Genomic DNA, 57671 nt, shown 5'->3' on the forward strand with positions numbered 1-57671 from the left:
TTAGTCGAGCGGCCACAACATGCGATCGCCGTTCCAACGCCGAAGAATTCGTGAAAACTCGCGCGAATCCCCAGGATTTCAGGCCGGACGCATGGGTGGCCGAGGACGATCGATAGCCCTCAGCTCTCCCTGAATAACACCCGAGGGCGAGATTAGTTCCTGACAGTTTTCAGGAGTAAGAGGATCGGAATCATTCCAGGACAATACGGAACGATTCCTGCCCGCCGACACCGAGAGAAGTGTGTGATATCGGGGAAAACCCCGAGAATATCACGAGATGACCCGCCGGATCATCCTGCCAACATCCTTGCATAGGAACACGCTTAAGCGGCTTCCCAGGATTCGTACGCCCCGGGATCCATGACGCCAGGGAGTCAATCGCGGTCGATCCGGTAGAGCCTCTGATGATTCTAGTTCGCGAGAAAGGCCATGGCCAGCCCCTCCTCGGTGCCAGCTCGCCTTCGCGCAGGGCGTGTCCCCCTCATGGGCAAGGGGAGCGTCGAACAGGGGCGAATCAGCCTCTCTACCCCTCGAAATTCAGCAGGGAGTTCAAAGAGTGTCGCCATTGCTGGCATTTCCCCCACATTGCATTGATTTCGTTACTGCGTCCGCGCCGATGCCGAGGCCATGAAATCGCAACGCGGCGGTCGTCTTCTACCAAGTAATCCGGGAAGAGCATCCAGGATAAGACATGTGTCATCCGTCTTGCTCCTTGACGCCCGATGCGAAATCGGCGGGCGAACCTGGGAAATCCGTAGGGGTTGGCCGCACTTTCATGAGGTAAGGCCCTTCCTGCCTCATATCCTTCACGCAAGTTTGGGCTGATTCCCGATCTCCCAGGGGACGCCGGGAATGCGAAAGGGCCGGCGGGAAGTCTCCTGGTAAGACCCTCCCGGGCGGCCCTGATGGCGAGCATTCGGTGATTCTGCCGAGGAATCGGGTCAGCCCCGATTGCCCGGGTGGCTCAACGCTTCGGTGGGAGCCCGAAGTCGCCGAGTTGGCTCCGGAAGAACGTGTGAATGTGGTTCACCTCGTTCTGAGTATTGTTGAAGTCGATGAACAGCACCGACCCCTGGACGCGGAAGGCGTGGGGCTTGGTGCGGTCGAGGGGCCCGTACCAGGCGAAGTGGACCGACGACTCGTTCTGGGCGATCTGGTTGAGCAGGTCGGCCTTCACCGGCTCGGGGAAGTTCTCGGCGTAGGCCTGCACGATGCGCGTCAGCATCTGGCGCTGCTCGGGCGTGAACTGGGTGGCCGGGATCCCCTCGGGGGCGGTCAACTGGGGCTGGGCCGAGTTCGGGGTGGTCGTGACCTCGGGGGCCACCGGATTGGCGATGACCTGCTTGCGCTGGTCTTCGTTCAGAGAGACGAGCAGGGCCTCCAGCGGCACCTCGATGTCGCCCAGGTTGCGCAGGCCTTTGCGTGCCCCGTCGCGGACGTTGGCGGGGTTGGAGCCGAACATGAAGGGGGTCGCCGAGATGACCCGGCCGTTCCGGAGGGTGAAGTTGAGGGCCAGGTGATGCCCCTCGACCCGCCAGGCCCAGTCGCCCTGGTTGCTCGGCTCGCCGAAGACGCTGATGAAGTAGAGCTCGGGGTCGCGGACCGGGCCGGTGCCGTGCTCCTCGACGCGGAGGATCTCCTCGAAGCTCATGATCGTCGTGGCCTTGAGGTTCCCCCGGGTCGACAGGCCGGTGTTCAGCAGGCCGAAGGCCAGGGCACGCTGCGCCGGCTGGAGTTCCTTGATCGGGAGCCCCTTGCGCTCGCGGGGGATCCAGTGCCAGTTGAACCGTTCCGGGCTATCAAACGTGAAGGTCGCCTGGGCCTTCTGCTTGTCGTCGAGCGAGCCGACGAACCGGCGGGCGGCATCGGCCATCGCCGAGCCGGTCTCGTCGGCCTTCGAAGTCGAGGGCACCACCAGGCCGCCCACGAAACACAGGGCCAGCAACCAGGAATGACGTCGCATCAACTCTCTCCTTCACCTTCGGATCGAACAGGATTCCCAATCGAGCGAGCATGGCGGCTCGACCCTCGCGTACCGAGCGGCGGGGCACAGGGGGCGCAGGATTCTGAACAGGCGTCGGCGGGCGGGCGTGTTGCGCGCCCGACGGTTGTCGCCGGAGTGCCGCCCCGGGGGATGACCGAGGCTAACGCAACGGAGCCCCGAAAGCCACGATCGCGGCCCGAATCGGGGCGAGGCAACGTCGCTGACCCTCGCTCAATAAGCCGGCTCATTGAGCGAGCGAGGAGTCTCGGAGACCAGGAAGATCTCGTCATCCGGCATGGCGGCGATCCGCCGAGCTTCTTCCACAAGCTTTTCGCGAGCCATGCCCGCGAATAGAGCGTATGAACTCAGGTTTCAACGTAAAGAAAGCTTTCGCCACGCCTTCCGATCCTCGAGGGTCGTGCTCAACCGCCCGGCCGGCAGGGGCCTCGGCACCGACCACCATGACCGCGCCGAGGATCCAGCGATGCATCGTTCCTCCTCCCGGGCCGATGCGCCTCGGCTCGGCCCGCCTTTAATCACGCTGCGAACATCCGCCGAGGTGCCGTCGGCGGCCCCGAACATCCGAAAAATGTTACGATCCAGGAATCCATAACACGGGGAGCCCCACGCGAAAGGCCTGCAATTGAGCCGCGACCGACCTCTCGATGACCGTGCGCAGGGGTGCCTATTGGAGATCGAGGAAGGAAGGCAGGCCGAAGCGAGCCTTTCCTTACCGACATCGGAGTTGATACAGTTCAGGGGTCGGTCAGGATGGGTTCCGGACGCCTGGATGAGATCTGATCTGCCATGAAACGCCTTGGCTACGCCTTCTTCGGCATCGCTTTCAGCGGGCTCGGCCTGCTCTTCTTCTGGATGTGGATGCAGGACGAGGCGAATGAGGCCGGTCCCGAGAGCCAGGTCATCATCACGGGGAAGAAGGAGACCCACCGAGTCACGCCCGCGATGCTCGAGTCGAGCAACAAGATGGCCTCTCAGGCGGCCCCCGGCTTCGACTCTCAGGCGACCGACGACAGGAGCTATCGCCTTGAGGCCCTGATCCAGGAAGGCCCGATCCTCCTCGCCTTCATCAAGGATGGCTGCCCCTGCAGCACGGCCGCCCAGCCTTATTTCAACCGGCTCCACGACGCGTACGGGACCAGCCTTAAGTTCTTCGGCGTCTTCGACGGCTCGGTGTCCAAGGCCAAGGCCTGGGCGGCGGAGAATAAGGTCCGCTTCCCGATCCTCGCCGACCCCGAGTTGAAGATCGTCAGGGCGTACAAGGCGGAGAACTCCGCCTACGTCGCCCTCGTCTCCAAGGGGGGCACGATCGAAAAGCTCTGGCCCGGCTATTCGAGCGAGATGCTGAAGGACGTAAGCCTCCGTCTGGCGCGCCTTGCCGACACCGACCCCAAGCCCATCGACACCACCGACTCTCCCGACGAGATGCTCTCTGGCTGCCCCTTCGACCTTTGAGAACCCGTTTCACCTCGCCCCCTCACGCCCCGATCCGGACTCATCAGCGCCGTTGCGCATCTCGCGGCTCACAGCCCCGAAAAATGGATCGACCTGGCGTCGCCGGCGGCGTCGCATTCTCGATTGATTACCGGCATGCTCGCGCGACGTATCCCAGGGGGAAGGCGAGCGCGCCGAGTCGATCCAAGGCTTCGACGGAATGAAGCCCCAGCCTGCGTGATCTCGCCCTGCGAATGGCCGCATTGACGCGGCCTTCACGGCCGGCCCCGAGTCTCTCGACGCCAGGAATGGAGCACCATGCCCACGGCGCAGGGCTCGCATGCGCACGAAATAAATTCATAAACCCGCCAACGTCTCCATCAAATCAGAACGACGACGGGAACCTCGGCGGATCGACTGACACGGAAGGTGCCCTGGCAGTTTGCGAACTGCCTTCGTAAAGGACTGACGATGAGCCCGACCTCGACCTCACCGGAGACGCACCAGCCTGCCTTCTGGCCGAGGCAAATTGCCGAGGAGCCGACTCCGAACCAGTTGACCTTCGACATCGTCGTGGGGATGGGCCTGCCGCTGCTCTGCCTCGGCCTTGATCCGATCGTCTTCCGCTCGACGCTCGACCTCTCGCCGATCCTGGGCCGATACTGCATCGTCGGCTACCTCGCGACGAGCCTCGGGATCATCTCGCTGGCGGCCTGGCTGCGCTTCAAGCGGCCTGCAGGATTGCTCGCGGGGCTCCTCGGCGGCGGGGCGATCTTCGCGTTCCTGCTGGGCGTGACCCTCTTGCCTTATTCGGTCGCGGGGCTCTTGCTCGGGGTCGGGGTCTTCGGGCTCTCTCCGTTCCTGACGGCCTTCGTCTTCCTGCGCAACGCGCTCAGGGCCCTGACCAGGGCGAATCTCCGGAGCGGCAGCATCGCCGCCAACCTGCTCGTCGCGCTGGGCCTGATGGCGAGTTGCGCTGGCCCCTGGGCCGCGCAGGGGTTTGTCGTCACCCAGCTCTCTCATGCCGAGAGGCTGCTCGTCTCGCACGACGACAGGCACGTACAGCAGGGAATCGCCACGGTGGAGCGATGGTGGTTCGTCGCCGATTACGACCGCCTCGTCCTCGCCTATGAGCTCGAGAACGACGCGAAGCGCAAGGAAGCCCTGGCCAGGGCCTATGAGCATCTCTCGGGCAACAACATCGAGCTTCGGCTCGCTCGCCTGCACGACTGAGCCCGACCTACTCCGCACCTCGAAGCGCGCCATTCATCACGCCGAAAATGCCAACGCCCCCAGGGCCGCTCGAGCCGAATGATCTCGGAGCCCTCTCGCCGGATCGCGGACGCAGGTTCGCGAAAGCGCCCAATCTAAAATATCACATCTTCACATCACGACTCTTGATCGAACAGCACGTTCTGGCCATGTTCGCAAGGATAGGGGTCGGCGATGGCGACCCGGGCATGGTTCGGGATTTGTTTTCTTGAGGCGATGAACAACTCGCGGCGTTTCGGGCCGACGACCCGCGTGTCGACGGCCCTTGCGCCTCGGGGAAGGCACCCCTCAAGACTCCGACACCGCCGGATGAAACACCATGAACGCGACGCATCGCTAACCGTGGCGATCGCCGACGAGCCGGGCAACATCAGGAATCTCCACACCAAGATGATCGTCGTCAGCGCCGAAGCCGGGGCGATGGAGACGTAGGAGGCCTTCAAAGTCCTCGGCGACTTCGAGGTGATCGCGTCGGAAGGAATCGAGTGACACGATCACAACAAAGCGCCATTCATCCCGGTAGTCTCCCGTTCGGCCGGTCGCTCAAGGCTCATTGATGTCTGCTCGGTCAAAACTTTGCGCCTCGCAAAAACTTGTTGCCACAGCCAACATGCGTCTTAATCCCCTAGGACTTGGGGAAATTCGACACATTTGTGTGAAGTTGGGATGTCCCCCACAATAAAGGGCTCGGAGTCATACCATCGCCCATGGTTTCGTTTCTATGTATGAAGAAATTCCGCCTCACCGCAGTTCTTCCGATCCGGGCGGATTCCGAATGCCCTAGGACAACGCCGACCTGGGTGAAGCGTTTCCCTCGCTCCGCAACTCTTCCGCAAGAGCATTCGCGACTTCGAGGCCAATCACTTTACGTAAAAAGGAGTTACGTCATGGGCGGGCTCTGGCCGCAACGAATGTTTCCGCAAATCAAATTACTATTTCATGTTAATTTTATGACACATAAGAATGACCGGACATCTGAGTCGTCTTTTAATTCTAAACTCCTAGAATCTATTTTATAGAATTTTTCCCTTGCTGAAACTGTCGAAGGAGTTTTAATGAAAGATGGATACCCCATATTCATTCCCGGTTGGTCGCTTGGCGAGGTTTCTCAGATGAGAAAATCAGGGGTCGGTGCGCGCCGAGGGTTTACGTTAATTGAACTTCTCGTCGTTATTGCGATCATTGCGGTGTTGATCGCTCTGTTGCTCCCCGCGGTGCAGGCAGCGCGTGAGGCGGCTCGCCGCGCTCAATGCGTCAACAATCTGAAGCAGATGGGTCTGGCCATCCACAACTACCACTCGATCAACAATGTGATCCCGGCCGAAGGCATGTTCCTGGGCGCGGCCTGGGGAGCCAACAATGGTGGCACCCCCACCAATGGGGGAGTGGGCTGGGGCTGGAACGCGAGCTGGCAGGTCGCCATCCTCCCGATGATGGAAGGCAACGCGCTCTACAACGCGTACAACTTCAACCGTTCGGCCGACGAGCCCTACAACAACACGGTCGGCTTCAACCAGGTCGGCAGCCTGCTGTGCCCCTCCGAGAGCCAGAAGGCTCGTCCCGTTCCCCCCTGGGGAGCCACAAGCTACCACGGCAACCACGGCGGCCCCGGCATCGTCAAGAACTGGTCGGGCACCATCGTCCAGAACTTTACGACCTACCCCCAGGCCTGGTGGGGTGCTGACTCCCAGTTCGCCTTCTTCGGATTCGAAAGCGTTACGGACGGCACGTCCAACACCGCCATGATCAGCGAGCGGTTGCTGGGCCTTCCCCAGGCCAACGGCGTCGACGTGGTGGTCTATCCTGGTTCGATCAACGCGAAACGCGGCATCTTCTCGGCGAATTATAGTGGTGCCCTCGACAGCACGAACGCCGCCGGCGCCCTGACCGCCCTGGCCGCGTGCAAGAGCATCCCGTCGTCGACAGGCTCGGTGGGCAGCTATCTGAGCGGTGCCCACTGGTCGCTCTCCTACCCGTGGCACACGTCCAACCAGGCCTACGTCCACTTCAACACGCCAAACGGCAATTCCTGCATCGCCTCCTCGGGCGATGCCGCTCAGGGTAACCCGTGGGGTGGTTCGGGTGCGATGATCACGGCGACGAGCAACCACTCGGGCGGCGTGAACGTCGCCTTCACGGACGGCTCGGTGAAGTTCATCAAGGACAGCATCTCGCCGACGACTTGGTGGGCCATCGGCACCAAGAACATGGGCGAGGTTGTCAGCGCCGACGCATACTAATCTTTGCGGTTCTTTCGGACCCCGGATCGGCCCTGTGCAACTCAGGGCCGATCCGGTTCCGTTTTAGGGACCACGCACCAATCAAACGCCCACAAGGCTTCCCGGCCTCCGGTGATTGAGGGATCGGGGAGGGTCACTCGCAATAAGTTTGGCGAGGTTCCCGATCGTAAACGCGTGATCCGCAAGGATGCCGTTCACCTCTGATTGGAAACTATCCAGGAGTCAAGAATCATGCGATCTCTCCGTACACTGCTCGGCCTGACGCTCCTCTCCGGCGCCGCTTGCTGCCTCTCGGGTTGCGGCGGCAGCTCGATCTCGGAAGGCGTCCCGGCCGACGTCGATATGACGAAGTCTTACACCCCGCCCGCGAGCGTGAACATCATGGCCCCGAGTGACTCGAAGAAGGCCGCCAAGGCCACCAAGGCGGCCAGGGCTGCCGCCAAGTCCGCGCCCGCCGCGGAAGAGCCGGCGAGCCAGTGATAGGCTCTGCCTCCGCATTCGCTTAGACTCGATCCGTCGCCAGGACTCGCTCCCGGGTTCACCGTCGAGCCCGGGGAGTGCCTGCAATCTCCCGGCCATGAATCCTTCCTGACGACCGCGCCGGCCGCTCCTTGAGGATGGACCCCTTGGTACATCGGCACTGGCTGATCTTCGGGCTGGGCCTCGCCGTCCTCACACTGGCCGGTGGCGGGTATCGCCACTACACGATGAAGGCCCTCCGGGCCGAGCTCGACCGGGCTCGGGCCGACTACGAGAAGGGCTATCCCGGGCTCGCCCGGCAACGCCTCGCGGAGCTGGCCAGATCGTGGCCATCGAACGGCGAGGTCCTCTTCCAACTCGGGATCTGCGAGGATGCCACCGGGCGTCGCGAGAACGCCGTGGCCGCCTGGTCGAAGGTCCCACGCTCGTCCTCCTTCTTCGCGAGGGCGGTGGCGCTCCGGGCCGAGGCCTACCTCGACGCCGGCAAATACAACGAGGCCGAGCCGATCCTCGAGGAGGCCTATCGCGAGACGGACCTCGATCTCGGGGAAATCCGGCGTGTCTTGCTCCGCCTCTATCGCTACGAGGGGAGGACGGCCGACGTCCGCAAACTCGTGCGCGAGTCCTGGCCCTCGTCCCCCGACCCGATCGCGGTCCTCAAGGAGCTCTGGCTGATCGACAACACGCCGGTCCCCGCCGAGGCCCTCGCGACCGTCCTGGCCAAGGCCGACCCCGAGGACGACCGGGTCTGGCTCGGCCGGGCCAACCTCGCGACCCTCACCGGCCGTTTCGACGAGGCCAAGCAACAGCTCGAAGCCTGCCGGAAGAGCCGTCCCGACGACGCGGCCGTCTGGCGCTCGGAGTTGGACTACGCCAGGGCCGCCGGTGACGTTGACGCCGCTCGCCTGGCCCTCCCTCATCTGCCCGCCGAAGTCTTGAGCAAGTCGGAGGTCCTCGCGTTCCGGGCCTGGATGGCCGGCCGCCTCGGCAAGCCCGAGCAGGAACGGGCCGCCTTGCTCGCGCTCCTGGAACATGAGCCGGGGAATGCGTCGGCCTTCGACCGCCTCGCGACCGCCTCGTGGGATGCCGGGAAGGCCGACGAAGCCAAGCAGTTCCGGGCGAGGAAGCAGGTCGTCGACGACGCCAAGAACCAGTACCGGGCGCTCGTGCTGAACGAGCCCAAGCCCGCCGAACGCGCCGAGGATTTCGCGAAGCTGGCCGCAACCCTCGGGCTCCGGTTCGACGCCAGGGCCTGGTCGCATCTCAACGCCGATCTCGCGGCCAAGACGCGGCTCCTCGACGAGTGGCGGGCCGAGGAGTCGGTCGCTGCCAGGAGCGAGACGCTCGCCGGAGAATTCGCCGACCTCCTGCCAGCCCAGGGTCAATCCTCCGCAAAGGTGGCGAACCGGGCGCAGGCCCAGCCCCACTTCACCGACGACGCCCAGGCTGTCGGCTTGCAGTTCAACTTCGACAACGGCCAGACCCCGCTCCGCCAGCTCCCCGAGACGATGTCCGGCGGGGTCGCCGTGCTCGACTATGATGGCGATGGCTGGTACGACGTCTACGTCGTCCAGGGGGGTCCGCTCGCGCCCGAGTCGACCGAGGGGCGAGAAGGGGACCGCCTCTTCCGCAACCAGGGCGATGGCACATTCCGCGACGTCACGGCGTCGGCACACCTGACGACCCCGATCCATGAATATACGATGGGGGTCACCGCGGGAGACTACGACGGCGACGGCGACCCCGACCTCTTCGTGAGCCGGCTCCGATCCTACCTCCTCTATCGCAACAAGGGGGACGGGACCTTCGAGGATGTCACGGAGGCCGCCGGGCTCGCCGGGCTCCGCGACTACCCCTCGTCGGCCGCCTTCGCCGACCTCGACAACGACGGCGACCTTGACCTCTACGTCTGCCAGTACATGCTCTATGACCCGACCAACCCTCGACTCTGCCGCAACGAGAAGGGCGAGTATTACTACTGCGACCCGAGCCAGGTCGACCCCGCGCCCGACCACGTCTTCCGCAACGACGAGGGGCGATTCGTCGATGTGACGGCCGAGGCCGGGTTCGTCGACCCCGGGGGCCGAGGCCTCGGCGTGGTCGTGGCCGACCTCGACGACGACGACAAGGTCGACCTCTTCGTCGCCAACGACGGCTCGGCCAACTACCTCTTCCACAACCTCGGCGGGTTCAAGTTCGAGGAGACCGGGCACCTCTGGGGCGTCGCGGGCAACGCGGGGGGAGGCTACCAGGCGGGCATGGGCGTGGCCTGCGTCGACCTCGACGGCGACGGCCGCCCCGAACTGCTCGTCACCAACTTCTACGGCGAGGGGACGACGCTCTATCAGAACCTGGGGCAGGGGGCCTTCCACGACGCCTCGGCCGCGTCGGGCTTGGGGGCCGCGACACGATATCTGCTCGGCTTCGGCATCGCCCCCATCGACTTCGACGCCGACGGCAAGCCCGACCTGATGATCGCGAACGGCAACGTCCACGACCAGCGCCCGAAGTTTCCCTACGCCATGCCCGCCACCCTCTACGCCAACGCGGGCGGAGGACGCCTGACCGACGTCACGGCCAGGGCCGGGGAACCCTTCCAGCCGCTCCGCGTAGGGCGAGGCCTCGCCACGGGCGACCTCGACAACGACGGCAAGCTCGACGCCGTCCTCGTCGGCCAGTTCGAGCCGCTCGCGTACTTCCACAACCGGACCCCGGGGGGCCACTTCGTCACCTTCTTGCTCGAAGGGACGCGCTCCAATCGCGACGGAATCGGGGCCAAGGTCACGCTGACGACCCGCTCGGGCCGGCAGGTCGCCCATCGCTATGGCGGCGGCAGCTATCAGTCCGCCTCCGACCCCCGGCTCCATTTCGGCCTCGGGGCCGATGAGGTCGTCGAGCAGGTCGAAATCCGCTGGCCCTCGGGGCGGATCGACCGCTACAGCAAGCTCGCCGCCGACACCGGCTATCGCCTCCGCGAGGCCGACCCCAACCCCGCCAAACTGGCCGGCTTCGCCCGGCGTGAGAAGTAAATCCTCAGATCACCTCACATCATCAACACAAATTCTCGGCATTTGTGAAATGCAGGCGATCGTCCCATCTCGCTCGCCTCGAATGCCTGTTCTGTCCACGGATCGACAAAAGTGCAGCTCATACTCGATCAATAACGCTGGTAGAATGCCAAGTTAAGGACGAAAACCGCACCCCATCGCGAGGGCCGAGACCGACGCGAAGCTCGGGATGAGTGGCGGACCGCCGGACGGATCGAGACGATGATCACAGAGTCCATCAAGGCGATGCTGGAGGCGTGCGAGACCCGACAGCCGGTCTTCCCGCCTTCGGTCCTCTACAATGAGGGCTGGCTGCTGCGCATCATCCTCGATTGGTTCTCGCGACATGGCGGGGATCGCTACCCGCTCTCGCCTCGCCCGGGTGCCCGCTGGTTCTCCGAACCCTGGCTCCCCTCGGCGTTCCTCCCGCGCTATCGGGGGGACCGGCTGGCCGAGGCCCGCTCGCATGCCGACGGCGTGCTCGGGCACTTCACGATCGGCGACCCCGGCACGGCGGGGCTCACGCTCCTGCCCGACGCGACCCAGCTCGTCGTCATGGAGGCCAAGCTCTTCGCCCGCCTCTCGACGGGGGTCAAGAATGCCCCCTATTTCGACCAGGCGGCGCGCAGCGTGGCCTGCATCGCCGAGGTGCTCCGACGCGCGGGCCGATCGGCGGAGTCGATGGAGGACGTCGGGCTCCTGATCCTCGCCCCGCAGGCCAGGGTCGAGGACGGGGTCTTCGCCTGGGATGCCACGCCCGAGGCCATCCGCCGCAAGGTCCGCCGCCGGGTCGAGGACTATGCCGGCGAGCGCGATGCCTGGTATCGCGAGTGGTTCGAACCGACCTGGCGACGGGCCGAGATCCGCTGCCTCAGTTGGGAGGAGATCATCGAGGTCATCGCCTTCCACAGCCCCGAGGCCGGGCAGGTCATCGACAGCTTCTACGGTAACTGCCTGCACCACAATCGACCCCGCGCCCGCTCCAACTTCCCCGGCCGCCGATTCGGCTCCGCATGCACCCCCGACGAGGCGGCGGAGATCGCGAAGTCATCTCACCCCGGCCCCGACGCCGCCCCGAAGACCACTCCCGAACACGCAGGAGCGGCGGCGAACCTCGATACCACAGTCGAGGAATCCTCCGTCTCCGAGCCCCTGGCCTCCGCCTCGCACACGAGTTGAAAGCCACGCGGAGAGCGTTGTGCGAAGGGCTCGCCGACCTCGAAAAATCGCGAGAATCCGCATATCACCCCCAATCCGTGGCACGTCAGATGCTGCAAGTGATCTGGTAGAAACGGCCCCACATCATTGGATCTGCCAACCACGGGAGCCATAACATGGCCAAGAACACCAAGCAAACCAGCCCAAACGTCGCCAGCAAGGCGTCCAAAATCCTGAGCAACCCCAAGACGACGCCGGACCAGAAATCGGTGGCCGCGTCCGACCTCGCACAAACCGCCGCCAAGAAAAAGGCCAAGGCCAAATAAACGCCGAAGGGCAGGGCGGATGAGCGGGGCCTACCGCCATCCGCCCTGTCGTTTCTTGAAGACTCCGCTCGAAGATGCAACTCCCCTGAGCGGCGGGGCCATCCCCACGGCTCCGCTCGTCCCCACCTCATCGAAATCGCCGATGCACTAAGGGAATCGCCCGTGCTTCGTTAACCGGGTGATAGCCCCGTGATTCCCTTTCGAATGTCTTCGCGAGAGGATCGGCCGACACGTGGCGCCGACGCTTCTTGCTACGCTCAAGCCCTCACATCATGACATCTCGACTCAAGATCCGCCGAAGCCAGTGCCAAGGGCCATTCCATAGGCGCGGGACGTCCTTCGCCTGGGAATGAGGCTTCACAAATCTCGGCTCTCGATGGCTCGTCGAAGCGAGCCATCGGAACACACAGCTTTCCCGGGAGTTCTTCGTCATGCGTCGAATCTTGTGGTTCATTCCGTTCGTGTTCGTGTTCGTGGGGTTCGCACCGAACGAGGAGATCACGGAGATCACCCTCCAGCGGACCCCTTGCTTCGGGGCGTGCCCGACCGATAGGGTCGTGCTGCATCCCGACGGCAACGCCGACTATTACGGGCAACGCCACGTCCAACGCGTGGGCCACTACAAGGGGATCTTCGGCGAGGCGAACTTCGACCGACTTTCGAAGCTGATCGTCGCGCAACGATTCTTCGATCTTAAGCCGAGGTATCACCGCGGCGTGACCGACCTGCCGAGCGTCATCGTGACCGTCAAGCGTGGGGACAAGGTCACGGAGGTCAATGACAACGGCCACGCCGGCCCGCTCGAGCTCTGGGGTATCGAGATGGCGATCACCGGTGTGCTCGCGGAAGTCGCCTGGGAGAAAGCCGAGTAACGGGAAAGCCAGCACCGGGCGTCCGGACTCGGAGGGCGAGTGTCCACCTTGCTCGCCCATCGATGTGCGGGCGCCCGATCGCCATTTTGGATTGGAACCAGGATCGCGAACCCCTCCAGCTTTATCCAACACGCACCTTCGGACCTGCGCCCACACCTTGCCACTCGAAAAAGTCTCACCTTTGCCCGGCTCGGCAAGCCGATAATACCCCCGATTACCCAGCTTTTTGATTTTGACGAAACAAACATAATCAACCAAATTTTGCCAATTTCCTTGGCCCTCCATCTCCAAGGACTCGGAGGGGAGTATGCGTCGGAGACGACTCTTGTTCGTGGCTGCCATCGGTGCAGCCCTCTGGCTCTCGAATCGCAGCGTGGAGGCTCGACAGGATGAGCCGCCACCGCCGCCTCCCCCCCGTTTGTCGCCTCTCGAGGAATCCCCCTCGGATCCGGATGATCCGACCGGGAGCAAGCTGCGAAGTCGCATCCCGGCGCAGTCTCGGATGCCGATCCCCGGGGCACCTCAGCCGATCCCTGGGCCCGCGGGGGCAGGGCTCCCCATCGGCACGATGGACTCGAGGACGCCGCACGGCCTGCCGATCAACCTCGCCACGGCGATGGAACTGGCCGGGGTCCGGCCGCTCGACATCGCCACGGCCACCGCGCAGGTGGAGCAGGCCCTGGCCCAGTTGCTCCAGGCGAAGGTCCTCTGGGTGCCGAACCTGAACGGCGGCGTCGACTACTTCCGCCATGACGGCAAGCAGCAGAACCTGTTCACCGGCGGCCTGTTCCAGAAGGGGAGGCAGAGCTCGTTCGTCGGCGGCGGCCCGAGTGCCTCGTTCGCGCTGACGGACGCGATCTTCTCCCCGCTCGCGGCCAGGCGCGTGGTCGCCGCCCGCCGGGCCGACCTCCAGGCCGCTCGCAACGATGCCTTGTACAACGTCACGCAGGCCTACTACGACGTCCAGGCGGCCCGGGGGAGGATCCTGGGGGCGCAAGCCTCGATCATCCGGGCCGACCTGCTCGTGAACTTCGCCAAAGGGTTGGCCCCGAGCCTGATCGCCCCGCTCGAGATCAATCGCGCCAAGGCCGAGCTCCAGAGCCTGCGGCAGACCCAGCAGCTCGCGGTCAGGGACTGGCGAGTCGCCAGCGCCAGGCTCGCGGAGGTGCTGCTGCTGGAGCCCTCGACGCTCCTCGAGCCGATCGAGCCGCCGTTCCTCCAGCTCACGTTCGTCCCCGCCGATCGGTCGGCCGACGACTTGATGCCCCTCGCGCTGAACACGCGCCCGGAGATCGCCTCGCGCAAGGAGCTGGTCGACGCGGCCATGCAGCTCCTCCGGCAGGAGAAGGCCCGCCCCTTGCTGCCGAGCGTGTATGTCTTGAGCCCCGCGACGACCAGTGGGCTGCTCGCCGCGGGCAACACGTCGGTGGGGGCCAACGGCGCGATGGGATCGAACGCCGCCCGGTTCGACGTCGAGGTCCAGGCCGTCTGGCAGTTGCAGAACGCCGGGTTCGGCAACCTCGGCCGGATCCGCCAGCGCAAGGCCGAGCAGGACATCGCGGCGATCGACCTCACCCGCACGGTCTATCGGGTCAAGTCCGAGGTCTCGCAGGCCGTCGCCCGGCTCGACACGGCGCGGGTGCGGGTGGTCGAGACCGAGGAGGAGGTGCGCCAGGCCGTCGAATCGGCCGACAAGAACTTCATCGGCCTGCGCGAGACGACTCGCCCCGCGGGCGAGTTGCTCCGGCTGATCGTCCGGCCGCAGGAAGTCGTGGCGGCGATCCAGGCCATGAATGTGGCCTACGAGCAATACTCGGCGGCGATCAACGAGTTCAATGCCGCCCAGTTCCAGGTGTATCGCTCGATGGGCCAGCCCGCGCAGTGGGTGACCGCCCAGGCTCCGCCGGGTCGAGAGATCGTTCCCGCACCCGCACCGGGGCCGGTCATTCCCCCGTCCGGGGAGAGATCCCAGGGCGCCGTCGCCCCGCGGTGAGCCTTCGAGGCCGACGATCGACCCCGACGATGGCTCGAGGGGGATGCTCGCGCAACTTCATGTCGACCTCACCCCCTCCTGTCTCTCCCTCCCGCCTAGACGCTGGGAGGGGGAACCATGCGCAACGCTTGGCGCCGCCCGTATGATGGGGAATGATACGCCGCGGCCGATGGCGGCATCCCCGCGTCCGTGCGAACATCAAGCGCCCGGGCATGGTGGTTGGTCGATCGAGAGAGCCTCGCCGAGGTCACGATGAATCCGATTGTCTTCGCGCTCCGACGACCCATCACGGTCATGATGCTGGTGCTCGCCCTGGCCATCGGCGGGGGGTACAGCATCGTCCGGATGCAGAAAGACATCTTCCCGGCGATGAACCAGCCGGTGCTCTACATCCTCCACGGCTACGGCGGGATGGACCCCAAGCAGATGGAGGGGCTCATCACCAACGTGTACGAGCTCTTCCTCCAGTACGTCAACGGCATCGAGCACGTCGAGTCGAAGTCGATCCAGAGCATGACCATGCTCAAGGTCTACTTCCAGGAAGGGACGAACATGGCGGAGGCGACCGCGCAGACGGTCGCCTTCTGCAACAAGGCCCTCGCCGTGATGCCGGTGGGGGCCCTGCCGCCGCACATCATCCGCCTCGACGCCGGCAGCTTGCCGGTCGGCTACCTCGTCTTCGCCAGCAAGGGGCGCACGGTCGGGGAGTTGCAGGACCTCGCGCTCTTCCGGGTCCGCCCGATGTTCTCGGGGCTCGCGGGGATCGCCTCGCCGCCGCCGTTCGGCGGCAACATCCGGTCGATCGTTATCAACGTCGACCCCGAGCGGCTCCGCTCTTACAACCTCTCGCCGCAGGACGTCGTCGACGCGATCGACCGGGGCAACTACGTCGCGCCATCGGGCAACGTTACGATCAAGGACCAGCTCGCGATGGTGCCGACCAACGCGATGGTCATCGACCCGCAAGAGCTGCGCAACGTCCCATTAAAACTAGGGCAGAACGTCTACCTGCGCGACGTGGGGACCGTGGCCGACGCCACCGACGTCCCCGTCGGCTATGCGCTGGTGAACGGCCGCAAGTCGGTCTATCTCCCCGTGGTGAAACGCTCGGACGCGTCGACCCTGACCGTCGTCTCGGCGGTGAAGGAGAACCTGCCACGCTTCCAGGCGGCGATGCCCGACGACGTGGACGTGACGTATGAGTTCGACGAGTCGCCGATCGTCTATCGGGCGATCGAGAGCGTCGGCGTCGAAGGGGCATTGGGAGCCGGCCTGACGGGTTTGATGGTGCTCCTCTTCCTCCGCGACCTGCGCGCGGTGATCGTCGTGGTGCTGAACATCCCGCTCGCCTTGCTCGGGGCGATCATCGTCCTGGACATGACGGGCAACACGATCAACATCATGACCCTGGGCGGCCTTGCGCTGGCGATCGGAATCCTCGTCGACGAGGCGACCGTCGAGATCGAGAACATCCACACGCAGATGGAGCACACGGCGTCGATGTCGCGTGCGGTCCGGCAGGGGAACCTCGAGACCGCCGTGCCGAGGCTCCTGGCGCTCCTCTGCATCCTCTCGGTGTTCATACCGTCGTTCATCATGCAGGGGCCGGTGCGCTCGCTGTTCGTACCCCTCTCACTGGCGGTCGGCGCGTCGATGGTGACGTCGTACCTGCTCTCCAGCACTCTGGTGCCGGTGCTGAGCGTCTGGCTGCTCGAGAACCGCCACGACCCGAACGCCCACGGCGCCGAGGGGACAAGGCCGGGGTTCTTCACCCGGTTCCAGAACCGGTTCGAGAAGTTCGTCGACTGGACGGTCGCGCACCGCCGGATCGTGGTGCTGGTGTACCTGATCGCGGCGGGGGCCGTGGTGATCGGCGTCGGCAACCAGCTCGGCCGGGAGTTGTTCCCGAGGGTCGACGCCGGCCAGTTCCAGCTCCGCGTGAGGCCCCCGCAGGGGACGCAGTTCGAGCTGACGAGGCAGGTCGCGCAGCGGACGCTCGAGGTGATCTCGGAGGTCGCCGGCCAGGACAACGTCGAGATGACGATGGGCTACGTCGGGGCCACGCCCCCGCAGTTCGCCATCAACGCCGCGTACCTCTGGAGCCGAGGGCCCGACGACGGTTTGCTCCGCGTCGGCCTGACCGAGAAGAGCAAAGTCGGCGTCTTCGAGCTCCAGGAGAAGCTCCGCAAGGCACTCCCCGAGAAAGTCGGCGGCTGGTTCCGCGAGGAGTTGATCCGGCTCGGCCTCACCCCCGAGCAGGCCGACCAGCGCCTCGGCGACCTCGTCTTCGCCTTCGAGCCGGGCGACCTGATCGCCGAGACCATGAGCCTCGGGGCCCCCGCGCCGATCGAGGTGGTCGTCAGCGGGCGGAGCCTCGCCGACTCGAGCAGCTTCATGGACAAGCTCCGCGGTGAGTTCGACAAGATCGAGTCCCTGCGCGACGTGCAGGTGCAGCAGTCGCTCCACTACCCGACGGTGCAGGTCGTCATCGACCGCGAGCGCGCGGGCCTCAGCAGCGTGACGGCCCGCGACGTGGGCAACTCCCTGATCGCCGCGACCTACTCGAGCCGATACACGTCGCGCATCTACTGGCGGGACGACACCAGCGGGACCTCGTATCAGGTGCAGGTCGAGGTCCCGCCGCTCCAGATGAGCAAGGCGACCGACGTCGAGCTCGTGCCGCTGACCTCGCAGGCGAACAAGCAGTCCGGAGCCACGGACGCGGCCCTGCCCGACTCGCCATCCAACCCCACGCCGCCGCTGCTCGTCCGCGACGTGGCCCGCGTCATGCGGAGCTCGATGCCCGGCGAGATCGACCGGTATAACTCCAGGCGTTACCTCAGCCTCACCGCCAACGTCGAGGGGGAAGACCTCGGCCGCGTCGTCAACGAGATCGAGGAGGCCATCAAGCGGGCGGGCAAGCCCCCCCGGGGGATCGAGATCGAGCTCCGCGGGCAGGTCAAACCGATGCTCCAGATGTTCCAGAGCCTGGAGATCGGCCTGGGCGTGGCGGTCATCGTGATCCTGATCATGCTGACGGCCTACTTCCAGGCCCCGAGGCTCGCCATCACGGCCGTCGCCGCCGTCCCCGCCGTGCTCTCGGGCGTGGTGCTGGCGCTCTTTGTCACCCGCACGACGCTCAACATCGAGTCGTTCATGGGGGCAATCATGGCCGTCGGCGTGGCCGTCTCGAACGCGATCCTCCTGGTCAGCTTCGCCGACCGGCACCGCAGGGAAGAGGGGATGCCCCCGGACAAGGCGGCGATCACCGCCGCCAAAGGACGGCTCCGCCCGATCATCATGACGGGTTGCGCCATGATCTCGGGCATGATCCCGATGTCGCTCGGCCTGGAGAAGGGGAGCGAGCAGAACGCACCGCTCGGCCGGGCGGTGATGGGGGGCATGGCCTTCTCGACGTTCGCGACGCTCCTGATCCTGCCGGCCGTCTTCACGCTCGTGCTGAGCGGGGCGTCGAACAAGTCGCCGTCGCTCGACCCGGACGACCCCGAGAGCTCCCACTACGATCCGATCCATCCCCAGCACGACGGCCACGGGCCGGCCCCCCACGAGGCCCCCGGCGGGCGCGAGGTGACGGCCTCCCTCAAAGGCGACGACGGCCGGGGCCAACCACAAGACTCCCCCGAACCACCCCGACAACCACCGGAAGGCGCTCCCCATGCCGACGACGAGACGGCCTGAGATGACGTCCGAACTCGCCCCCGCCGTCGCGACCAGGGCCCCCCGCGGCCCCTGGCGTGCCTGCGCCTTGCTGCTGGGCCTCGCCTTGCTGGCGACGCTCGGCTGCGAGCACGGGGGCAAGGACAAGGCCGCCGCGAAGCAGAAGGCCGAAGCGAAGGACAGCGGCGAGGGGAAGACGGCCGGCATCAGGGTCGTCCAGCCCGAGCGCCGGGACATCAAGATGACGGTCGTGCAGCCGGGGACGATCCAGGCGTTCGAGACGACCTCCATGTATTCCCGGATCGCCGGATACATAAATAAATACAACTACAACATCGGCGATCAGGTCAAGAAGGGGGACATCCTCCTGGATATGTGGATCCCGGACCTGGTCGAGGAATACGACCAGAAGACGGCGGCGGTCAAGCGGGCGAGGGTCCAGATCCAGGTGGTCGAGAGCGCCCTGCGTGCCGCCGACGCCCGGCTGGAGACCGCCAAGGCCCGCGTGATCTCGGCCGAGGCGGGGGTCAAGCGGGCCCAGGCCAGCTACACGCGCTGGCTCTCGGAATACAAGCGGCTCGAGACGCTCGTCGAGAACAAGGTGCTGGACGTGCAGGTGCGCGACGAGACGTACCGGCAGTACGAGGAGGCCTCGGCCGGCCGCGACCAGGCGAACGCCATGGTCTCGGAGATGACCTCGGCCCGCGACCAGGCCACGGCCGACCGCGACCGGGCCCGCGTCGACATCGACGCCGCCAAGGCCGACCTGGAGGTCGCCCTCGCCGACCAGCGTCAGGCCAAGGTCCTGCTCGACTACGGCCAGATCAAGGCCCCCTATAACGGCGTGATCACCCAGCGCAACATCAGCCCGGGCGACTACCTCCAGCCCGGTGGCGGGAGCGGCGGCCAGAGTCGCCCCCTCTTCGTCCTCGAGCAGGTGGACCCCGTCCGGGTCTTCGTCGGCGTGCCCGAGCTCGCCTCGTCGTTCATCAACGTCAACGACACGGCGATCATCCGGTTCCAGGCCATCCCCGGGGCCAGCCGCGAAGGGAAGGTCGTCCGCTCGGGCTTCTCGCTCAACCCCACGACCCGCACCTTGCAGACCGAGATCGACGTCCCCAACTCCGACGGCCACCTCCACCCGGGATGGTACGTCACCGTCACCATCACCGTGAGCCGCAAGCAGGTCTGGACGCTCCCTTCCAACGCCATCAGCTTCCAGGGTGGGCAGAACTATTCGGTCTTCCTCGAGGTCGACGGCAAGCCCGTCCGCACCCAGATCCTCATCGGGCCCTCGGACGACACGCACACCGAGATCCTCAAGAAGCACACCATGGGGAAGGATATGCCCTTTCACTCGAACACAAACGACTGGCCCGAGTTCGACGGCACGGAGAGGATCCACGTCGGCAACCTCGACGCCCTCGCCGAGGCCCAGGCGGAGGACTCGAAGAAGCCGGCGAAGTGACGGAATCGGGCCGATCGAGTATCGTGGAGGACTGGACTCGTCTCCCCCCGGACGAACGCCGATGGGCCTCGTCGCGGCGCCCGCGACCTCACGCCTGGCCGGCCTTGATCCACGTAGCTCGATCCTTTGGGATATCGACCATGCCAGCAGAGTTCGCCTACCAGGCCCCGTTCCCGCTCGGCCCGGACTCGACGAAGTATCGCCACCTGACCTCCGACCACGTCTCCACCGCCACGTTCGAGGGGCAGGAGATCCTCAAGGTCTCCCCCGAGGCGCTGACGGTCCTGGCCCGCGAGGCCTTCCGCGACGTCTCCTTCCTCTATCGCCCGGCGCACCTCGCCAAGGTCGCCGCCATCCTCGACGACCCCGAGGCCTCGGCCAACGATCGGGGGGTTGCCCTCGCCCTGCTCAAGAACGCCGTGGTCGCCTCGGGCTTCCGGCTCCCGATGTGCCAGGACACCGGCACCGCCACGATCGTCGCCAAGAAGGGGCAGAGGGTCTGGACCGGTGCCGTCGACGAGGAGTGGCTCTCGCGCGGGATCTTCGAGACCTATCAGAAGGAAAATCTGCGTTACTCGCAGACGGTCCCCCTCTCGCTCTACGAGGAGGCGAACACCGGGACGAACCTGCCGGCGCAGATCGACATCATGGCCACGAACGGGGATTCGTATGAGTTCCTCTTCGTCGCCAAAGGAGGCGGCTCGGCCAACAAGTCGTTCCTCTTCCAGGAGACCAAGGCGCTCCTGAACCCCAAGAGCCTGGAAACGTTCGTCGCCCAGAAGCTCCGCTCGCTCGGCACGGCTGCGTGCCCGCCCTATCACCTCGCGATCGTGATCGGCGGCACCTCGGCCGAGATGACGCTCAAGACGGTGAAGCTCGCGAGCGCCGGCTACCTCGACTACCTGCCGACCGAAGGGAACCGGCTCGGCCAGGCCTTCCGCGACCTCGCGTTCGAGGAGAAGGTCGTCGAGATCGCCCGGAAGAGCGGGATCGGGGCCCAGTTCGGCGGCAAGTACTTCGCGCTCGACGCCCGGGTCATCCGCCTGCCCAGGCACGGCGCGTCCTGCCCGGTGGGCGTCGGCGTCTCGTGCTCGGCCGACCGCAACATCAAGGCGAAGATCAACCGCGACGGCCTCTGGATCGAGGAGCTGGAGCGCAACCCGGGCCGGTTCCTCCCCGCGCAGCACCGCGCAGGACTCGAGGCCGAGAACGGCGTCCCGATCGACCTGAACCGGCCGATGCCCGAGGTCCTCGCCGAGCTCTCCCGGTTCCCGGTCTCGACCCCGTTGAAGCTGACCGGCACCATCGTCGTCGCCCGCGACATCGCCCACGCCAAGATCAAGGAGCAGCTCGACCGGGGCGAGCCGATGCCCGCCTATCTGAAGGACCACCCCGTCTATTACGCGGGCCCGGCCAAGACCCCCGAGGGCATGCCCTCCGGCTCGTTCGGGCCGACCACCGCCGGCCGGATGGACAGCTACGTCGACCTCTTCCAGGAGAAGGGGGGCTCGATGGTCATGATCGCCAAGGGGAACCGCTCGCAGGCCGTGACCGACGCGTGCAAGGCCCACGGCGGCTTCTACCTCGGCTCGATCGGCGGCCCCGCCGCGCTCCTCGCCCAGGAGAACATCAAGAAGGTCGACCTCCTCGAGTTCCCCGAGCTCGGCATGGAGGCCGTGTACAAGATCGAGGTCGTCGACTTCCCCGCCTTCATCCTCGTCGACGACAAGGGCAACGAGTTCTTCAGCCAGCTCGCCGTCCTCTCCTGACGCCCAGCTATTCAAGAGGCCGTGCCCGCCGACCTCGGGAATCCCCCGGGGCCGGCGGTCCGGTCCCCTCACGTCCCATACCGATCCATTCCCATCCCGGGCAAACGCCGGGAAAAGCTATGACGGCGCGTCGATCTCAGGCTAGGATCGGATCGTCCCGGCCGAGAGAGGGACCGAATGCCAGGGGGCTTCGACCATGCCCATCGACTCGCTCGTGCTGGATATCCTGGATCAGGTGCAAAGCGGCCTGACGCCCGAGGAGGCCTGCGCAGGGCGTCCCGAGCTATTGGGTGAGGTCCGCGAGCGGCTGGCGAGGCTGAATCGGATCCGCGCCGAGCTCGATGACGTCTTCCCCGAGCCCGGCCTGATCCGGGGCGATGGGGCCCCTCCGCCCGACCCGGCGCACCTGCCCGAGATCCCCGGCCACGTCGTCGAGTCGGTGCTCGGCCGCGGGGGCATGGGGGTCGTCTACAAGGCCCGACACCTGCGGTTCAACCGCCCGGTCGCGGTGAAGATGATGCTGGCGGGGGGCTACGCCGGGCCTCCGGAGCTCGCCCGCTTCTTCCGCGAGGCGGAGGCCCTGGCCGGGCTCACGCACCCGAATGTCGTGCAGGTCCACGAGGTCGGCGACCTCGACGGGCTCCCCTATTACACGATGGAGTTTGTCGAAGGGGGCGACCTGGCCCGGGCCCTCGACGGCCAGCCGCAGCAGGCCCAGCGAGCCGCGAGCCTGGTGGCCTTGCTCGCGGGGGCCGTCGAGGCCGCCCACCGCGGCGGGATCGTGCATCGGGACCTGAAGCCCGGCAACGTCCTGCTGACGGAGGACGGCACCCCCAAGGTCACCGACTTCGGCCTGGCGCATCGGTTCGACCTGGGGGAAGGGCTGACGCGGACCGGGACCCGGATCGGTACCCCCTGCTACATGGCCCCGGAGCAGGCCGATGACAGGCTCGGCGAGGTCGGGCCCGCCACCGACGTCTACGCACTCGGGGCGATCCTCTACGAGATGCTCACCGGCCGGCCCCCCTTCAAGGGCAAGTCGGCCTCCGAGATCGAGCGGCAGGTCATCTCCGACCAGCCGGTGCCCCCATCGAAGCTGAACGCGAAGGTCTCGCGCGACCTCGAGACCATCTGCCTGAAGTGCCTGCAGAAGGATCGGCGCGACCGCTACACCTCGGCGAAGGACCTTGAGGACGACCTGAACCGCTTCCGACAGGGAGAGCCCATCGCGGCCCGCCCGGTCGGCTGGCTCGAGCGCACGGCGAAGGCGGCGAGGAGACGCCCGGGGCTCGCCCTCGCCGCGGGGGAGCCTCGTGCTCGCCCTCGCCATGTGCGCCGGCGCCCTCGCGCTCGCCTGGGAGCATGCCGCGAAGGAGCGTGCCAGGCGGCAACTCGCCGAGCTGGATCAGATCCGGCTCGATCGCGAATTCGTCGCGAAGCTGGACGCCATCCGCCTGAATCGCCCGTCCGTGGTCGGCAATCTGCTCGACTGGCACGCCAACAGGGACCGGGCGGATCGCGACTACGAGGCGGCCTTCCGGCAGGCCGGATACGCCAGGGCCGGCGAGAAGCCGGAGCGCGTCGCGTCGCGCGTGGCGGCCTCGCGGATCCGGGACGAGTTGGTGACGGCCCTGGACGACTGGTCCCTCTGCGTCGAGGCCTCGCCCGATCGACAGCGGAGAGACTGGGTGCTGGAGGTGGCGCGCCGGGCGGGCCGCGATCCCACGAGCCTCCGCGAGCGGCTCCTCGACCCGAAGGTGCGGAACGACCGCAAGGCTCTGGTCCGGATCTCGATTGAGGCCCTGGCGTCTCAAGCCTCGGTGCAATTGCTGGTGTCGATCGGCGAACGCCTCATGTTCACCGAGGAGGATCCGGCCCCCTTCCTGAAACAGGTTCAGCAAAGATACCCGGGCGACTTCTGGGCGAATTTCATCCTCGGCGTCACGGTCCTGAAGGCGAACCGGGAACCAGCCGACGTCGCCCGCTACTTCCAGGCGGCGCTGGCGATCCGGCCCGACTCGGCCATGCCCCACTGCCACCTGGGGGGCATCCTCGGCAAGCTCGGCCGCCACGAGGAGGCGGCCTCGTACCTCCGTCGCGCGATCGACCTCGACCCGACGCAGGCCTATGCCTACACGCTCCTGGAGCATTCACTCGCCGCCCTTGGGAAGCACGAGGAGGCCCTGGAGGTGCTCCGCAAGGGGGTCCGATCCGCCACGAACCCCGCGCCGGTGTACGTCGCCCTGGGCCGGGCCCTGACGAACCTGGGGCGCTCGGCCGAGGCGGTCGAGCCCTTCCGCAAGGCCGTCGAGCTCGAGCCGAACTCGCCCATGTCCCACACCTTGCTCGGGCACGCGCTCAACGCGACGGGGAAGACGGACGGCGCCATCGCCCACTATCGGCAGGCGATCCGGCTCGATCCGAACATGCCGGAGCCCTACAACAACCTGGCCCAGGTCCTCAGCCTCCAGGGGCATGGGGAGGAGGCGATCCTCTACCTCCAGCAGGCGATCCGGCTCAACCCGTCGTTCGCGGTCGCCCACTCAAACCTCTGCAGCATCCTTCATAACGCCGGCTGGCTCCGAGAGGCCATCGCCCACGGCCGCCAGGCCGTCCGGCTCAACCCCCGCCTGGCAGCGACCCACCATAACCTGGGCATCGCCCTGGCCTCGGCGGGGCACCTCGACGAGGCGATCCAGCACCTCCGAGAGGCCGTCAACCTCCAGCCCAGCTCGGCCGAAGCCCACAGCAGCCTGAGCCTGGCCCTCTACGAATCGGGCCGCTGGGCCGAAACCCGCGACACAGCCGGGCGAGGGCTCGCACTCCTCCCGCGGAGCTCGGCCTACGGCGAGGGCATGACCCGCCGAAAGGCGAAGTCCGAGAACTTCCTCCGGCTGGAAGGGCGGCTCCCGGCCATGCTCAGGGGAGAAGAAACGCCGAAGAATGCCGCCGAGGCCCTCGACTTCGCCCACATCTGCCACGCGACGGGACAATACGCCGCCGCCGCGACACTCTACGCCTCGGCCTTCTCGGCCGACCCCGGCCTCCTGGAGCGCGTCGCGGAAGGCCAACGCTTCCGGGCCGCCTGCTCGGCGGTCCTGGCGGCGAACGACCCCGGGGAGCCCGGCAAAAGTCCGACCGACGCCGAGCGGGCGAAGCTGCGGGCGCAAGCCCTCGCCTGGCTCCAGGTCGACCGCAACGCCTGGAGAGCAGGCCTGGAGGACCGAGATCCGTCGACTCGCGCCGGCGCCGTCGCGGGGCTTCGCCGCTGGCGTGGCAACGACCGCCTCGCCAGCGTGCGCGACGAGTCGGCACTGGCGAGGCTGCCCGAAGGGGAACGACAAAGCTGGAGGAGCTTCTGGGCGAGCGTCGGCGAACTGTCCGCGGGAGACCTCGCGGCCCCGCTCGATCGGGCCCGGGCCTTCGCCTCGCGAAGCGACTGGACCAGGGCAGCGAGCCAGTACGCCCGTCACTTCGAACTCTTCCCGGCGGATGACGGCGAGCTCTGGTTCGAATACGCCGCCGTGCAGTGGCTCTCGGGCGACGCCCCCGGATACCGCAAGGCCTGCGCTCATATGCTCGACCGTTGCCAGAAAGGCTCCCCCTCGATCCGCCCTTATCACGCCGCGCGGGCCTGCACCCTGGCCCCCGGCCTCGCGGGCGAAGTCGCGAGGGCGAACGAATACGCGAGCCGAGAGCTCCTCGCCTTCGCCTCGGACTTCTGGTCCCTGACCGAGCAGGGGGCGCTGGCCCAGCGAGCGGGGCACCCAAGCGAGGCAATCCCGCTGCTCGAGAAGAGCCTTCGGGCCAACGACAGGCCGGGCGCCGCGATCCTGGACTGGCTCTGGCTGGCGCTGGCCCATCGCTCGCGGCACGCCGAGGATCAAGCCAGGCCCTGGATCACCAGGGCCGAGGAGTGGCTCAAGTTGCAAGGGGAGGCGATGCCGGCGAACGCCGGAGACATGGATCTTCACTTCCACAACTGGCTCGAGGCCCAGGTCCTGAGCCGGGAACTGGCCGGGCCGAGCAAATAGAGCGAGGCCGATAGCCGGGGCCATCGGCCTCGCAAAATTTGCACATCATTACTTGGCGGCAGGTTCACCCGTGCCGTCGAGGAGGAAGGACATCAGGTCGAGGAATTCCCCCTCGGGGATGACCGCCCCGAAGTCGGCCGGCATGGGGGAGAGGCGCGTGTTGCGCTGCTCGTCCACGTCGCCGGCGGCGATGACCAGTTCCTTGCCGGTCTGGTCGGCCACGATGAGGTTCTGGCCTTCCTTGCGGCGGAAGAGCCCGGAGACGACCCGGCCGTCGGTCAGGGCGTAGAGGGTGCTCATGAACGCGGGGTCGACGTTGCGGTTCGGGTCGAGGACGTCCTCGATGACCCGCTCGATCCCACGCTTGCCCACCCCGTCGAGCTGCGGGCCCACGAGGGCCCCCTTGCCGGCGACCTGATGACAGCCCGCGCAGTTCTTGGTGAAGACCTCTCGCCCCTTCTCGACCGAGGCCTTCGCGCGATCGAAGCGGGCCCGGCGGGCGTCGATGAGCTTCTGCGTCTCATCGTGGATCGGCGGCAGGGCGGCGGTGAGCTTGTCGACCCGCTCGGCGGCCCCTTCCGGCTGCGCGGCGAGGATCTTGTCGCGCAGGCCGGGGTGCTGGAGCACGCGGCCGGAGACGGTCCCCGCCTCGACCAGGGCGAGCAGGCGGTTCCCCCCGTCGCGGCTCTGGGCGAGAGCCCCGGCCAGCGCCGTCTGGAGTCGGGTGGGGACGCTCTTGAAGACCCGGGCGAGGACCTCGTCCGAGACGGTCCCATCGGCCCGCACCGCTTCCTGGGCGATCAACTGGCCGAGGTCCGGGGCCAGCGCCGGATCACCGACGCACTCGACCAGCGCGTTCCGCGTCGCGTCCGGGTGGAATGCGACGACGGCGTGCGCCGCGGCCCGACGCGCGGGGGGATCGGCGAGCTCCGACAGGGCGATCCCCCGCAGCGGCCCTTCGAGGTCGCGCAGATTCAAGGTCTCGGCGAGCTGGACGGCGGCGACGCGACGACGGGTCGCGACCTCGGAGGTGACGACCGGCAACGCGACGACCTCGGGCTCGACCCGGGCGATGGCCACCCAGGCGAAGGCCTCGACCGCCACGTCGTCGACCACCTCGAGATAGGCCTCCTGGCCGGCGTGGGCGGCGAGGTCCCAGACCACCTTCTTGGCGATGTCGCTCCGGGGCGCGAGGGCCGACCCGAGTTCCTCGCCCGTCGCCGCGAGCCGGACGCGGACGAGGTTCCTGGGCTCGACGGGGCGATCGGGATAGCCGAGGTGGCCGCAGAGGTACAGGCTCAACTTGGCGGGGAGGCGGAACGTGCGGGACTTGAGCGTCCCGACATACGCCTCGCCCAGGGGCAGGCTGCTGAGGAACGGAGTTTCTGAGGCTCCATCTTCGGACTGCCTCGGCTCGACCTGCCAGCGAGGGCTGCTCTGCCCCCCCTTGCCGATGGCGACCCAGTCGTCATTGCCCGACCCGATGGACGCGATCAGGCGGCCGGCGAGCGTGGCTGCCCAGTCCTTGAGCTCCTGCGGTTCGGGGCGGCCCTGCTGACGGAGGCCGTTGCGGATTGCCTGCAGGAGGTCGAGCTGGAGGTCGAGGTCATCGGCCACGCCCTTGCGGGCGATGTCGGCGAGGACCACGACGTCGGTGTCGGGGGGCAGGTGCTTCGCGGCGTGGGCCAGCCAGAGGCTCATGGTGGCCGCGGGCATCGGCTGGCGGCGAAGCTCGGCGATCAGGAAGCGCCCGGCCTCCTGCGTGGGGAGCGCCAGGGACACGGCCGCCATCAGCTCGTTGTCGGCGTTGGGGTGCTCGGCACGGCTCCACTCGGTCAGGTAGCCGGGGACCTTCACGATCTCCAGCAGCGAGAGCTTGATCATATGTCGGAGATGGGCGTCGGCCTCGGGCGTCTCCTTCGAGAGCGCGACGAGGGCGTCGATGTCCTGGACCCGGGGATGCCGGCCCAGCGCGTCGACCGCGGCACGCCTGACGAGGGGCTCTTCGTCGTGCAGACCCTTGAGGATCAGGGACCGTAGCTCTTCATCGATCTTGGGCGTCTCCGAGAGCACGCGCATGACGTGCCCGCGCACCAGGCGATCGGGATCCGACGCGGCCTTCACAAGCTCCGCAGGCTGGACGGCACCGAGCCGGTAGAGGGTCCAGAGGGCGTGGGCCCGGACGGTGTTCGTCTCGTGCCCGAGCACGCCGCGGAGGGGCTCCACGGAGGCCTTGCCGATCCGGTCGACGAGTTCATCGGTCGCCCGCTGGCGGACGCCGAGGACCGGGTGGGCGAAGGCCGCAATCAGGGCGGTGGTGTCCGCAGCGCGGAGGTCGGGCGACTCGCTCAACGGGGCCGGCTTCTTCTCGTCGCCGACGTAAGTCACCCGCCAGATCCGCCCGCGATCGCGGTCGCGGCCCGGGTGGTTCAGGGGGACCTCGTAGTGGCCGATGATCTTGTTGTAGAAGTCGGCGACGTAGAGGGCCCCGTCGGGTCCGATCTGAAGGTCGACGGGCCGGAACCAGGGGTCGTCGGAGCTGACGAAGTCGGGCTCGGCGACGGCCTTCACGGTCGAACCCTGGTAACGCAGGGAGTCGCGGTTGACCCGGCTCGTCATGACGTTGCCGACGAACATGTTGCCGCGATACTCGGCCGGGAAGTTGAGCCCGGTGTATTGCGTCGTGCCGGCGATCGCCGTGGAGCCGTGCGTGTGTTCCATCACGCCGGGAACATATCCGAGCCCGTTATGCGGCCTGCCGAAGCTGTCGTAGTTCCCGTTGCGGAGCAGCAGCATGATCGGGCGGGTGTGGCAGTCGGCGTTGAACAGGTCGCCCGAGGGGTCGAACGTCATGCCGAACGGGTTGACCTGCCCCCAGGTGAAGTGCTCGATCCGGGCGCCGTCGAGCCGCATCCGGTACGTGTTGCCCGTGATCAGCTCGACACGGTTGCCGTCGCGGCCGGCGACCGACGAGGTGTTCGCCCAGCCGTGGTTGGCATAGAGCCAGCCGTCGAAGCCGCGACGAAACGCATTATTGAGCCCGTGGGTGTCGCGGTCGAAGGCGAACGGCCCGTAGAGCATCTCCTGCTTATCGGCCTTGCCGTCGCCGTCGGTATCCTGGAAGTCGTAGATCGAGGGGATGCTGAACGCGATCGCCCCGTCTTTGTACGGGTAGATCCCGATCGGAATATTGAGGCCGTCGGCGAAGACCGTCATCTTGTCGGCCTTGCCGTCGTGGTCGGTGTCCTCGAGAATCCGGATCGAGTCCTTGCCCTTGCGATCGTCGGGCGCGGCGAACGGGTACTCGGTCGAGCCCGCGACCCAGAGCCTGCCCCGGGCGTCGAACGCCATGTTGATCGGCTTCTGGATCATCGGCTCCGAGGCGAAGAGCTCGATCTTGAACCCCTCGGGGACGCGGAACGACGCCTTCTCCCCATCCGGAGTCTTTGGCTCGGTCGGCCGCACCGCCGCCTCGAACGGATCGTCCGCCGCGCCCGCCACGCCGACGCAACCGAAGACCAGGATCAGACTCGCCACCACCTCGTGGCAAAACTTCGTACGCGAGGTACGTCTCAGGCGTTGCATCATCACGATTCCTTCAGGGGAGTTCCTCAGCCTCAAGCAGGCCCTCCCAGTATCCCGTTTACCCTCCTTCGATTCAAACAGATCGGAGATCGGTGAAGTGGGACGACGAGCCACACCGCTTATTCCATCATCACAACTTCGAGAATCTACTTCGTTATCTGATCGACAACGACGAGCAGTCCCAGAGGCGAAGGGTGCGGTCGGTGCCGCCGGTCGCCAGGGACTGGCCGTCGGGCGAGAACGCGATCGCCGCGACCCACGCTTTCGGCCCCTTGAACGTGGCGAGTTTCCTCCAGTCGTCAGATTGCCAGAGTTGGATCACCCCATCGACCGACGCGGCGGCCAGCCTCGTCCCGTCGGGCGAGAAGGCCAGAGCAGGAATTCCTTTCCGGCGGCCGGGCAGGGTCGCCAACTCACGGCCGGTCTCGGGGTCCCAGATCCGTACGGAGTCGTCGAGGCCGCCGCAGGTCGCCAGCGTCCGCCCCTTGGGATCGAAGGCGAGCCCTTCGACATGGGACGACTGCGCGTGGAAGGCCCGCAGTTGCCGGAGGCTCCCGGCCTCCCGGAGGATGACGCGACCGTCGGCCATGCCCGTCGCCAGGAGCCGGCCGTCGGGCGAGAACGCGACGGACGCGATGAACCCACCCTCGGAGTGTTGGCTCGCCTTACACGACCGCCCGGCCAGGTCCCACAACATCAGGGTCCCATCCCGACCTCCCAGCGCCAGGGAACGGCCATCGGGAGCGAACGCGAGCCGATGGAATTGCCGTCCCTGGAAGTCGAACTGGTCGAGCATCGTGCCGAGGCTCGCATCCCAAATTCCGACGGTCGAAAGCGAGTTCGTCGCGGCCAGGAGCCGGCCGTCGGGCGAGAGCGCAATGCGAGGGGTCCAGGCCCAAGGGATCGAGAAGCCCTTGCGGCCGCTCTCCAGGTCCCATCTCGCCACCGTCCCATCCCAGGTCGACACGACGAGCCCGCGGCCATCGGGCGAGAACGCGAGACTCTCGGCCAGGGAGTCGAGGGGATAGGAGCGAAGGCCGTCGACGCCGCGTTCCTTCGCCCTCCCCGCGCCGCCGACCTCGCCGGCGCCGAGGAAGATCCACCCCAGGAAGGCGAGCAGGCCGATCCCCAGGCCTCGCGTGAGGAGCGCAACGCGGATCGGCTCGAACTCGCCCGGAGATCCGAACTTGCGCCCGATCTGGGTGCCGTCCTCAACATGCCCGAACGTCAGGTTGCATGGCATGGATCATCTCCTCTGAATTCTCAAGACGTGCGTGACTTCCTCCTTCTTAGAGGCACGAGAAGGACGCCTCGGCTGAGGAATTCCGAAAAAATTCCCGGGAGCACGACGGGCAGGTCTGCCGTGGAGGCCGGATGCCGTCGCGATTCTCGACGTCCCCGGGTGACTCATGCGTGGTTCTCTCGCGATTTCACGTCATCCGATTTTCATGCAGGTTCGACCAACGCAAAACCGGCGAGAGGCGTCGGGCCCTATGGGACGTCGACGGCTCTCGCCGGTTTCTTGTCGGTTGGGATGCTGAGTCGCCGCTCAGTCGTTCGAGCCAATCACCTCGCCACCGTTGCGGGTGAGAAAAGCCTTCAAGGTGTTGGGGTTGATCGTCTCCTTCTGGAAACGGACGCTCCCGTCGGCGTACCCGAAGTTGGTCCCCTCAGGATGGTGCCCGAAGAGGGAGCCGAACTCCTTCGCCGCGTCGGCGTCCCAATCCTGGGGCTTGGTCCAGGTCGTGGCGTGGGCGTCGCCGGCGTCGATCGTCAGGATCGTGTTCGAGGTCCCATCGGTGATCGCCTTGATGTCGACCTCCTTGGTCCCGGGGAAGATTGTGCCCTCGCCCCGGGGGACCACGTAGGTCGTCATCTCGTTGGCATTCAGCCTGCGGCTCATGCCGGGGCAGCGGTAGACGGCCGGCATCCGCGAGGCCAGGGGGCGGTTGTGGGGGCTGTCCCAGGCCTCATCCAGGTGAAATTCCTTGTAAAGCGAGTCTTGCTCGAGATAGGGCAGGAGCAGGACCCGCCAGCTCAGGAGCGGCTTCCCCTGGGCATCGACGGTATAAGCCGGCGGGAACCTCCTGTACGTGGCGTGGTAGTTGTGCATGGCGAGGCCGATCTGCAACAGGTTCTGGACACAACGGACCCGGCCGAACTGCTCGTGATAGGCCCGCTGGACCGACTCCACGATTGCACTGCCTTGCTCGAGGTTGATGTCCAGGACCACGCGGTCCTGCTCGATCGCGGGCTTGATCTGGGCGACGATCCGGGAGAAGTCGGGGAACCGCTTCTTCGTCCAGGCCAGGCCTTCGAACCACCTCAAGCCATCGCCGAAGATGCGCCCGAGGGCCCTTGCCGAGGCGTCATCCTTCGACTGGATCACGACCTTCGCGCCTGGCCTCGGCATGCTCTCCAGGCCGAATGAGGCCCAGGCAAAACCGTCGGTCAGGGGCGTGGGAGTACCTCCGCCCAGCTCCTTCGGCATGGTCGGGACCATCTCCCGGAAGACCCGTCGATTGTCGTTCGTCGGGATCAGGAGGAACTGGACGGCCCGGCCGGACGAGGCCGCGAACGCCGCGTCGAGCTCGGGCCTGGCGACGGGCTTGAGCCGCTTGATTCGCTCGAGGGCCTCCGGGGTCCCCGCGAACACCGCCTGATGGATCGTGGCGCAGGTCGGCCAGTGCAGGGGGGGCTTCTCCTTCTCCTCGCCGCAGAGGAGCCGGCCGATCGGCCGGGCGTCGATCCCTTCTTTCAAAGGCACGACGACGACGGGATGCGCCGGCAGGTCGGCCGGGTCGACGACCAGGAACAACTCCCTCGCCCCCGCCTTGTGCAGGGCCGAGATCCAGGGGACGAGGCCGCCCGCCATCTCGCTCGCCTCATCCTTGTCGGGGAGCACGCGGGAGAGCAACTCGCCGACCCGGAGCCGATCCAGGTCGAACCGGGCGACCGCCACGACGTCGCCGTCGACGAAGGGGGCGATGGTCCTGGAATCCCCGTCGGCGCCCGCCGCCGGGCCGGGGGATGTGGCGACGGCCAGGGCCGCGATCAACAACGCTGGGCAGACACGAAGCATGATCGATCTCCTCATAGCTGGATCAAGACGTGATCGATTAATTCTCGAGCTTGAGCTGATAGCGGAGGGTGTTGTAGTCGCTCGGTGACTCGCCGGGGATCGCGGGGGCGGACAGGGTCGCCGTGTTCCCATCGAGCTTGTACTCGAACGGCTTGTTCGTCGCCGGATCTGGCATGATGGGGGCCTCGGTGATCTCGTCCAGGCTCGCGGGCAGCTTGCCGGAGTGCGAGGCGGCGTACAGGCGGATCGCCTCGATCACCTCGAGCGCGGAGAGGTGCCGCTCGGAGCGGGCCGACGCCGAGAGGAAGGCCCGCATGGCCGGCAGGATGGCGCCGAAGGGGATGCCCAGTTGCGATGTCGACGTCATCCTGGAATACCGCCTCTCCGCCTCTTCCAGACCCCGGTATGCCAGCGGATACGGCATGGCCAGCCACTTGAACAGGTCATCACGCGATTTCACATAAAGGTTCATCGAGTAGAGCGTGACCGCCTGGATGGCCGGCATCGCCTCGACCCGCGCGGCGGGCCGCCCCTCGGCGATCAGAGATCGCTTGGCCTCGGGGTAGGATCGGGCGATCATGGTGGCCATGACCACACGCTTCCCCCAGTCGTCCATGCTCGGCGTCTCCGAAACCTCCAGGCCATTCGAATTCACCATGGCGGCCGCCCATGTGTGGTTGAGCATCCCCAGGAACGATTGCAAGGTCGTGGTGAAAGCCCTGGCCTTCTCCAGGCTCCAGACGTCGGAGTCGACCTCGCGAAGGCCGGGGATCTCGCGCTCGAGCATGTACCGCTCACCCATGATCGCGGGATCCTTGTCGATGAACGGCCGGGGCAGTCCCGCCACGGCCCAGCAGAGGTTCGGCGCCCCCGGGACCTGGATCAGATGCTCCATCTCCATCATCATCATGCGGCCGATGGCGGTGCCCACCAGCGACTGGATCGCCGAGTTCCCATTGGAGACGTGCCGGGCGAACACGAAGCCGACCCTGAGCCAGCGGATCGCCTGATCGACCCGCCCCTCCACCACCTCAAGGCGGATCTGGAGCGCGACGAAGCGGGCGAGCGACCGGGTATCCTGGATGTCCTGGAGCAGGAGTGCGAAGCCCTCGTCGCGATGCGTGAACTCCCAGTTGCAATCCTCGCGCTTCGTCCCAAGCTCGACCTCGTTGAGGAAGTTGCGAGCATCCTGGAGGGCTTCCTTCGCCTGGTCGCGGGGGAAGTCGCGGTTCGGGAGTTTGAGCCAGTCAGAGATGCGGTCCTCCACGGATTCGCCGGGTTTCTTCTCGTTCGCCCGGCGATGCAAATACAGCTCGAGTGCGCGATGGTAGAAGACCACGGCATTGCCCGCGACCTGCTCCGGCGCCTCATACGTGAGCCGGTACTTGAGGGCCGGCACCGGCTCGGCGGCGGGACGGATCACGATGACTTTGGGGGGCGACAAAGGGGGCTGCCCGAAGGAAGGGGCCGCCACAAAAATCGTGGCGATGAAGCTCGCGCAAAGCCCCAGGGCCCATCGGCCGGGCTTCCTCCCGCGAGGAGCGAGGGAGCACGGATGAAAGTCAACGCTCATGAAGATCCTCCAGAATCGATGATCTTTTCATAATCAGGACGACGGAGAACACCGGGGAAGAGTGGCGTCTTGTCCGGCCGCTCGGCGTCGCCGCCGGAGTCGGTCAGGAGCGGGCGTCGTTCGGGCATCTCGTCGACGCCGAACTTCAGGATCTGACGACGGAGCCGGAGCGCATCGGATTCGCCGATCGGCGAGGGGTTGAAGTCCCGCAGGCTCGGCTCGGGGGAATGGCTCAGGATCACGACGCTGGACGGGGCCGGGGAGAGGGCCTCGGCCTTCGCGGGCTCTCGCACGACGACCACGTGCTCGACGACGCGGACCTCGGGCTTGCGGGTCGCCAGCATCACCCCCTCGCCGCAGGCCAGGGCCCCCAGCCCCGCGGCGATCGCGGGCCAGAGCCAGCGGGGCCGGCCCTGGACGAGCGAGAACCCGAGGGCAGGGGACTGGTTCTTTGCCGAGGCCAGCCCGGCCTGGAACATCAAGCGATCGCGGTCGATATGGCTCTTAGCCGGCACGAGATCGGCCAGCGCCGACTCGACGGCCTTCAGTTCCGGGTCGATCGGGTTTTCGGACATGGGACCCCCAAGCGTTCTCTCAGGGCCGCGAGCCCCGAGGCATAAAGCCGATGCGCCGAGCTCGACGAACTGCCGACGACCTCGCCAACCTGCTGGAAGGTCAGGCCGCCCCAGAGATGCGCGACGATCACCTCGCGCTGCTCGATCGGCAAGCCGAGGAGGGCCGAGGCCGCCGCCTCGGGATCGAGCGCGTTTAACTTCGACGGGCCATCGCCCGGCGGCTCGAACCAGGCACGAGCCCCGGCCGCAGCCTGGGCCTCGTGCTGGATCCGCCTCCGGGACGACCTCGCCGCGCTGATGGCCCCGTTCCGCACCACGCGGAAGAGCCAGGCCAGGGGCTCGTCGGGCGCAACACGTTGCCCGGCGAGCTTCAGGAAGGCCTCTTGCACGACGTCCTCGGGAGCGACGCACCACTGTCGAGCGTAAAGCTCCAGGGCGGCCGCATGCCGGTCGAGCAATTGCCCCAGCAACTCCAAATCCATTCGACCTTCGCCCCGTCGGGTCAAAATCTCCCGCTTCCGACACCAAGACGCCGGCCGAGAGGGGCCATCCCAGGAATTTTCTCCGGAGGCCTCGAACCCGCCCTATCTCCTTGCGCCGTCATGGGACTCGGCGCAGGCCGGATCCTGCACCATCCTGGCCTGCGCGGCCGGCTCGCGAAAGGGCCGAACCCGGTCGCATCGGCGGGTGTCTCCCCTGGCAATGGAGGCACATCAATGAATAGCACGAATCTCTCAAGCAAGTTCGCCCGGATCGGGGCCAGGCTGAAGGTGACGCCCCAGAGGCCTCGCCGTTTTCAGACGACCTCCGGCCCGCTCGTCCTGGACGTCCGCTCCGACGACGAGGGGGAGTTCTTCGAGGTCCGCCACCCCGCCGCGACCGACCCCGAGGTCTCGGTTTTGGACGTCCAGGGGGGCGATCGCCACCTGCTCCTGCTCGTCCGCGAGAATGACGAGAAGCGCAAGTTCCTCTGCGGCCACGACGAGCGCCACTGGTTCGTCGCCGCGATCCCTGAGTCGGCCCCGGTCGGGACCGTCCTCCAGGCCAAGGAGGCCCTCAAGCCGGCCGAGGTCCGCTCCGCCCAGGGGCGCAAGAAGCTCGGATCCAGGGAGGGGAACCGCCGCAAGAACGCCGCCTACTGGCGCCAGGGGGAGTGGTTCTTCCTGCCGGAGCCGGGCTTCGTCGTCGATGAGAAGCTGGTCCGCCGCAACGAGCCGCTCCGCCGGGGCAACGGCGGCAAGCCGCACTGGACCGAGTTCTGCTACCGGACCGGGGGCGAGGCCGTCTATGTCTGCTCCAGGCATCCCAACGGCATCACGCCCGCCCAGTATCAGCGCCTGCTCGTGCACACCCCCAAGGCCAAATCCTGGAACTGGCAGCTCTTCCGCCGCAACCCGGGGGTCTACGTGCGAGGCCGCGTCCGCCACGCCGACCACAAGACGATCGTCCTCGACGGCTGGCACAAGGTCGTCATGAACACCGAGAACCAGGCCAAGGCGATGAGGAACGTCGCCTTCCTCGACTGATCCGCCCGAGCTCAGGGGCCGACGTCGATCTGGACGATCTCGACGAGCCGATACGTCTGGGACTCGCGCTCGCCGACGGCGTGGAAGGTCACGGTGTCGCCGGGGTTCGCGGGGAGTCGTTCCTTGCCGATCACGATCTTGCCCAGCGATCCCAGGCCGGTGATGATCTTCGCCAGGGCCCAGAACCAGTGCCGGGTCCAGTGGAGGCGGATCGGCCGGCCCCCCGCCAAGGCGATCAGGTCGGTCTCGCGATAGACCTTCGGCCCCACCTTCATCACCGCGAGGTCCCCCGCCACGACCTTGCTGCCGTAGAAATGCAACTGGTCCCAGGTCCCCGTCTCGGCGATCAGCTTCACGATCTTCTCGTAAGGGGCCGCACCTTTGCGGCCCTGGACCGCCTGCAAGACGCGGGCCTCGGCATTCAGGCACGACTCGATCAGCGACGAGAACATCGCCTCGGCGAAGCCCTTCTTGGGCGAACCGCCGAGATAGCCTTCGAGTTCCCTGCGCGTGATGACATCCTCCCGGGCCTCGACCGCCGGCTCGACCTGGAGGTTCGGATTCATGAACACGACCTTGGCGACGATGTTGTCGCGGCCGAACGTCCCGTCGAACTTGACGCCGCGGTCCTCGAGATATTCAACGACCGCGTCGCGCTTGAGGTCGTTGGACTCGAGCAGGTTGCCGTGATCGACGACCTCGCCGCTGCGCCTGGTCTGCCGCCAGTGGCCGTTGCGGACGTCGAGCTGACCCGACCAGTTCTTGATCTCGATCAGGTGGATCATCTGCGGCGTGCAGACGATCAGGTCGATCTCCCGGCGCCTCCCCTGCCGCTTCGACGGGATCCGCCGCCCCGCGAAGAGCTGGGCCCCCTTGAACGGGAACGACTTGCCGATCAACTGCTTCAGGAGTTGCTCGCCGTCGCGCCCGCCGGTCACGTCGGGCTCCTCGGCGACGGGCTGGATTTTCCTGATCTCGGACCACTGCCTGATGCGGTTGAAGAATCCCGTCACCGTTCGCTCCGATCGACCCCTTCGAAGATTTCAGGATCTCGCAGCATAACGGGCGGGCATCGCCGCGAACAGGTCGTCAGCCGTCGAAGTCCCCGGCGCCATCTGCCTCCCGCAGCCAGTCGCGGAACTCCTCGAACCCGGAGCACGTCCGCAAGCCCGGCAAGGCCATCTGCGACAGGAGCGGCTCGGTCACGTACATCGGCTGCGGGGTGACGACCACGATGCAGATACGGTCGTAGGCCGAGAGGTCGTACTCTCCCGACTTCGCGGGGAACTCGGTGAAGTAGGCCTCGAGCCGCTCGAACTGCTCGATCGACTCCTTCAGCTTGCTCTGAACGTTGCGGATCTCGGAATGGACACCCTGGTCATACTCGAGGTTGTAGATAAAACTCTTGCAGGATACGAGCAGGAGCGTCCCATCTCTGGCGCCGAAGGCATCGACCTCGCCCAACCTCTTGCCGTCGACCTTGAAGTGGCGGCCGACGAGCTTCTTCACCTCCGGGGGAGGGGCCCAGGGCGATTTGTCGATGGTTTCCTGCACCTTCGCCTCGAAGGCGTCGCCCCGGACTCGCACGGAATCGCCGCTGACCTTGGGAAACTCCAGGAGGGTCACCAACCGCTGGGTCGCGTTGTAGGGGTCGAGCCCCAGGGTGCGGCCCTCCGCCTTGAAGGCCACGGGCCCGGGGCGATAGGGGGTCAGCGTCCCCTCGATCTCGAGGAGCCGATCGCTCAGGGGGACGCCGGGTCTGGGGTCGGGGAAGAGGTCGAGCACCTTCATCAAGTCGGCGCCCTCGCTGCGCCTCTTTTCCAGCAAGGCGTCGAACTCGTCGCGATCGACGAGGATGAACCCCCTCTGTTGCATCTGCATATGAGCCACGGAGTCGGTCGCGGAGAGATAGGCCACCAGGCTGAGCATCGCGATCAGGCTCGGGACCTCGGGGCTCCAGGTGATCGCCCCGTGGACGTGCCGATCCGAGAGCATCTCGATCACCTGCCGACCCGGCATCAGGTTCGGTCGGAACCGCGTGGAGAGGGCCTGGGGCAAGTGCGGACCCGGATCCGTGGCCAGCGCGGTGCCGTGGATGCCGATGACCTTCTCGAGCAGGAAGAAATGGAAATTCCAGTCCGGGTTGGCGGGCCTGAACTCGTCGACGGGGACGCCCAGCCTCGTGAAGAGCCTCCTCGAGCCATTGCGTGCATCGAAGGTGAGGAGTTGCTTCATGAGTTGCCCATCGTCGACGACCCGTGCGAGCGGGAACGCGATGCCCGGCCGACGCTCGTCGAAGATGAGCTTTCCCCCCTTGCCGACGACCCGGAACTGGGTCTGGGCCAGGGCGACTCCCCAGGCGAAGCCGCAGACCCAGGCGATCCGCTTGGCCGATGCGCCATCGAATGGGAACGAGCCGTCCTCCGCCGGGACGCCCAGGGCCTTCTCCGGGCCCGCGCCTCGCGTGGCGATGACCTCGGCCAGCCCTCGGTTCAAGGGGCTAATCGTATCGACGTGGCCGTCGAAGATCGCGTCGGGGAGGCTCCGCAGGTACCAGAGCCATCGATGCCGGCCGTACCCCTTCGCGGCCTCCTTCTCGGCATGCCGCCCCTGGCGGTCCAGCACCTCCAGCAAGTATCGCGAGGCAGCCACCCCCTCGATCACGCCGCGGTCGATCTTCAGGTCGAGCCGAGTCTGCTCGGCGATCCTGAGCGCGTCGAGGATGCCCGCGTGGAACGCCTTCGACCAGGCCTCGGTGGTGAGCAATCCGTGGATCAGACCCATGGTCATTCCACCTCGTCGACGTGGAGCAGCTCCCCCTATCCCCAGGTATCTATGACCCCTTTTCCCGAGAATGTTCCCGAGACTCTTCCTGGATCGACGCTCAGGGCCGATCCCGGATCTCGAGCCAGTCCGCCTCTTTCCCGAGGGCCTCCTTCAGATCGAAATCCCAGCGCCAGGCCGATGGGTCTCGCACCGTGAGCTGCACTTTCCTCGGGGCGACGAGGCTCACGGCCTGCGGCATCCCGACGACGCGCTCGAGGTTCAGGAAGGCCGGGCCGTCGCGAACGGTCGCGGGCGGGTCGACGAGCTTGACCGTGTCGACCTCCGGCTCGAAGACCGCCGCCCAGAGAGCCAAAGATGCTGCCTGGCCCCGGCCTTCGAGGGTGATCGCGGGATCGGCGCCGAGGGCGGCCTGGGTGCGGAGGACTTCCAACGCGCGACGCACGTCATACGCCTGCATGCCCGCCAGGGTCTGACCGAGCAGGCCGAACCGACGGCGGACGTGCGTGTCCCTCTTCTCCCCCTGACCTTCGAGCCCCAACCCCCTGGGCGTGACGATCACCAGGGCCTCCCCCTCGCCGGGGCGGCCGAAGGCCTCGCGCAGAGCCGGGGCGGTCGCGGCCCCGCTCCAGCGGTTATCCGTTGAGACGTGAACATGCCACGATTTCGGCGATTTCGTCTCCTCGCGCATCAGGATCCAGAGCGTCAGCCTTACGCCCGGCTGCGAGGTATAGTCGAAGCCGCGGAGGAGGTCGCCTCCTTCCTTGGTCTCGGGCCTCGCCTTGGCGTCGAGCGGGACGACCTCCGAGTCGGCGGGCCAGCCGGCGAAGACGAGGCGTTTGACGTCGTGGAGCCAGAGGTCGCGACGCTGGGTCAAGGCGGAGAGGGTCTTCGGCACGTCGGGCGTCGCGGCCAAAGGCAGGAAGGCCTCGTGAATGGTCGCGTTCCGCACCCCCGCCGGGACCTCGTTCGGCGCGAGCACCTTCAACGACTCCATCGGCACGGGCCGGGGGATCTCCAGGACCTTCGCATCCGTGTTCTTGAGCCACTTGTTCATGAAAGCGAATGATGGGTGACGGATCTCCTCGGAGTCGACGTGCCCCCCTTTTCCGATCACGAGCCCGAGCTTATCCGAGGCCCCGTACCAGCCGTAGACCTTCTCGAGCGAGGCGTAGATGCGACGGACGCCGTCCTCGGGGAAGATCGGGTCCTTGTCCGTGTTCTCGACCAGCATCGGCTTGGGGGCGACGAGGGCGGCCAGGAGATTATAGTCCCAGCGGTACGTGTTGTTGATGTACATACAGTCGCAATGCCCCTCGACCGCGCCGTCGACGACGTGGTTGCGGAGGTCGGTGATGCCGGCGACAGGGATGACGGCCGCGACCCGGTCGTCGAGGGCCCCCACCCACCAACTCGTGGCGCCTCCGCCGGAGCGCCCGGTGACGCCGATCTTGGTGGCGTCGACCTCGGGGCGAGAGATGAGATAGTCGATCCCCCGGATCCCGTTCCAGGCCTCGATCCCGGCGGGCGTATAGCCGCGCGAGAGCCACCACCACATGGCTTCGCGATTGGTGCCGTGGTGCAGGCCCGGCAACTCGCCGAGCTGGAGCGTGTCCAGGATCAGGCAGACGTAGCCGTTGGCCGCGTACCAGGCCGCGTGGTGCTGGTAGTGGGTCTTGTTGCCGTAGATGACCCCGTCCTTCTCGACCTTGAAGTGGCCGCAGACGTAGAGGATCGCCGGGATCGGTTTAGGCACCGACTTGGGCCGATAGAGGTTCCCGGTCACATAAAGTCCGGGGCTCGACTGGAAGACGACGTTCTCGACGACGAAGTCGGGCTGCTCGTGCGTCCCGGTGACCCTGGCCTGGAGGTCGGCACGCTCGGGGAGCGGCTCGAGGCCGAGCATCTCGCGGAGCTGGCGCTGGAGCTCGGGCCGCTTCGCCTTCCAGGCCTCGGCCGAGTCGATCCCGGCGAGCGGTCGCGACGCGAGCTTCTCCGTCTCCACCCGGAAGTATTCGGCGAAGGGCGGGGGGGGTTCCTCGGCCAGGCCCACCGTCGTTGTCAGGAAGCCCAGGCCCCAGGTCAGCAGGCCCCAAACACGCAGTCGTCCCATCGGCACCTCGCGCCCGTTCGGGTCGTTCGCGTCGGGTCGCCGGCCAGGCGAGCCGGATGGCCCTCCGCGATTCGTGCAGGATAGAGCATCACCCGGAGTCTATCGGACGCGGAGCCCGACACAACAGGCAGCCGGCGGACGCCTCGCAATCCCCTTCCCATCGCGAAATGACGCGAGGGCGTCGATGCCAAGCACCGACACCCTCGCGGGGATATGAACGCAGGGATGGAGATCCATCCCAGGAATACCAGCACAGCTTCACATCTCAGCGCTTCGCCGCCGAGGCCCCGGCGGTCCCGGCGAAGAGCGCGGCTCCCAGGCTCGCGAAGATGCCGAGCAAGGCGTGCGCGGCGAGCCTAGCGTTGGCCGAGGCGGCGACGGGCTGGCTCGTCTTGTCGAGCGGGAAGACGGAGGCCCCGAGGACCTCATAAATGATCACGCCGAGGATGGCCCCGGCGATCCCGCCTCCCAGGGCGGCCAGCATCCGGTTCTTCCCGCCCCCGTAGCCGAGGCCGAGCGCCAGGCCGGCGGCCGCGCCGATCGGGGCCCAGAGTCCCGAATGGGCCAGGAGCGGTTGGATGAGGTCGTCCGTGGAAGAATCGATGTGCCGCAAGATCATCGGGATCAGGGCGATGGACGTGAGAGCCGCCAAGGCTCCTCCAAGGACGAGGCCGACGACACCGCCGGTCACCAGGCCGCGCGCGGAGCCTCGGGCGATGCCGCCGGCCAGGCCAAGCAGCAAGCCGAGGACCGCCCCCTGGATCCCGTAGGAGATGGCCCCATTCTTGGCGTCGGCCTTGTTCAACGAGTCGTTGTCGATCACCGCCTGCATCGGCCCCAGATTGGGGTCGCCGGCCTGGAACCGAGTCCCGAAGACCTCGCTCGCCTTCCATGACGCACCCGAGGCGACGATCCCGGCGACCAGGGCGACAAGCAGGAGCAAGCCCTTGCGGCCGGCAGGCGCCGGCGTGGGGGCTGGTGACAATTCCGACGGGCTCGACGCCGGCGGTACATTGGGATCGGGCAGATTCGATGTCATCGGTCTCTCCTCGGCATCCGCATGCCGGCAACCCGGCCATGCGGTCGGTGCACGCTCGGCGCGACTTCGGGAACAGGAATCACGAATTCAAAGGAAAGGATGGGACGATGGCCTCGGGCCCAGGCGATCCGCCGGGCCCACCCCATGGACATCCCCTCTCGGATTATTCCGTTTCCCTGCGCACAGATCGAGCCCCCTTCGGCCAAATCCGGCGCGAGGTCGAACGAGACCATCTTCAACAGCGTTCGGACATCGTTACATCAATCGATCGGCTTCAGTCCGCCGTCGGCGAGGGTGGGGGGGCTGTCGGCTCCTTCTCGGCCCTGGCGAGGAGCGAGCCGACTTCATCCCAGAGCCTCCGGCAGGCCAGGCGCTCGGGCTCGGGGACGCGAGCGAGATCGGCGGTGTCGCGGATGCCGGCGAGGTCGGAGTCGCGCTGCCAGTGTCGGAGGTCTTCGGCCAGTTGCTTCCGCCCGATCGGGTCCTCTTGCTGGGATGCCCTGATCCAGACGTCGAGGTTGGATTGGAGCCAGCCGAGGGCCTGCTCGCGGAGGGCGGAACGGGCGGGCTCGTCGAGCCGGCCGGCATCGGCCCCCTGGCCGGTTGCCGCCAGGGCCGCCGCGCAGGCGGCGTTGTATCGATCACGCATCCGGGCGGCGTCGTTGAAGTCGGGCTCGGCGGTGAAGGCCGAGGCATAGAACCGCGAGGCCGCCACGTACTGCTTCTTGAAGAAGAGGCAGAACCCCGCGATCTCGCGCTCTTCGGCGGGGTCGGCCGGCCTGGCCTTGCCTTCGAGGATGGCCGGCAGCCTGGCGTCGATCGCGAGCAGGTGCTCGACGCGTTTCCACTGGTTGCGGACCTCGGCGGCCTTCGGGTCGGAGTTGAACTCGTGCAGGAGCCAGCGCTTGGCCTCGGCGGCGGCCTCGGCGTCGCGACCTCGCCGGATCAGCGTCTCTCCCAGGGCCTTGTGGGCCATGACCCCTGGCGGGTCGAATTCGATCGCCCGCCGATAGGCCTCGATGGCCTCGTCCGGCCGCCCCGTGTCAGCCAGGTGGTTGCCGATGTTGTGGTGGGCGGCCGCGAACCTGGGGTTGAACTCGAGCGCCTTGCGGTAAGACGCGACCGCGTCGTCGCGTCGGTTGAGCTTGAGGTAGAGGTTGCCTAGGCTGTTGTAGCCGGTCGGGAGTCTGGGGTCGAGCTCCAGGGCCTTGCGGAAGGCGGCGAGGGCCTCGTCGGGCCGGCCCAGGTTCGCGTAGACGTTGCCGAGGTTCTCGAAGCCGATGGCCCCGCGAGGATCGAGTTTGACGGCTTCCTTGCAAGCGTCCAGGGCCTCCTGGAGCCTTCCCTCGTTCGTCAGGATCGCCCCGAGGTTGGCGTAAGGGGCGGCCGTCTCCGAGTCGAGCCTGATAGCGTCCTGGAAGGCCAACTTGGCCTCGCCCGGGCGACGGTCGGCCCACAAGGCCATGCCCAGGAGGTTGTGGACCATGCCGCTCTCGGGCCGGGCCACCAGGGCCGCGCGGGCATATCCCACGGCCTCTCTCGGCTTCGTCGAGCGCAAGAGCATGCCGAGCTCGAAGTTGAGCCAGAAATCGGCCGGCCTGCGCTGCTGGGCCGCGCGGAGGAGCGGCTCGGGATTTCCGCCGGCTTCTTGCAGCAGCACGCCCAGGGTTGAGAGGAGTTGCGGCGAGGGGTAGTGGTCCTCGGGGATGTCCCGGGCGAGTTCCTCGAGGGCCTCTCGATTCCCCCAGTTCGCCGGATCCCGGGCGCGGCCGCTCCACTTATTACCCTTGTCGGAGAGTTGGGCCACTCTCAAGAGCCGCTCACGCAAGGTCCGATCCGAGGTCACGAAGGCCCAGTCGTCGAGCGCGGCGACCAGCGCGTCTTTGACCTTGGATTGGTCGATCCGGCTCGCCACGGCGAACTCTTGCCCGGGCACGGCCACGCCGAAGCCGGCCTTGTCGAAGGCCTCGCCATACGTCTTCGCCACGGACTCGCGCACGGACTTCTGGCCGAAGATCCCGATCCGGTGGTCCATCCGGTTCTTCTCGAGCTCGGTCACGAGGTCGAGCTCGGCCCGCGCGAACTTGAGGGACTGCTCGAGTTCGCCCTCCCTGGCGTCGTCGAGCCGGAGCTCGGCGTGCGAGAGGACGGTCGACGCCTCGGCCCAGAGCCCCTTGTTGCGCAGGATCCCCGCCTGCTCGATCGCCGCGACGATCGCCAGCCGCAGCCTGGCCTGGCGCTCGGCCAGCTCGAGCCGCTCTTGCTGGGCCCGGACCATGGCGACGACGGCCATCCCCGCCAGGACCAGCAGCAGGGCCGCGAGGGCCGCGGCCGCCGGGCTGCGTCGGCTCCAGCGCCAGGCCTGCTCCGCGAGGTTGAGCCGACGCGCCAGGATCGGCCGGTCCTCCAGGAATCGGCGCAGGTCCTCGGCCAGGGCCCCCGGCGTCTGGTAGCGATCGCCCGGGTCCTTGGCCGTGGCCTTGTGGACGATCGTGATGAGGTCGCGCGGGAGATTCAGGTGGAGAGCATCGAGCTTCGGGGGCTCGTCCAGGGTGATGTGCCGCACCAACTGCGCCTGCCCCCGGTCGTCGAACGCGGGGCGGAGCGCCAGGAGTTCGTAAAGTGTCAGGCCCAGCGCGTAGACGTCGCTCCGGATGTCGGATCGCCCCTGGAACCGCTCGGGGGCCATGTAGCGGAGCGTACCGAAGAGGTCGCCGGTATGCGTCAGGTCCTGCGTCCCGGTCGCCTTGGCCAGGCCGAAGTCGGTGAGCCAGACCGTGCCGAAGCGGTCCAGCAGCAGGTTCGACGGCTTGACGTCGCGATGCAAGATCCCCTGGCCGGCGGCGTACTCGAGCGCATCGGCCACCTGGATGCCAAGGTGGGCCACGCTCCGGAGATAGGGCCGATGTGGATCCGACGACGAGCCATGATGAGGCTCGACCTTCGCGAGGGCCGGCCCCGACTCGGGGGCCGCCGCGACGGTCGACGCCCCGCAGCCCCCCGGCGAGAGATCCGGGCGTGAAGACGCGTCGGAGTGCGTCCCCTCCGGAGGCCCTTGCCGGCTCACGGTGCGGAATTGCCCCGTCCATAATGAGCGGGCGACCTCGGCCGAGGACAGGCTCCCGCCCGCGACGGCGACGGACGGCCCCTCATCCACGGCGGCTCGCCCCGACTGGGAAGCCGCCGCCGTGGCGGGGCGAGAGGCGGGCGCAGGAGCGGGGCCAGCGGAGTGGGCCGCGCCGTTCGTCGACTCTCCCCGGAGCCGGCGGAGCTGGCGGAGGACGTCGTCGAGCGGACAGCCCTCGATATACTGCATCACGTAGTAGTGGGTCGACCCTTCCTCGCCGACGCCGAAGAGCGGGACGAGGTTCGTGTGGTGCAGCCGGGCCGCCGCGCGGGCCTCGCGGCGGAAACGCTCGACCTGCCTCGGGTCGCCGAGCGCGCCGGGGGGCAGGACCTTGATCGCCACGCGACGGCCGAGCGACTCTTGCTCGGCCTCGTAGACGACCCCCATCCCCCCCCGGCCGATCTCGCGGACGATCCGATACTCGCCCAGGCGGAGGAAGGGGAGCTGGTCGGAGGGACACCGATCCCCGCCACCGGACAGTGTCCCGGGCCGGACGTCCTCGAGCATGACGAGCGCGGGGAAGATCTCGCGGATCTCGTCGGCGAGCTCCGGATATCTCTGAACGTATTCGGCCAAAGAAGGGCGCTCACCCCGGCGGTAGCGTGCGGCGAACTCCTCGGCGAGTTCATCCAATGGGTCGCGGCCCGAGTCTAGGTCCGTGGTCATCATCCCGCTATACCCCTCCTGGGCCCGCCGTCATGTCGCTGAGGATCTCTTTGAGGCGTTTCAAGGCCCTCAGATAGCGCTTGCTCGCCGCCGCCTCCTGTATCCCCAAGACGCACGCGGTCTCGGCGTTGGACAGGTCCTCGAAGTGGCGGAGCACCAGGACTTCGCGATCGATCGGGTCCATGCCGTTGAGGGCCTCCTGGACCCGGTTCTGCGTCTCGACCCGGATGGCCGCCCGGCTCGCCGAGGTCAGCCGTCCCAGGAGCAACTCCGCCAACGACGCGGAGGATGCCCGGGACACTTCCCCCTGATGCAGCGAGATCTCCAGGGCGGCGTCGCGCATCTTCGCCCCCAGGTGCTGGCGGTGGAGGTCGACCAGCGTCTGCCCCGTCAACAATCTTAGCCAGAGGTAGAAGGGGATCGCCGGTTTGGCGACGTACTCCGAAAACCTTCGGGAGACGCAGAGGTACGCCTCCTGCAGCACGTCGGCGGGGTCGAGCCGCCCGTGCAGCCGGCGATCGAGGCGCAGGCGGACCATCTGCTCGAGGCGGGCCCGATACAATTCGAACAGCCCCGCCAGGGCCGAGATGTCTCCGGCCGAGGCCCGATTCAAGAGCTCATCACCCTCGCCCCCGTGAGACATGACACCCCTCACCTTCCGGAAATCTCCTAGGACTTTGATCGACGATATCCCGAGAAGTCCACGGGCAATAGACGCTCGCCTCTACTTCAACCCGCGGCATGACTTTGGGGGCCGATGCCCTTCCAAACAAATACGAGAACCACCGAATTCCTTAAATGGCATCCCCGCATGCTTGCCGGCGCCAGATTGCGAGTAAATTCCCGAAAAAGTTCCGCCAATAGTCTTGAGAATTGAGGTATATCCGGATACAGGTTATAGAGACGACCCTATCGAAAATGAGTCGTCGTCTCTGGGTCCTCCCATCACGACAAAGTTGTGCGATCGTTGATGGGAGTTTGTGCAATGGTATCTCTTTCTCGACTCTAGAAGAAACAACAGAACGTACGCTCGCTATGCGTCCGGACGCGGGCGGCTCGTCGTTTGTAGATGGCGGAGTCGGAGGGGCCTTATCGCCCCGTCGATTTGGCATTTCCATCTCCGGAACGACACGGGTCCGTACCTCCATCAACGTAGCGACCGGCCAGGGCCGAAATGCCCAACGCCCCCTCACGGCCATGGTCCGCCCAGTTGGCCCGGGGGTCAAGCGCAAAGGTCCAAGCTCGCGCGATACGCGGAAACAATAAGCGTCACCGTCTCGGTGAATCTGGCAGGAGATGCATGAGGAGAGACGACCTAGTGGTCCGACAAGGCGCGTCGAAAGCCACCCAGCATCTCGGTGATCGCCAGCGATCTCGAAATCGATTGGGCAGCCGTCAAGACTTCCAAACGCCCCCGACTTCGATCCACCTCGGTTCCTCACGATCCGCCAGCCCCGCTTTGCGACCGATCCACGATTATCGCCCGACTTCGATCGATTCGCGCGGGCCGAACGCATCCAGGAGGCCTCCGGACCCGATGGGATTCGGGCCGAGGGCCCTTCGTGCATGTTCCCGGGGTCGAGGTGTTGGTGTCTCCGCATCCTGATACGTCCAGGGGATGCCCGCTCCTCAGCCTATTCTACCGCCACCGTAAGTCGTGTACGGCTGATTTACGCCAATCGAGGATGCTGATGAAACGCGTTTCGACCGTCCGCACGCTCGTCTTCCTCCTGGGCCTGGCCATCGCCTTGCCCTTCTCCTTGATCGGTTGCGGCGACAGCTCGTCGGGCGGCCCCGAAGGCCCGGTCACCCCGCCGTCCGACAAGGCCAAGGGCTCCATGGACTTCTACCGGGAGAAGATGAAAAACAGCAAGAAGGGCAAGCGATAAGCCTTCCTGACTTGTGCAAATGTGGCGGCTCGCCGCCATCCGACTCTAAAAGCTCTCCATTTTTCGATTTCAAAACGTGTTCTCGGCCTCGTGATTGCATCTTTTAATTCCTGTGCGGGGCCACCTCGGGTCTGGGTCTTCATTCTCGTCAACATGGGGGTATTCGATGCATCTTCGAACGCGGGTCAAGTCGGGCTTCACGCTCATCGAACTCTTGGTGGTGATCGCCATCATCGCCGTCTTGATCGCCTTGCTGCTGCCGGCCGTCCAGGCGGCCCGCGAAGCGGCTCGCCGCTCGCAGTGCACCAACAACCTGAAGCAGATCGGGTTGGCCATGCACAACTACCACACCGCCAATAACTCGTTCCCGATGGGGGCCGCCGCCTCCAAGAACACGGTCAACCCCGGCGACAACGGCAACGCCTGCATCGCGTGGATGGGGTGGAGCGCCCAGGGTCTGCTGATGGGCTATCTCGAGCAGACCGCGCTCTACAACGCCACCAACTTCTACTTCGACCCGATCTCGGGCCCCTCGTTCGCTTACAACTCGACCGTCACCAACACGCGAATCGCAAGCTTCCTCTGCCCCTCCGACGGCGGCGCAGGCCGCACCTTCTTCAACAGCTACTACGCTAGCGAAGGTACGAGCGATCGCGCCGACGGCGGGACGAGCTCAAGCCCCTGCGGCGTCTCACAGCAGGGTAGCACCGGCCTCTTCTATTATAGCGTCGCCTATGGCATTGCCGATTGTACCGACGGCACCTCGAACACCGTCGCCTTCAGCGAAGGCCTCGTGGGCACCGGCGGCGACATCCGCAAGCCCTGGGCGACCGGCGTCAACATCAGCGGCGCGAACACGTACTACGACGTGAACTCGAATATCGCCGACACGATGACGACCCTGCAGAATTGCTCCAACTCCTTCGCAACGGCGACCTCGGGCGCCGGCCTGGCCTCCAATCGCGGCTACTACTGGGCATGGGGCTCCGAGGCCATGACGATGTTCAACACCATCGTCCCGCCGACCTCGACTAAGTACCAGTGGGGCCAGTGCCGGTTCGGCTGCAACACCTGTGGCACTTACTCGGCCGACCACTCGCACATCACCAACGCCACCAGCAATCACTCCGGCGGTGCGAACGTCCTGATGGGCGACGGCAGCGTCCGCTTCATCAAGAGCTCGCTCGCGATCAACACGTGGTGGGCCCTGGGCACCAAGGCCAACGGCGAAGTCATCAGCTCCGACGCTTTCTGAGCGGAGTTGGGCGCATTGTGCGGGTCCTGGATCGAGGTTCAGGTCCCGCCATCCGTCATCCCGAAATTTTATGAAGCGACGAATTTTTTAATCGCTTCGATTTGATCTACCCAAGAGCGGTGCCTCGGATTCGAGATGCGAATCCGAGGCACCGCTTCTCTTTTTCCACCCTCGCGCCATCCTAAAGAGGAGAGTGGAGAAGAAAGCACGGTCTTCCCCCCAGCTCGAGATCAGGGTCCTCGTGCCATGGGCGCAAACGACGTGCTCGATCGCAAGAAGTTCAGGTGGACCGCGCGCCGAGTGGTCGCGGCCTCGGCCGTGTTCGCGGCGCTGGGGTGGGGACTCGCCCGGGGCGTCGAGGCCTGGTGCTACGACGCGGAATTAAGCCAGGCTGAACGCGAGATGGCCCAGGGGTACCACGAGCCGGCGCAGGCTCGCCTGGCGAAGCTCTCGGCCCGATGGCCGGGGCGCGACGAGGTCGAGTTCCCCTTGGGCGTCTGCGAGGCCCGCCTCGGCCACGTCGAGCCTGCCCTGGCCGCGTGGAAGCGGGTCCCTCGCGAGTCGGTCATGAGCCCACGCGCGGCGCTGGAGCGGGCCCAGTTCGCCCTCGACCACGGCCGACTGGCCGTCGCCGAGGAGAGCCTGCCCCTCGCCCTCAAAGGCCCCGGCGAACTCGGCGAGAAGGCGAGCCGCCTCGCCGACCAGCTCGCCTTGTACACGGGCAGGTGTCGCGAGATCGCCCGCCGGATCGAGTCGCGCTGGTGGTCCGCCCGCAACCAGGCCTCCCTCCTGCACATGCACTGGCTGATCGAGACCCAGCCCGCCGCCGTGCTGGCCGTCCGGGAGTCGCTCGAGCAGATGGAACGGAAGGCCCCCGAGGATGACCGCGTCTGGCTCGGCCGGGCTAACCTCGCCATGCGCTCAGGCCGCTTCGACGAGGCCGATGCCTGGCTCAAGCGTTGCGAGGCGAGACGGCCCGATGACCCCGACACATGCGAGGCCCGACTGACCTGGGCCCTCGACTCGAGGCACGCCGACGCGGCCGAGCACGCGGCCGAGCACCTACCCATCGACCGGTTCAGACCCGCCGAAGTCGCGGGGCTGCGGGCCCGGTTCGCCGCCCTCCGGGGCGATGCCGAGGCGGAATTCTCGGCTCTGGAACAACGCGTCGAGCTCGAGCCGGGTGACGCCAACGCCTGGGGACGCCTCGCCGACCTCTCCGCCCAGCTCGGCCGATCCGAGACGCTCGCGACCTGCCGACACCGCAAGGCCGAGATCGACCGGGCCAAGGACGTCTACCAGAAGCTGATGGGCGCGGTCGCCGCCGGCGACACCTCTCAAACGGTCGAGCTGGCCCGCACGGCCGAGGCCCTCGGGCGACGCTTCGAGGCCAAGGGCTGGTGGACCCTCCGGGCCCGCGAAGTCCCCGACGATCCCGAGATCCAACCGGCCCTCGGGCGCCTCGCCAGCCCTGGCTCCTCGACCGCCAAGGGGAACGACGCCGGCAAGACGCTCGCCAGCCTCATCTTCCCCTCCACCACGGAAGGCATCGTGAGGACCGTCTCGACCCGCGGGCCCGTGGCCAAGACGGGATCGGCTACGGAGAGCGTCTCGATACCCACGTTCCGCGACGACGCCGAGGCCGTCGGCCTCCGCTTCACCTACGACAACGACCAGACCGACCTGCGCCGGCTCCCAGAGACGATGGGCGGGGGCGTCGGGGTGCTCGACTTCGACGGCGACGGCCGGCTCGATGTCTATGCGGTGCAGGGGGGTCGGTTCGCCCCCTCCGCGGGAGGCTCGACTTCGGCCGCGGCCCAGGCGGTCGGGGATCGGCTCTATCGCAACAAGGGGGACGGCACCTTCGAGGACGTCACGGATAAGGCGGGGGACATCGCCCATCGGCTCGGCTTCGGCCACGGCGTCACCGTGGGGGATTATGACAACGACGGCCGCCCCGACCTCTTCGTCACTCGCTGGCGTGCCTACGCCCTCTACCGCAACAAGGGGGACGGCACCTTCGAGGACGTCACGAGCAAGGTCGGGCTCGGGGGCGATCGGGGCTGGCCGACCTCCTCGGCCTTCGCCGACCTCGACAATGACGGCGACCTCGACCTTTACGTCTGCCAGTACCTCAAGTGGGACCCGGTGAGCTCGCCGCCTTGCCCCGACCCCGACAAGCCGGGCCGACACCTCTACTGCGTCCCGCGCTCGTTCGAGGCCGAGCCCGACCGCGTCTATCGCAACGACGGCGGCACGTTCACCGACGTGACGGCCGAGGCCGGGATCGTCGACAAGGACGGCCGGGGCCTCGGTGTGGTCGCGGCCGACGTCGACGACGACGGCAAGATGGACCTCTTCGTCGCCAACGATATGACGGCCAACTTCCTCTTCAAGAACCTCGGCGGCTTCCGCTTCCGCGAGGAGGGGGCCGAGGTCGGCGTGGCCACGAATGCCGCGGGGGGCTATCAGGCGGGCATGGGGGTCGCCGCGGGGGACCTCGACGGCGACGGCCTGATCGACCTGGCCGTCACCAACTTCTACGGCGAGTCGACCACCTTCTTCCGCAACCTCGGCTCGGGCCAGTTCGCCGATCACTCGGCCGTGGTGGGGATGGTCGCGCCGAGCCGCTACCTGCTCGGCTTCGGCCTCGCCTTCCTCGACGCCAACAACGACGGCCGGCTCGACGTCGCCTCGGCCAACGGCCACGTGAACGACTACCGCCCGGCAATCCCGAGCGCCATGCCCGCGCAGCTCCTGCTCGGCCTCCCCGGCGGGCATCTCGAAGAGGTCTCCGACCGGGCGGGCTCCCCCTGGCAGGTCCAGCGCCTCGGCCGGGGCCTTGCACTCGGCGACCTCGACAACGACGGCCGCATCGACCTCCTAATCCTCTCGCAGAACAGCCCACTGGCCTACTTCCACAACGAGGGGGCCTCGACGCCCGGCCATTTCGCCCTCTTCCACCTCGAAGGGGGACAGGGCTCCAACCGCGACGCCGTCGGCGCCCGCCTCACCCTGACCGCCGCTGGCCATCGCCAGGTCACCCAGCGCTTCGGCGGCGGCAGCTTCCTCTCGGCCAACGACCCCCGCATCCACGTCGGCCTAGGCCCCGCCGAGCGGATCGAGTCCCTTGAGGTGCGCTGGCCTTCGGGGAAGGTCGACGTCTACAAGGACATCCCCGCCGACGCCGCCTATCGGCTCCGGGAGGGGGATCCCCAGGAGAAGCCGCTCGAAGGGTTCGCGAAGCCGTAACCGCGGGAACGATCACCGATCCCCCTTCCGCTCGGGTTCGTCCCCTTTCTTCTCCTCCGCGTCCTTCCGGAAGAGCCGGTACATCGGCGACTCCTCCATCGCCTTGCGACGCTCGGCGGCGATCTTCGCGAGCGCCGCCGCGTCGTAACCCTCGAAGTTCTCGCGGATCTTCTCGACGCCGAGCCTGTCGAGGCAGTAGAGGAAGTAACCCACGAGGTCGCGCTTGCCATAGGCCTCGGGCTCGATCCTCGTCAGGGCGTTCCAGTACAGGAACCCGGCGAACCCGTAGGCGTCGAGGTCGAGCGCGATGTCGGCATAGCGGACGAGGTCGGTCTCGGCCCTGTCCCGATCCTTGAACAGCTTGTCGATCTCCATCCGCAGCCCGACGCGGTAGCCCTCGACGTTCCCCTTCGCCTGGGCCACCGAGGGATAGAGCGGGTCGCACGCGAGGATCGCCTTGTGGACCTCGGGCCAGTCGGCCTGGGCCTCGGCGATTCCACCTTTCGCCTCCATGATCTGCGTCCGCCGCGTGTGGAACTGCTCGAAGCGGGCGTAGGCCGATCCGGGATAGGACTTCAGGAGATCCGCATAGATCTTCAACGCCTCCTCGTACTTCCCCTTGTCGTGCAGCGCGACACCCTCACGCACTCGTTCATTGACATCCTTATCAAAGAGCATGACGAATCGACGCATGTTCGCCAGCCAGCGGCTCGCCCCGGTCTTGCCGTTGTCAAAAAAGGGAGCCATCTCGAGCCAACGCCGGGCCTGCTCGACCTCGCCGTTGGCGAGATGCAGGGCGATCCGGGCGCAGGGGACCAGCAAGTTCCCCACCTGCATCTCCATCATGGCCCGCCAGAAGTCGGGGTTGCGGTCGGTCAGGGCGGCGACGTCGATCGGCTGGCCCGGCTCGATCTTCTCGAGCGCCTTGCCGAGGTTCCTCACCCCTTCGAACTTGGGCTCGGCCTCGCCGCAGAAGACCGCCAGCAGCGGGATCGACTCATCCCTCACCCAGGCCTTCAGCATGGCCAGCCTCTGCTCGGTCGTGGCGGCCTTGAACTCGGAGAAGCGGCGGTCGTCGGGCGCTTCCAGCTTCGGCACCAGGGGCGTGGACTTGTCCTCCACACCCCCGTTCACGGCCGCCTCGATCCGGAAGGTGAAGTCGACCAGCTTCGTATGCGGGGCCTTCTCCGCAGACACGAGGGCCGTCAGTTCTTTGACCTCCGCGTCGGAGAGGGCCGGTCGCCCCGCCGGCTCGATGTCGGGCTTTCCCTTCGTGTGAAGCGTGATCTGCAGCACGACGTCCCGCTTGGACTTGTCCTTCTGGAAACGATCCCGGATCGCGATGAGGACCGGCTTGCACCAATCCGTGAACGGCTCGGGCTCGATGACGTGCTCGGCGATGTTGAGGTCCGTCAGGATCTGCAACTGGGTCTGGACGGGCATCGAGCCCTCGTCCGCCGGCGGTTGCTCGGCGATGAGCGTACGCCCCACCGCCAGGCTCAAGAGCAGGAGCAGGCTCGGCGCCCGATGCCCAGGTCGTCGTCCCCGGATCAACTTCCTCAAGTGCGTTGCCGACAAGCGATCTGCGATGATCACCGGAGACTCCTGATTCGAGGATCGACGCCGCTGCGCCGTAGGCGGACGATCTCGGGGCGCACGATGTCCCCTGGAGCCTCGACCCGATCACCCGAGTCCCCCCTCATCGAACACCGCGCCCAAGACCTCTCACAATTGTAACACGACAGATCAATCGCGAAATCCCCTGCCCATAGAAATCGAAAGGGGTTATGAGCAGCAAAGCTCGGACGGGCTTCGTTTCCACATTCATACATTTCACAACTTATCCAATTTATACTCCCGATGCATGACGCCGCGTTCGATGGCCTCGCATTCGCAGGGAGAGCTCGGCTTCAAGGCGGGTGGCCCGCAGCTGTAGAATATCGCAGGCCGATCCCATCGTCCGTCCGCCCGGATGGGGCAGGGGTCGGCCTCCACCCGCCAATGGCCAGGGACTCCCGACGCATGGGCACAGCAGAACCGGAAATGCCGAAGTCTTACGACGCCGTCCTCGTGGTCGGCTTTGGGGGTCCCGAGCATCGCGACGACGTGATCCCGTTCCTGGAGAACGTCCTCCGAGGCCGGAACGTGCCGCGAGAGCGGATGCTCGAGGTCGCCGAGCACTACTACCACTTCGGCGGCGTCAGCCCGATCAACGGCCAGGTCCGGGAGTTGATCGCCGCGCTCGAGCCCGAGTTGAAACGGCGCGGCCTGGACGTCCCCATCTACTGGGGCAACCGCAACTGGAACCCGCTGCTCGCCGACACGTTGGCGAAGATGACCGCCGACGGCGTCAAGCGTGGGCTCGGCCTCGTCCTGGCGGCGTACAGTTCCTATTCGAGCTGCCGGCAGTATCGCGAGGACGTCGCGCGGGCCCAGGAATCCGTGGGCGGCCCGGCCCCGCCGATCGACAAGATCCGCGTCTTCTACAACCACCCGGACTTCATCGCCGCCAACGCCGACCGGGTCCGCGACGCCCTCGCCCAGATCCCGGCCGAGCGTCGTGAGGCGACCCGCCTGGCCTTCACGGCGCATAGCATCCCCAGCTCGATGGCGGCGAACTGCCGGTACGAGGCGCAGCTCACCGAGACCTGCCAGTTGATCGCCGAGGCCGTCGGCGCGGAGCCGGAGAACTGCCGCCTCGTCTACCAGAGCCGGAGCGGGCGGCCGACCGACCCCTGGCTCGAGCCCGACATCGTCGACCACCTCCGCCAGCTCCGCCAGGAAGGGGTCGAGGATGTCGTCGTCCACCCGGTCGGGTTCCTCTCCGACCACATGGAGGTCCTCTACGACCTCGACGACGAGGCTCAAAAAGCCTGCGCCGAGATAGGCCTGAACATGGTCAGGGCGGGGACGGTCGGCACCCACCCGGCCTTCGTCTCCATGCTCGGCGAGTTGATCGAGGAGCGGTTCCGGGGGACGGCGGTGCGCCGGGCGATCGGGATGTTCGGCGCCAACCACGACGTCTGCCCGGTCGACTGCTGCCTGCCCCCGCCTCGCCCGGCCGCGCGGCCATCGGCGACGTGAACTCCGCCTTATCTCTTCCTCGCGTATCGTTTGCGCGCGATATCCCGGATGACGACGTTGCAATCGTCATACGCCCGGCGACCACTCTCTTGACGAAGAGTCTTCGCGGCGTTGGAATCATTCTTGGTTGAGAAGGGACGTTGCTGATAGATCGCCGAGTCTCCCGGGGGGCCGGGAGAGCGGGGGACCCAACTTTTTGGGGCGAATCGCGTCGAATAAGGCGCGACGGGGCACCTTCGGCCCCGAGCCCGTCAGCTAACCTCGCAGGCGTCCGAGGAGTAGACCACGCGCCGGCTGCCGTCCCGCAGTTGGCGCGACCCGATCTCGAGAGATCGGTCCCCGCAACGTCCCCTGGTCCTTCCCCTTTGCGACTCGCAGCGGGGAGGGTCCGTCCGGCCCATCGCCCCCGGGCCCGATCTCAGCGTTGGGACGAGCCGGGTATTTGCTCCGATGCGGTTCCCACAGCGTCTCTGGACGGTCGTGACGTTTGCGGCGGTCGGCATGATCGCCTTGTTCCTCTCCGGGATGCTCGACTGGATCACGAGCGTCCTCTTCATGGGACTCGAGTTCCTGGCCGAATCGCTCCGCCCCGTCCTCAAGGGGTTCCTGCCGAAGAAGGAAGGGCCGAAGCGTCTTCGCACGGCGGCGAGCTCCGCCTTCACGGCCCGCGAACGCCCCCGACGCTCCCTCCCGCGCCGTGCGAAACCCAAGCAGCTCCGCGGCAGCCTGCTCAGCGAGACGGAGCCCGCCCCCGCGCCGATCCCGGTCGCCATCAAGGCGCGTGTCCTGGTCCCGATCAGCGGCGACAGGCCGAGCCTGATCGCGTTCGCGCTCCGCGAATGCCAGGAGCGGCACGCCGAGTTGATCGTCCTCTTCCTGCGGCCGATCGCCTATACCCCGATGGGCCCGAACGCCCTGCCGACCCTGGCCGAGGACAAGCGGGCCGGCGAGATCATCGATCGGATCGCCCTCGAGGCGGCCGAAGCCGGCATCGCCCTCCGCGTCCAGTACCGGACCGCCCGCGACATTCCCGGCACCATCCTCGAAGTCGCCCGGACCCTTGAGGCGGACGTCCTCCTGATGGAAGCCACGCGCCGCAACATCCTCTACCGGGCCCTCGCCGGCGACCAGATCCAGTCCGTCATGATGCAGCTCCCCGAGCGCGTCAGCCTCCTGATCCACGCCGCCTGACCGTCCGGGCATCCTTGAAAGTTGGAGATCAATCCACCTCCAAGGGCCAAAAATAAATATTCGCCGAGATGATTACTTAAAATTTACGAGACCCGTGAATCGTCCTCGCAGATCATGAGGGCGTGGGGCCTATCCTCGTGCTGGCAACGGGCGGACCGTTCCGCTATGGTCGGTCGTGACAACACCACCATGTTCGTCAGACCCACCTTCCTCGAGGCCCCCCTTATGCGAATCTTCAAGGCTCTCTTCATCCCGACGGCGTTGGGATGGCTCGTCGCAGGATCGGCCCCGCTGCAGTCGGCGGGCGCGGCAGGGCTCGCGGACGCGACCGAGGACGCTCGCGCCATCAAGATCGAGACGGACAAGCTCGAGGCCGTCATCCCCAAGTCGAGCCCGAAGCACTGGATGACCGGGATCGAGAAGGGCTCGTTCCTCGATAAGGAGACAGGGTTCCGCGAGGTCGGCGACGGCCTGATGGTCGTCGACTGGCTGATGGAGGCCGGGAGCGACGCCGAATGGGCGAAGGAGGTCTTCGCCCCCGACGGCAACGGCGTCGGCCGCTATAGCTGGTACGAGAACGAGACCGACCCCGAGCGTCGGGCCTACACGATGATGTCGCACGGCACCAGCCATCGCAAGCGGATGGTCGAGGGGCCGCAGCTCTGCCACCGGATGAAGGAGGTGAAGCCCGAGATCATCCGCGGCAAGGACTTCGTCGCCGTGAAGACGACCTATCACTTCGAGTACGCCGCCCCCGGCCGCAAGCCCGGCTCGAAGTGGACCCAGCTCGTCGTCTTCCCGCAAGGCAAGAGGTACTTCATCCTGATGGACCGAGTCGAGAGCGTGAACGCGTCGGACGAGATGTTCCTCCGCAACGACACCCCCGGCTGCGTCCGGCATGAGAAGGGGGACACGTTCAGCGAGATGTATCTCAGCTACCTGAGCGGCCCCAAGGGCCTGCACATCCCCTCCAGCGAGTTCTTCACGCCGTTCCCCCCCGACCTCAAGTACGGCTACCGCCGCGACCTGAACCGGACCCCGGAACGATTCATCCGCGCCTACCACCTCCGCGACCCCAAGACCGGCAAGGCCGGCCCCTGGCTCGCCGGCCTGACCCTCGACCCGGACGTCGTCTACGAGGCCTGGTGCAGCATGCG

General features: G+C 66.7%; 36 protein-coding genes and 1 riboswitch (1 of these 37 only partly in view). Of the genes, 22 read left to right on the forward strand and 14 right to left on the reverse strand.

Going from position 1 to position 57671, the window contains the following annotated elements; translation table 11 throughout:
• Window positions 1–964 precede the first annotated feature (964 nt).
• Window positions 965–1963 (reverse strand): DUF3500 domain-containing protein, encoded by a 999-nt coding sequence (locus ACOYYX_RS00210; protein WP_422927922.1) that lies wholly within the window; start codon window positions 1961–1963, stop codon window positions 965–967.
• 828 nt (window positions 1964–2791) lie between these two features.
• Here ACOYYX_RS00210 and ACOYYX_RS00215 point away from each other — a divergent pair.
• From ACOYYX_RS00215 to ACOYYX_RS00285, 15 genes are all read left to right on the forward strand, one after another.
• Entirely contained in the window at window positions 2792–3457 is a 666-nt protein-coding gene (locus tag ACOYYX_RS00215; RefSeq protein ID WP_422927923.1) for a peroxiredoxin family protein, read from the forward strand.
• A 450-nt stretch (window positions 3458–3907) separates the two neighbouring features.
• Window positions 3908–4669, forward strand: coding sequence for a hypothetical protein (locus tag ACOYYX_RS00220; protein ID WP_422927924.1), 762 nt, complete (start codon window positions 3908–3910; stop codon window positions 4667–4669).
• A gap of 348 nt (window positions 4670–5017) precedes the next feature.
• Window positions 5018–5140 (forward strand): hypothetical protein, encoded by a 123-nt coding sequence (locus tag ACOYYX_RS00225; protein ID WP_422927925.1) that lies wholly within the window; start codon window positions 5018–5020, stop codon window positions 5138–5140.
• 680 nt (window positions 5141–5820) lie between these two features.
• Window positions 5821–6948, forward strand: a complete 1128-nt coding sequence (locus tag ACOYYX_RS00230; RefSeq protein ID WP_422927926.1) for a DUF1559 domain-containing protein — start codon at window positions 5821–5823, stop codon at window positions 6946–6948.
• 231 nt (window positions 6949–7179) lie between these two features.
• Complete coding sequence (locus tag ACOYYX_RS00235; protein WP_422927927.1) at window positions 7180–7428, forward strand: hypothetical protein; 249 nt, start codon at window positions 7180–7182, stop codon at window positions 7426–7428.
• A gap of 146 nt (window positions 7429–7574) precedes the next feature.
• A complete protein-coding gene (locus tag ACOYYX_RS00240; protein ID WP_422927928.1) occupies window positions 7575–10457 on the forward strand; it encodes an FG-GAP-like repeat-containing protein in 2883 nt (960 codons plus the stop codon).
• 240 nt (window positions 10458–10697) lie between these two features.
• Window positions 10698–11654 (forward strand): hypothetical protein, encoded by a 957-nt coding sequence (locus ACOYYX_RS00245; RefSeq protein ID WP_422927929.1) that lies wholly within the window; start codon window positions 10698–10700, stop codon window positions 11652–11654.
• Window positions 11655–11809: 155 nt separating this feature from the next.
• A complete protein-coding gene (locus tag ACOYYX_RS00250; RefSeq protein WP_422927930.1) occupies window positions 11810–11959 on the forward strand; it encodes a hypothetical protein in 150 nt (49 codons plus the stop codon).
• A gap of 431 nt (window positions 11960–12390) precedes the next feature.
• The gene (locus tag ACOYYX_RS00255; protein WP_422927931.1) at window positions 12391–12831 is read left to right on the forward strand and encodes a DUF6438 domain-containing protein; all 441 of its coding nucleotides are present in this window, start codon (window positions 12391–12393) and stop codon (window positions 12829–12831) included.
• Between the two features lie 307 nt (window positions 12832–13138).
• Window positions 13139–14824, forward strand: coding sequence for a TolC family protein (locus tag ACOYYX_RS00260; RefSeq protein ID WP_422927932.1), 1686 nt, complete (start codon window positions 13139–13141; stop codon window positions 14822–14824).
• 252 nt (window positions 14825–15076) lie between these two features.
• Complete coding sequence (locus ACOYYX_RS00265) at window positions 15077–18523, forward strand: efflux RND transporter permease subunit (protein WP_422927933.1); 3447 nt, start codon at window positions 15077–15079, stop codon at window positions 18521–18523.
• 1 nt (window position 18524) lies between these two features.
• The gene (locus ACOYYX_RS00270; RefSeq protein WP_422927934.1) at window positions 18525–19970 is read left to right on the forward strand and encodes an efflux RND transporter periplasmic adaptor subunit; all 1446 of its coding nucleotides are present in this window, start codon (window positions 18525–18527) and stop codon (window positions 19968–19970) included.
• A 140-nt stretch (window positions 19971–20110) separates the two neighbouring features.
• Window positions 20111–21739, forward strand: coding sequence for a fumarate hydratase (locus ACOYYX_RS00275; protein ID WP_422927935.1), 1629 nt, complete (start codon window positions 20111–20113; stop codon window positions 21737–21739).
• Between the two features lie 196 nt (window positions 21740–21935).
• The gene (locus ACOYYX_RS00280) at window positions 21936–23537 is read left to right on the forward strand and encodes a serine/threonine-protein kinase (RefSeq protein WP_422927936.1); all 1602 of its coding nucleotides are present in this window, start codon (window positions 21936–21938) and stop codon (window positions 23535–23537) included.
• Between the two features lie 226 nt (window positions 23538–23763).
• On the forward strand, window positions 23764–25773 hold the full coding sequence (locus ACOYYX_RS00285; RefSeq protein ID WP_422931719.1) for a tetratricopeptide repeat protein: 2010 nt from the start codon (window positions 23764–23766) through the stop codon (window positions 25771–25773).
• A gap of 48 nt (window positions 25774–25821) precedes the next feature.
• Here the strand turns inward: ACOYYX_RS00285 and ACOYYX_RS00290 are convergent, their stop codons facing one another.
• From ACOYYX_RS00290 to ACOYYX_RS00315, 6 genes are all read right to left on the reverse strand, one after another.
• Window positions 25822–29361 (reverse strand): PVC-type heme-binding CxxCH protein, encoded by a 3540-nt coding sequence (locus ACOYYX_RS00290; RefSeq protein ID WP_422927937.1) that lies wholly within the window; start codon window positions 29359–29361, stop codon window positions 25822–25824.
• Between the two features lie 151 nt (window positions 29362–29512).
• A complete protein-coding gene (locus ACOYYX_RS00295) occupies window positions 29513–30601 on the reverse strand; it encodes a WD40 repeat domain-containing protein (RefSeq protein ID WP_422927938.1) in 1089 nt (362 codons plus the stop codon).
• Window positions 30602–30907: 306 nt separating this feature from the next.
• A complete protein-coding gene (locus tag ACOYYX_RS00300; RefSeq protein ID WP_422927939.1) occupies window positions 30908–32440 on the reverse strand; it encodes a DUF1559 domain-containing protein in 1533 nt (510 codons plus the stop codon).
• Between the two features lie 37 nt (window positions 32441–32477).
• Entirely contained in the window at window positions 32478–34013 is a 1536-nt protein-coding gene (locus ACOYYX_RS00305; RefSeq protein ID WP_422927940.1) for a hypothetical protein, read from the reverse strand.
• Window positions 34010–34588: a hypothetical protein gene (locus ACOYYX_RS00310; protein ID WP_422927941.1), complete on the reverse strand. Its 579-nt coding sequence runs from the start codon at window positions 34586–34588 to the stop codon at window positions 34010–34012. Before ACOYYX_RS00310 ends, ACOYYX_RS00305 begins: the two co-directional genes overlap by 4 nt.
• Entirely contained in the window at window positions 34558–35070 is a 513-nt protein-coding gene (locus ACOYYX_RS00315) for an RNA polymerase sigma factor (protein WP_422927942.1), read from the reverse strand. Before ACOYYX_RS00315 ends, ACOYYX_RS00310 begins: the two co-directional genes overlap by 31 nt.
• 234 nt (window positions 35071–35304) lie before the next feature.
• Here ACOYYX_RS00315 and ACOYYX_RS00320 point away from each other — a divergent pair, with 234 nt between their 5' ends.
• The gene (locus ACOYYX_RS00320) at window positions 35305–36114 is read left to right on the forward strand and encodes a hypothetical protein (RefSeq protein ID WP_422927943.1); all 810 of its coding nucleotides are present in this window, start codon (window positions 35305–35307) and stop codon (window positions 36112–36114) included.
• Between the two features lie 11 nt (window positions 36115–36125).
• Here the strand turns inward: ACOYYX_RS00320 and ACOYYX_RS00325 are convergent, their stop codons facing one another.
• From ACOYYX_RS00325 to ACOYYX_RS00350, 6 genes are all read right to left on the reverse strand, one after another.
• The gene (locus tag ACOYYX_RS00325; protein ID WP_422927944.1) at window positions 36126–37127 is read right to left on the reverse strand and encodes a nuclease-related domain-containing protein; all 1002 of its coding nucleotides are present in this window, start codon (window positions 37125–37127) and stop codon (window positions 36126–36128) included.
• A 76-nt stretch (window positions 37128–37203) separates the two neighbouring features.
• Entirely contained in the window at window positions 37204–38904 is a 1701-nt protein-coding gene (locus ACOYYX_RS00330; RefSeq protein WP_422927945.1) for a hypothetical protein, read from the reverse strand.
• A gap of 94 nt (window positions 38905–38998) precedes the next feature.
• Window positions 38999–41011: an alpha/beta hydrolase family protein gene (locus tag ACOYYX_RS00335; protein ID WP_422927946.1), complete on the reverse strand. Its 2013-nt coding sequence runs from the start codon at window positions 41009–41011 to the stop codon at window positions 38999–39001.
• Window positions 41012–41276: 265 nt separating this feature from the next.
• Window positions 41277–42050: a hypothetical protein gene (locus tag ACOYYX_RS00340; protein WP_422927947.1), complete on the reverse strand. Its 774-nt coding sequence runs from the start codon at window positions 42048–42050 to the stop codon at window positions 41277–41279.
• Window positions 42051–42324: 274 nt separating this feature from the next.
• Window positions 42325–45846, reverse strand: coding sequence for a protein kinase domain-containing protein (locus tag ACOYYX_RS00345; protein WP_422927948.1), 3522 nt, complete (start codon window positions 45844–45846; stop codon window positions 42325–42327).
• 4 nt (window positions 45847–45850) lie between these two features.
• Window positions 45851–46486: a sigma-70 family RNA polymerase sigma factor gene (locus ACOYYX_RS00350; protein ID WP_422927949.1), complete on the reverse strand. Its 636-nt coding sequence runs from the start codon at window positions 46484–46486 to the stop codon at window positions 45851–45853.
• 1048 nt (window positions 46487–47534) lie between these two features.
• Between ACOYYX_RS00350 and ACOYYX_RS00355 the strand changes: the two genes are divergently transcribed.
• The 3 genes from ACOYYX_RS00355 to ACOYYX_RS00365 all read left to right on the forward strand — a co-directional run bounded on the left by ACOYYX_RS00355 (window position 47535) and on the right by ACOYYX_RS00365 (window position 52239).
• Window positions 47535–47732, forward strand: a complete 198-nt coding sequence (locus ACOYYX_RS00355) for a hypothetical protein (protein WP_422927950.1) — start codon at window positions 47535–47537, stop codon at window positions 47730–47732.
• Window positions 47733–47898: 166 nt separating this feature from the next.
• Window positions 47899–48987: a DUF1559 domain-containing protein gene (locus tag ACOYYX_RS00360; protein ID WP_422927951.1), complete on the forward strand. Its 1089-nt coding sequence runs from the start codon at window positions 47899–47901 to the stop codon at window positions 48985–48987.
• A gap of 246 nt (window positions 48988–49233) precedes the next feature.
• Window positions 49234–52239: an FG-GAP-like repeat-containing protein gene (locus ACOYYX_RS00365; protein ID WP_422927952.1), complete on the forward strand. Its 3006-nt coding sequence runs from the start codon at window positions 49234–49236 to the stop codon at window positions 52237–52239.
• A gap of 12 nt (window positions 52240–52251) precedes the next feature.
• On the opposite strand, the gene ACOYYX_RS00370 is transcribed toward ACOYYX_RS00365, so the two are convergent.
• A complete protein-coding gene (locus ACOYYX_RS00370) occupies window positions 52252–53835 on the reverse strand; it encodes a hypothetical protein (protein WP_422927953.1) in 1584 nt (527 codons plus the stop codon).
• Between the two features lie 426 nt (window positions 53836–54261).
• On the opposite strand from ACOYYX_RS00370, the gene ACOYYX_RS00375 reads away from it, so the two are divergent.
• The 3 genes from ACOYYX_RS00375 to ACOYYX_RS00385 form a co-directional block, all read left to right on the forward strand.
• Window positions 54262–55323: a ferrochelatase gene (locus ACOYYX_RS00375; RefSeq protein ID WP_422927954.1), complete on the forward strand. Its 1062-nt coding sequence runs from the start codon at window positions 54262–54264 to the stop codon at window positions 55321–55323.
• A gap of 142 nt (window positions 55324–55465) precedes the next feature.
• Window positions 55466–55609: riboswitch (cyclic di-AMP (ydaO/yuaA leader) on the forward strand.
• A gap of 164 nt (window positions 55610–55773) precedes the next feature.
• A complete protein-coding gene (locus ACOYYX_RS00380) occupies window positions 55774–56514 on the forward strand; it encodes a universal stress protein (protein WP_422927955.1) in 741 nt (246 codons plus the stop codon).
• 225 nt (window positions 56515–56739) lie between these two features.
• Window positions 56740–57671: the 5' portion of a hypothetical protein gene (locus tag ACOYYX_RS00385; protein WP_422927956.1), read on the forward strand. The gene runs 187 nt beyond the window's last position; the window shows 932 of its 1119 coding nt (coding positions 1–932); the start codon lies at window positions 56740–56742; its stop codon lies off the right edge, out of view.

Origin of the sequence: Singulisphaera chitinilytica, assembly GCF_049331405.1 — a bacterium.
Lineage (GTDB): Bacteria > Planctomycetota > Planctomycetia > Isosphaerales > Isosphaeraceae > PoT.

What these genes read in the sequence shown, in the direction of transcription:
- ACOYYX_RS00330 (WP_422927945.1), bottom strand. Translation starts at nt 38,904, where the DNA reads ATGACCATGGGTCTGATCCACGGATTGCTCACCACCGAGGCCTGGTCG.
- ACOYYX_RS00270 (WP_422927934.1), top strand. Translation starts at nt 18,525, where the DNA reads ATGACGTCCGAACTCGCCCCCGCCGTCGCGACCAGGGCCCCCCGCGGC.
- ACOYYX_RS00295 (WP_422927938.1), bottom strand. Translation starts at nt 30,601, where the DNA reads ATGCCATGCAACCTGACGTTCGGGCATGTTGAGGACGGCACCCAGATC.
- ACOYYX_RS00275 (WP_422927935.1), top strand. Translation starts at nt 20,111, where the DNA reads ATGCCAGCAGAGTTCGCCTACCAGGCCCCGTTCCCGCTCGGCCCGGAC.
- ACOYYX_RS00210 (WP_422927922.1), bottom strand. Translation starts at nt 1,963, where the DNA reads ATGCGACGTCATTCCTGGTTGCTGGCCCTGTGTTTCGTGGGCGGCCTG.
- ACOYYX_RS00300 (WP_422927939.1), bottom strand. Translation starts at nt 32,440, where the DNA reads ATGCTTCGTGTCTGCCCAGCGTTGTTGATCGCGGCCCTGGCCGTCGCC.
- ACOYYX_RS00285 (WP_422931719.1), top strand. Translation starts at nt 23,764, where the DNA reads ATGCCCCACTGCCACCTGGGGGGCATCCTCGGCAAGCTCGGCCGCCAC.
- ACOYYX_RS00225 (WP_422927925.1), top strand. Translation starts at nt 5,018, where the DNA reads ATGAAACACCATGAACGCGACGCATCGCTAACCGTGGCGATCGCCGAC.
- ACOYYX_RS00320 (WP_422927943.1), top strand. Translation starts at nt 35,305, where the DNA reads ATGAATAGCACGAATCTCTCAAGCAAGTTCGCCCGGATCGGGGCCAGG.
- ACOYYX_RS00380 (WP_422927955.1), top strand. Translation starts at nt 55,774, where the DNA reads ATGCGGTTCCCACAGCGTCTCTGGACGGTCGTGACGTTTGCGGCGGTC.
- ACOYYX_RS00280 (WP_422927936.1), top strand. Translation starts at nt 21,936, where the DNA reads ATGCCCATCGACTCGCTCGTGCTGGATATCCTGGATCAGGTGCAAAGC.
- ACOYYX_RS00375 (WP_422927954.1), top strand. Translation starts at nt 54,262, where the DNA reads ATGGGCACAGCAGAACCGGAAATGCCGAAGTCTTACGACGCCGTCCTC.
- ACOYYX_RS00255 (WP_422927931.1), top strand. Translation starts at nt 12,391, where the DNA reads ATGCGTCGAATCTTGTGGTTCATTCCGTTCGTGTTCGTGTTCGTGGGG.
- ACOYYX_RS00250 (WP_422927930.1), top strand. Translation starts at nt 11,810, where the DNA reads ATGGCCAAGAACACCAAGCAAACCAGCCCAAACGTCGCCAGCAAGGCG.
- ACOYYX_RS00350 (WP_422927949.1), bottom strand. Translation starts at nt 46,486, where the DNA reads ATGTCTCACGGGGGCGAGGGTGATGAGCTCTTGAATCGGGCCTCGGCC.
- ACOYYX_RS00230 (WP_422927926.1), top strand. Translation starts at nt 5,821, where the DNA reads ATGAGAAAATCAGGGGTCGGTGCGCGCCGAGGGTTTACGTTAATTGAA.
- ACOYYX_RS00290 (WP_422927937.1), bottom strand. Translation starts at nt 29,361, where the DNA reads ATGATGCAACGCCTGAGACGTACCTCGCGTACGAAGTTTTGCCACGAG.
- ACOYYX_RS00365 (WP_422927952.1), top strand. Translation starts at nt 49,234, where the DNA reads ATGGGCGCAAACGACGTGCTCGATCGCAAGAAGTTCAGGTGGACCGCG.
- ACOYYX_RS00345 (WP_422927948.1), bottom strand. Translation starts at nt 45,846, where the DNA reads ATGATGACCACGGACCTAGACTCGGGCCGCGACCCATTGGATGAACTC.
- ACOYYX_RS00215 (WP_422927923.1), top strand. Translation starts at nt 2,792, where the DNA reads ATGAAACGCCTTGGCTACGCCTTCTTCGGCATCGCTTTCAGCGGGCTC.
- ACOYYX_RS00315 (WP_422927942.1), bottom strand. Translation starts at nt 35,070, where the DNA reads ATGGATTTGGAGTTGCTGGGGCAATTGCTCGACCGGCATGCGGCCGCC.
- ACOYYX_RS00305 (WP_422927940.1), bottom strand. Translation starts at nt 34,013, where the DNA reads ATGAGCGTTGACTTTCATCCGTGCTCCCTCGCTCCTCGCGGGAGGAAG.
- ACOYYX_RS00260 (WP_422927932.1), top strand. Translation starts at nt 13,139, where the DNA reads ATGCGTCGGAGACGACTCTTGTTCGTGGCTGCCATCGGTGCAGCCCTC.
- ACOYYX_RS00235 (WP_422927927.1), top strand. Translation starts at nt 7,180, where the DNA reads ATGCGATCTCTCCGTACACTGCTCGGCCTGACGCTCCTCTCCGGCGCC.
- ACOYYX_RS00245 (WP_422927929.1), top strand. Translation starts at nt 10,698, where the DNA reads ATGATCACAGAGTCCATCAAGGCGATGCTGGAGGCGTGCGAGACCCGA.
- ACOYYX_RS00220 (WP_422927924.1), top strand. Translation starts at nt 3,908, where the DNA reads ATGAGCCCGACCTCGACCTCACCGGAGACGCACCAGCCTGCCTTCTGG.
- ACOYYX_RS00310 (WP_422927941.1), bottom strand. Translation starts at nt 34,588, where the DNA reads ATGTCCGAAAACCCGATCGACCCGGAACTGAAGGCCGTCGAGTCGGCG.
- ACOYYX_RS00265 (WP_422927933.1), top strand. Translation starts at nt 15,077, where the DNA reads ATGAATCCGATTGTCTTCGCGCTCCGACGACCCATCACGGTCATGATG.
- ACOYYX_RS00340 (WP_422927947.1), bottom strand. Translation starts at nt 42,050, where the DNA reads ATGACATCGAATCTGCCCGATCCCAATGTACCGCCGGCGTCGAGCCCG.
- ACOYYX_RS00335 (WP_422927946.1), bottom strand. Translation starts at nt 41,011, where the DNA reads ATGGGACGACTGCGTGTTTGGGGCCTGCTGACCTGGGGCCTGGGCTTC.
- ACOYYX_RS00360 (WP_422927951.1), top strand. Translation starts at nt 47,899, where the DNA reads ATGCATCTTCGAACGCGGGTCAAGTCGGGCTTCACGCTCATCGAACTC.
- ACOYYX_RS00355 (WP_422927950.1), top strand. Translation starts at nt 47,535, where the DNA reads ATGAAACGCGTTTCGACCGTCCGCACGCTCGTCTTCCTCCTGGGCCTG.